52 protein-coding genes (1 of these 52 only partly in view) are annotated in these 57,540 nt (G+C 60.1%); 30 read left to right on the forward strand and 22 right to left on the reverse strand.

Going from position 1 to position 57,540, the window contains the following annotated elements; all coding sequences use genetic code 11:
* Positions 1-103: 103 nt before the first annotated feature.
* The 5 genes from MGEO_RS17170 to MGEO_RS17190 form a co-directional block, all read right to left on the reverse strand.
* Complete coding sequence (locus MGEO_RS17170; protein WP_085640647.1) at positions 104-859, reverse strand: ABC transporter ATP-binding protein; 756 nt, start codon at positions 857-859, stop codon at positions 104-106.
* A gap of 54 nt (positions 860-913) precedes the next feature.
* Entirely contained in the window at positions 914-1,669 is a 756-nt protein-coding gene (locus MGEO_RS17175; RefSeq protein ID WP_085640649.1) for an ABC transporter ATP-binding protein, read from the reverse strand.
* 15 nt (positions 1,670-1,684) lie between these two features.
* Complete coding sequence (locus MGEO_RS17180; RefSeq protein ID WP_085640650.1) at positions 1,685-2,884, reverse strand: branched-chain amino acid ABC transporter permease; 1,200 nt, start codon at positions 2,882-2,884, stop codon at positions 1,685-1,687.
* Positions 2,885-2,887: 3 nt separating this feature from the next.
* Positions 2,888-3,919 carry a branched-chain amino acid ABC transporter permease gene (locus MGEO_RS17185; RefSeq protein ID WP_085640652.1) on the reverse strand — a complete coding sequence of 344 codons (1,032 nt, stop codon included), beginning with the start codon at positions 3,917-3,919 and terminating at the stop codon, positions 2,888-2,890.
* 108 nt (positions 3,920-4,027) lie between these two features.
* Complete coding sequence (locus MGEO_RS17190; RefSeq protein WP_085640654.1) at positions 4,028-5,374, reverse strand: substrate-binding protein; 1,347 nt, start codon at positions 5,372-5,374, stop codon at positions 4,028-4,030.
* 219 nt (positions 5,375-5,593) lie between these two features.
* On the opposite strand from MGEO_RS17190, the gene MGEO_RS17195 reads away from it, so the two are divergent.
* The 5 genes from MGEO_RS17195 to MGEO_RS17215 all read left to right on the forward strand — a co-directional run bounded on the left by MGEO_RS17195 (position 5,594) and on the right by MGEO_RS17215 (position 11,469).
* Positions 5,594-6,910, forward strand: coding sequence for a helix-turn-helix domain-containing protein (locus MGEO_RS17195; protein ID WP_085640754.1), 1,317 nt, complete (start codon positions 5,594-5,596; stop codon positions 6,908-6,910).
* A 93-nt stretch (positions 6,911-7,003) separates the two neighbouring features.
* On the forward strand, positions 7,004-7,372 hold the full coding sequence (locus tag MGEO_RS17200; RefSeq protein WP_085640656.1) for a response regulator transcription factor: 369 nt from the start codon (positions 7,004-7,006) through the stop codon (positions 7,370-7,372).
* Positions 7,369-7,665: a hypothetical protein gene (locus MGEO_RS17205; protein WP_085640658.1), complete on the forward strand. Its 297-nt coding sequence runs from the start codon at positions 7,369-7,371 to the stop codon at positions 7,663-7,665. The genes MGEO_RS17200 and MGEO_RS17205 overlap by 4 nt, the downstream gene beginning before the upstream one ends.
* Positions 7,662-10,349 carry a sensor histidine kinase gene (locus MGEO_RS17210; protein ID WP_085640660.1) on the forward strand — a complete coding sequence of 896 codons (2,688 nt, stop codon included), beginning with the start codon at positions 7,662-7,664 and terminating at the stop codon, positions 10,347-10,349. The genes MGEO_RS17205 and MGEO_RS17210 overlap by 4 nt, the downstream gene beginning before the upstream one ends.
* Positions 10,350-10,434: 85 nt before the next feature.
* Positions 10,435-11,469: a flagellar motor switch protein FliM gene (locus MGEO_RS17215; protein ID WP_085640662.1), complete on the forward strand. Its 1,035-nt coding sequence runs from the start codon at positions 10,435-10,437 to the stop codon at positions 11,467-11,469.
* On the opposite strand, the gene MGEO_RS17220 is transcribed toward MGEO_RS17215, so the two are convergent.
* From MGEO_RS17220 to choX, 7 genes are all read right to left on the reverse strand, one after another.
* Entirely contained in the window at positions 11,466-11,897 is a 432-nt protein-coding gene (locus MGEO_RS17220; RefSeq protein ID WP_085640664.1) for a TIGR01244 family sulfur transferase, read from the reverse strand. The genes MGEO_RS17215 and MGEO_RS17220 overlap by 4 nt on opposite strands.
* A gap of 10 nt (positions 11,898-11,907) precedes the next feature.
* Complete coding sequence (locus MGEO_RS17225; protein WP_085640666.1) at positions 11,908-12,342, reverse strand: DUF6691 family protein; 435 nt, start codon at positions 12,340-12,342, stop codon at positions 11,908-11,910.
* Positions 12,342-12,767, reverse strand: a complete 426-nt coding sequence (locus tag MGEO_RS17230; RefSeq protein WP_085640668.1) for a YeeE/YedE family protein — start codon at positions 12,765-12,767, stop codon at positions 12,342-12,344. Before MGEO_RS17230 ends, MGEO_RS17225 begins: the two co-directional genes overlap by 1 nt.
* Positions 12,768-12,771: 4 nt before the next feature.
* Complete coding sequence (locus MGEO_RS17235; RefSeq protein ID WP_085640670.1) at positions 12,772-13,635, reverse strand: MBL fold metallo-hydrolase; 864 nt, start codon at positions 13,633-13,635, stop codon at positions 12,772-12,774.
* A gap of 105 nt (positions 13,636-13,740) precedes the next feature.
* Positions 13,741-14,790, reverse strand: coding sequence for a choline ABC transporter ATP-binding protein (gene choV / locus MGEO_RS17240; protein ID WP_085640672.1), 1,050 nt, complete (start codon positions 14,788-14,790; stop codon positions 13,741-13,743).
* A complete protein-coding gene (choW, locus tag MGEO_RS17245; RefSeq protein WP_085640674.1) occupies positions 14,787-15,623 on the reverse strand; it encodes a choline ABC transporter permease subunit in 837 nt (278 codons plus the stop codon). Before choW ends, choV begins: the two co-directional genes overlap by 4 nt.
* A gap of 54 nt (positions 15,624-15,677) precedes the next feature.
* On the reverse strand, positions 15,678-16,595 hold the full coding sequence (gene choX / locus MGEO_RS17250; RefSeq protein ID WP_085640676.1) for a choline ABC transporter substrate-binding protein: 918 nt from the start codon (positions 16,593-16,595) through the stop codon (positions 15,678-15,680).
* A 105-nt stretch (positions 16,596-16,700) separates the two neighbouring features.
* Here choX and betI point away from each other — a divergent pair, with 105 nt between their 5' ends.
* The 8 genes from betI (at position 16,701) to mnmH (ending at position 25,957) form a co-directional block, all read left to right on the forward strand.
* Positions 16,701-17,297: a choline-binding transcriptional repressor BetI gene (betI, locus tag MGEO_RS17255; protein ID WP_085640677.1), complete on the forward strand. Its 597-nt coding sequence runs from the start codon at positions 16,701-16,703 to the stop codon at positions 17,295-17,297.
* Positions 17,294-18,751: a betaine-aldehyde dehydrogenase gene (gene betB, locus MGEO_RS17260; protein ID WP_085640679.1), complete on the forward strand. Its 1,458-nt coding sequence runs from the start codon at positions 17,294-17,296 to the stop codon at positions 18,749-18,751. The genes betI and betB overlap by 4 nt, the downstream gene beginning before the upstream one ends.
* Positions 18,752-18,760: 9 nt before the next feature.
* Positions 18,761-20,419, forward strand: coding sequence for a choline dehydrogenase (gene betA, locus MGEO_RS17265; RefSeq protein ID WP_085640681.1), 1,659 nt, complete (start codon positions 18,761-18,763; stop codon positions 20,417-20,419).
* A 213-nt stretch (positions 20,420-20,632) separates the two neighbouring features.
* Positions 20,633-21,256 carry a paraquat-inducible protein A gene (locus tag MGEO_RS17270; RefSeq protein ID WP_085640756.1) on the forward strand — a complete coding sequence of 208 codons (624 nt, stop codon included), beginning with the start codon at positions 20,633-20,635 and terminating at the stop codon, positions 21,254-21,256.
* Positions 21,223-21,858, forward strand: coding sequence for a paraquat-inducible protein A (locus MGEO_RS17275; RefSeq protein ID WP_085640683.1), 636 nt, complete (start codon positions 21,223-21,225; stop codon positions 21,856-21,858). The genes MGEO_RS17270 and MGEO_RS17275 overlap by 34 nt, the downstream gene beginning before the upstream one ends.
* 20 nt (positions 21,859-21,878) lie before the next feature.
* Positions 21,879-24,308 (forward strand): PqiB family protein, encoded by a 2,430-nt coding sequence (locus MGEO_RS17280; RefSeq protein ID WP_085640685.1) that lies wholly within the window; start codon positions 21,879-21,881, stop codon positions 24,306-24,308.
* Positions 24,309-24,323: 15 nt separating this feature from the next.
* Positions 24,324-24,896 carry a PqiC family protein gene (locus MGEO_RS17285; protein WP_233139974.1) on the forward strand — a complete coding sequence of 191 codons (573 nt, stop codon included), beginning with the start codon at positions 24,324-24,326 and terminating at the stop codon, positions 24,894-24,896.
* A gap of 5 nt (positions 24,897-24,901) precedes the next feature.
* On the forward strand, positions 24,902-25,957 hold the full coding sequence (gene mnmH / locus MGEO_RS17290; RefSeq protein WP_085640687.1) for a tRNA 2-selenouridine(34) synthase MnmH: 1,056 nt from the start codon (positions 24,902-24,904) through the stop codon (positions 25,955-25,957).
* Here the strand turns inward: mnmH and selD are convergent.
* Positions 25,939-28,107 (reverse strand): selenide, water dikinase SelD, encoded by a 2,169-nt coding sequence (gene selD / locus MGEO_RS17295; RefSeq protein WP_085640689.1) that lies wholly within the window; start codon positions 28,105-28,107, stop codon positions 25,939-25,941. The two genes, mnmH and selD, sit on opposite strands and share 19 nt — an antisense overlap.
* Positions 28,108-28,302: 195 nt before the next feature.
* Positions 28,303-29,709, reverse strand: coding sequence for a helix-turn-helix domain-containing protein (locus tag MGEO_RS17300; protein WP_085640691.1), 1,407 nt, complete (start codon positions 29,707-29,709; stop codon positions 28,303-28,305).
* A gap of 165 nt (positions 29,710-29,874) precedes the next feature.
* Between MGEO_RS17300 and MGEO_RS17305 the strand changes: the two genes are divergently transcribed.
* The 5 genes from MGEO_RS17305 (at position 29,875) to MGEO_RS17325 (ending at position 35,664) form a co-directional block, all read left to right on the forward strand.
* Positions 29,875-30,864: a Bug family tripartite tricarboxylate transporter substrate binding protein gene (locus MGEO_RS17305; protein WP_085640693.1), complete on the forward strand. Its 990-nt coding sequence runs from the start codon at positions 29,875-29,877 to the stop codon at positions 30,862-30,864.
* Positions 30,865-30,980: 116 nt separating this feature from the next.
* Positions 30,981-31,469, forward strand: a complete 489-nt coding sequence (locus MGEO_RS17310) for a tripartite tricarboxylate transporter TctB family protein (RefSeq protein ID WP_085640695.1) — start codon at positions 30,981-30,983, stop codon at positions 31,467-31,469.
* A 15-nt stretch (positions 31,470-31,484) separates the two neighbouring features.
* The gene (locus MGEO_RS17315; RefSeq protein ID WP_085640697.1) at positions 31,485-33,002 is read left to right on the forward strand and encodes a tripartite tricarboxylate transporter permease; all 1,518 of its coding nucleotides are present in this window, start codon (positions 31,485-31,487) and stop codon (positions 33,000-33,002) included.
* Between the two features lie 34 nt (positions 33,003-33,036).
* Positions 33,037-34,566: an acyl--CoA ligase gene (locus MGEO_RS17320; RefSeq protein ID WP_085640699.1), complete on the forward strand. Its 1,530-nt coding sequence runs from the start codon at positions 33,037-33,039 to the stop codon at positions 34,564-34,566.
* Between the two features lie 117 nt (positions 34,567-34,683).
* Complete coding sequence (locus MGEO_RS17325) at positions 34,684-35,664, forward strand: 2-dehydropantoate 2-reductase (protein ID WP_085640701.1); 981 nt, start codon at positions 34,684-34,686, stop codon at positions 35,662-35,664.
* On the opposite strand, the gene MGEO_RS17330 is transcribed toward MGEO_RS17325, so the two are convergent.
* Positions 35,655-35,996 carry a RidA family protein gene (locus tag MGEO_RS17330; protein ID WP_085640703.1) on the reverse strand — a complete coding sequence of 114 codons (342 nt, stop codon included), beginning with the start codon at positions 35,994-35,996 and terminating at the stop codon, positions 35,655-35,657. The genes MGEO_RS17325 and MGEO_RS17330 overlap by 10 nt on opposite strands.
* A 90-nt stretch (positions 35,997-36,086) precedes the next feature.
* On the opposite strand from MGEO_RS17330, the gene MGEO_RS17335 reads away from it, so the two are divergent.
* From MGEO_RS17335 to MGEO_RS17355, 5 genes are all read left to right on the forward strand, one after another.
* A complete protein-coding gene (locus MGEO_RS17335) occupies positions 36,087-37,868 on the forward strand; it encodes an IlvD/Edd family dehydratase (protein ID WP_085640705.1) in 1,782 nt (593 codons plus the stop codon).
* Between the two features lie 91 nt (positions 37,869-37,959).
* The gene (locus MGEO_RS17340; RefSeq protein ID WP_085640707.1) at positions 37,960-38,691 is read left to right on the forward strand and encodes an SDR family oxidoreductase; all 732 of its coding nucleotides are present in this window, start codon (positions 37,960-37,962) and stop codon (positions 38,689-38,691) included.
* 65 nt (positions 38,692-38,756) lie between these two features.
* Complete coding sequence (locus MGEO_RS17345; protein ID WP_085640709.1) at positions 38,757-39,791, forward strand: TRAP transporter substrate-binding protein; 1,035 nt, start codon at positions 38,757-38,759, stop codon at positions 39,789-39,791.
* Between the two features lie 61 nt (positions 39,792-39,852).
* Positions 39,853-40,437, forward strand: a complete 585-nt coding sequence (locus MGEO_RS17350) for a TRAP transporter small permease (RefSeq protein WP_085640711.1) — start codon at positions 39,853-39,855, stop codon at positions 40,435-40,437.
* Entirely contained in the window at positions 40,434-41,930 is a 1,497-nt protein-coding gene (locus tag MGEO_RS17355) for a TRAP transporter large permease (RefSeq protein ID WP_085640713.1), read from the forward strand. Before MGEO_RS17350 ends, MGEO_RS17355 begins: the two co-directional genes overlap by 4 nt.
* Before the next feature lie 55 nt (positions 41,931-41,985).
* On the opposite strand, the gene MGEO_RS17360 is transcribed toward MGEO_RS17355, so the two are convergent.
* From MGEO_RS17360 to MGEO_RS17390, 7 genes are all read right to left on the reverse strand, one after another.
* Positions 41,986-42,366 (reverse strand): Hpt domain-containing protein, encoded by a 381-nt coding sequence (locus MGEO_RS17360; protein WP_085640715.1) that lies wholly within the window; start codon positions 42,364-42,366, stop codon positions 41,986-41,988.
* A complete protein-coding gene (locus MGEO_RS17365) occupies positions 42,359-43,297 on the reverse strand; it encodes a response regulator (RefSeq protein WP_085640717.1) in 939 nt (312 codons plus the stop codon). The genes MGEO_RS17360 and MGEO_RS17365 overlap by 8 nt, the downstream gene beginning before the upstream one ends.
* A gap of 141 nt (positions 43,298-43,438) precedes the next feature.
* Positions 43,439-43,819, reverse strand: coding sequence for a response regulator (locus MGEO_RS17370; RefSeq protein ID WP_085640719.1), 381 nt, complete (start codon positions 43,817-43,819; stop codon positions 43,439-43,441).
* 25 nt (positions 43,820-43,844) lie between these two features.
* Positions 43,845-45,569: an ATP-binding protein gene (locus tag MGEO_RS17375; RefSeq protein ID WP_158091040.1), complete on the reverse strand. Its 1,725-nt coding sequence runs from the start codon at positions 45,567-45,569 to the stop codon at positions 43,845-43,847.
* 342 nt (positions 45,570-45,911) lie between these two features.
* The gene (locus tag MGEO_RS17380) at positions 45,912-46,469 is read right to left on the reverse strand and encodes an N-acyl amino acid synthase FeeM domain-containing protein (protein ID WP_143746287.1); all 558 of its coding nucleotides are present in this window, start codon (positions 46,467-46,469) and stop codon (positions 45,912-45,914) included.
* Between the two features lie 23 nt (positions 46,470-46,492).
* On the reverse strand, positions 46,493-47,035 hold the full coding sequence (locus tag MGEO_RS17385; RefSeq protein ID WP_085640725.1) for a methyltransferase: 543 nt from the start codon (positions 47,033-47,035) through the stop codon (positions 46,493-46,495).
* 267 nt (positions 47,036-47,302) lie between these two features.
* On the reverse strand, positions 47,303-48,739 hold the full coding sequence (locus MGEO_RS17390) for a sensor histidine kinase (protein WP_085640728.1): 1,437 nt from the start codon (positions 48,737-48,739) through the stop codon (positions 47,303-47,305).
* A gap of 534 nt (positions 48,740-49,273) precedes the next feature.
* Here MGEO_RS17390 and MGEO_RS17395 point away from each other — a divergent pair.
* The 7 genes from MGEO_RS17395 to MGEO_RS17425 all read left to right on the forward strand — a co-directional run.
* Positions 49,274-50,425, forward strand: coding sequence for a response regulator (locus MGEO_RS17395; protein ID WP_085640730.1), 1,152 nt, complete (start codon positions 49,274-49,276; stop codon positions 50,423-50,425).
* Positions 50,426-51,258: 833 nt separating this feature from the next.
* Positions 51,259-53,205: a Tad domain-containing protein gene (locus MGEO_RS17400; RefSeq protein ID WP_085640732.1), complete on the forward strand. Its 1,947-nt coding sequence runs from the start codon at positions 51,259-51,261 to the stop codon at positions 53,203-53,205.
* Positions 53,202-53,738 carry a TadE/TadG family type IV pilus assembly protein gene (locus MGEO_RS17405; protein WP_085640734.1) on the forward strand — a complete coding sequence of 179 codons (537 nt, stop codon included), beginning with the start codon at positions 53,202-53,204 and terminating at the stop codon, positions 53,736-53,738. Before MGEO_RS17400 ends, MGEO_RS17405 begins: the two co-directional genes overlap by 4 nt.
* 6 nt (positions 53,739-53,744) lie before the next feature.
* Positions 53,745-54,323: a TadE/TadG family type IV pilus assembly protein gene (locus MGEO_RS17410; RefSeq protein ID WP_085640736.1), complete on the forward strand. Its 579-nt coding sequence runs from the start codon at positions 53,745-53,747 to the stop codon at positions 54,321-54,323.
* A 366-nt stretch (positions 54,324-54,689) separates the two neighbouring features.
* Entirely contained in the window at positions 54,690-55,679 is a 990-nt protein-coding gene (locus tag MGEO_RS17415) for a response regulator (protein ID WP_158091041.1), read from the forward strand.
* A gap of 263 nt (positions 55,680-55,942) precedes the next feature.
* Positions 55,943-56,695, forward strand: coding sequence for an O-methyltransferase (locus MGEO_RS17420; RefSeq protein WP_233139975.1), 753 nt, complete (start codon positions 55,943-55,945; stop codon positions 56,693-56,695).
* A 659-nt stretch (positions 56,696-57,354) separates the two neighbouring features.
* A protein-coding gene (locus tag MGEO_RS17425) for a glycosyltransferase family 4 protein (protein WP_408607527.1) crosses the window boundary here: on the forward strand, positions 57,355-57,540 show its 5' end (the start). 813 nt of this gene lie beyond the right edge of the window; the window shows 186 of its 999 coding nt (coding positions 1-186); it begins with the start codon at positions 57,355-57,357; the stop codon falls past the right edge of the window.

The raw sequence follows: 57,540 nt of genomic DNA on the forward strand, positions 1-57,540 counted from the left end.
GGTGGTGTCAGTCATTCCGTGTCCTCCTCTTTGCTAAAAGAAAACCGCCCCCGCCGGGGAATGGCAAGGGCGGCAAAGGTCGCATGGCTCTGAGGCGTCTGCCTCAGATTGCGAGGTATTCTGCGCGCAGTCCTTCGTTCTCGAGAACCTCTTCCGCCGTGCCGTCGAACACGATTGAGCCGGTGTCGAGAATGATGGCGCGGTCGGCCAGCTGCAGTGCGCGGATCGCGTTCTGCTCCACCAGAATCGTGGTCATGCCCTGTTCCTTGATGTGGCGCAGGGTCTTTTCGATCTCGTCCACGATCACGGGCGCCAGGCCTTCGTAGGGCTCGTCCAGCAGCAGCACCTTGATGTCGCGGGCCAGAGCGCGGGCGATTGACAGCATCTGCTGTTCACCGCCTGACAGGGTCACGCCTTCCTGCTTGCGGCGCTCGCCAAGGCGCGGGAAGAGGTCGTAAAGCCGTTCGATGGACCAGCCGATGGGCGGCGCGATCTGCGCCAGTTGCAGGTTTTCCTCGACCGTGAGACCGGGAATGATGCAACGGTCTTCGGGCACGAGCCCAAGGCCGACCGATGCCGCCTCGTAGGAGGCCATGTTGTGCAGCGGCTGGTGGTCCAGCCAGATCTCACCATGGTTGACCTGCGGGCTGTCCATCCGGGCAATTGAGCGCAGCGTGGTCGTTTTGCCGGCGCCGTTGCGGCCGAGCAGGGCGACGATTTCCCCCTCGTGCACGTTGAAGGAAATGCCCTGCACGATGTAGCTCTCGCCGTAGTACGAGTGCATGTCCCACACCGACAGGAAGGCGGGAGCCGTTTCCGCGCGGTTTGCGTTCTTAGAAAAATCTGGTCTGACGTTCATGTGTCTGTCCTCACTCTGGGAGGGGTGACGGGGCAGGGCCCCGTCAGATGGAGGTTACGCGGCTTCGCCGAGATAGGCTTCCTTGACCTTCGGATGGCCCTTGATGTTTTCGGGCGTATCTTCGACCAGGGGTGTGCCCTGCGCCAGAACGGTGATCCGTTCCGCCAGCGAGAACACCACATGCATGTCGTGTTCGATGATGGCGATGGTGATGTCGCGCTTTTCCTTGATCTCTTTGAGCAGGTCGATCGTGTTGTTCGTATCCGCCCGCGCCATGCCCGCTGTCGGTTCGTCGAGCAGCAGCAGTTTGGGGTTCTGAACAAGGCACATCGCCATTTCGAGACGGCGCTTGTCACCGCGCGACATGGAGGCGGAGTGCATGTTCCGCTTGTCGAGCATGTTCACGTCATCAAGCATCTGCTCGGCCTGATCGCGCAGTTCGCCTTCGCTCAGCACCGACCGGATGCCATGCAGGGCGAACGAACCATCGCGCTTTGCAAAGCACGGGATCAGCATGTTTTCCATCACCGTCAGATCGCCAAAGATCTCGGGCGTCTGGAACACGCGGGAAATGCCCATCTGGTTGATTTCAAACGGGGTCCGTCCGAGCACCGACTGTCCGTCGAACATGACCGATCCGGTGTCCGGGATCAGCTTGCCGACAAGGCAGTTGAGCAGGGTGGACTTGCCCGCGCCGTTGGGGCCGATGATCGCGTGGCAGGTGTTTTCTGCCACGCTGAGGTTCACGTTGCCCAAGGCTTGCAGGCCACCGAACCGCTTGTTGACGTCTTTGACTTCCAGAAGTCCCATCTGTCCGTCTCCTTATTATTCTGCAGGTTCGGTTTTGGCGGATTTGGGTTCATCCGTCTTCTTGCGACCAAAGAGCTTGGCCACGCGCTGACCGCCTTCCACAAGGCCGCCGGGCAGGAAGATCACCACAAGCATGAACACGATGCCGAGTGTCAGGTGCCAGCCTTTGCCGATGAAAGGGTAGATCATCGTCACGACCAGATCCTCAAGTCCATCAGGCAGGAAGGCAAACCAGCCGTGCAGGATATCGGAGTTGATCTTGGAAATGATGTTTTCCATGTACTTGATCATGCCCGCACCGAGAACCGGACCGATGAGCGTGCCGACACCGCCGAGGATGGTCATAAGAACCACCTCACCCGATGCCGTCCAGAACATGCGTTCGGCACCGGCCAGCGGGTCCATCGAGGCCATCAGGCCACCGGCGAGACCGGCATACATACCCGAGATCACGAAGGCCGCCAGCGTATAGGGGCGCGGGTTGAGGCCGGTGTAGTTGAGGCGCTGCTGGTTTGATTTCACGGCCCGCAGCATCATGCCGAAGGGCGAGCGGAAGATACGGATCGCGAGATAGAACGAAAGCAGCATCACGATTGCGGCGAAGTAGTAGCCGACGTTGAACGTGAACACCCAGTTGCCAAGCACGAGTTCGGAACTGTCACGCATCTCGAGGCCGAAGAGACCGGGAACCGGAATGTTTCCTTCTGCCGTGGTGGCGCTGCCAAAGATGCGCGGATCGTCCAGCGCCAGTTGGAGGCCAGTTTCACCGCCGGTGATCGGGGTCAGAACCGAATAGGCGAGGGCAAAGGACATCTGAGCAAAGGCCAGCGTCAGGATCGAAAAGTAGATGCCCGAGCGCCGCAGGCTCACATAGCCGATGACCAGAGCGAAGATTCCCGAGGTGATGACGGCGAGGATGATTGCCGGGAGCACGTTCATGCTGAGAAGCTTGAACATCCAGACGGCGGCATAGGAACCGACTCCGAGGAAGGCGGCGTGACCGAAGCTGAGATAGCCGGTCAGGCCGAACAGGATGTTAAAGCCGATGGCGAAGATCCCGAAGATCACAAAGCGCTGCATCAGGTCAGGATACCCGGCGTTGAACTGCGCCATGGCCGAACCTTCGGGGAAAGGGTTCAGCAGGAAGGGAGCAAAGGCCACCAGCGCTGCAACGATCAGCAGGAGTGATGCGTCTTTTTTATCCAGTCCGAACATGGATCAGTCCTCCATCACGCCTTTGCGACCCATCAGGCCACGTGGACGCGTCAGTAGAATTACGATGGCGACAAGGTAAATAATCACCTGGTTGATGCCGGGAATGATGTCGATGACTTCGCGCATCGAGGCAAAGCTTTCGAGGATGCCCAGCAGGAACCCGGCCAGAACGGCACCGGGCAGAGAGCCCATGCCGCCCACAACCACCACAACGAAGCTCAGGACCAGAAAGTCCATGCCCATGTGATAGTTCGGGGAGTTGATCGGGGTGTACATCACTCCGGCAAGGCCTGCGACCGCAGCAGCCAGACCGAACATGATAGTGAATCGCTTGTCGATATTGATGCCCAGAAGGCCTACTGTTTCGCGATCCGCCATACCTGCGCGGACGACCATCCCGAAGGTGGTGAATTGCAGGAAGGCAAACACGGCACCGATAATGACCGCAGCGAAGGCAAAGTAGACGAGGCGCCAGTATGGATAGATGATGGTGTTGGGATCAAAGCCGATTACGGCACCGAAGTCGAAAGAACCTGTAAAGGCCGCTGGCGCGGGCGTAGGGATCGGGTTCGCACCATAATAGTACTTGATGATTTCCTGCAGCACGATTGCCAGGCCGAACGTCACGAGAATTTGGTCAGCATGGGGGCGCTTGTAGAAATGCTTGATCAGGCCGCGCTCCATGACCACACCGACAAGGATCATGATCGGGATCGCAAAGAGGATCGACAGCGGGACTGCCCAGTCGATGATGCTAGCGCCCACGGTTTCTCCGAAAATGTCAAAGACGTAGGGGACGTCCCGGGTCGCGGGGTTGCCGAGAAAGTCCGTTTGGCCCGGAATGGCAACCTCATGGCTGAGGCTCAGCAGACGCGACAGAGTCACGGCGCAGAACGCGCCAATCATAAACAGCGCGCCATGCGCGAAGTTCACCACGCCGAGCGTGCCGAAGATGAGTGTCAGGCCAAGCGCGATCAGCGCATAGGCCGAGCCCTTATCGAGCCCGTTGAGAATTTGCAGGATTATGGCGTCCATTGCCCCACCCTTTGCGGTCAGAAGTGTGGATGTGCAGGTAGCCCGTAGCTGAAACGGGCTGAGAGAGAAGTGAGGTGGGCCGGTTGGCCCACCTCAGAAGACAGCGGATTATGCGCCGTTGTTGCAGGAACCCAGCGCGCCACCTGCAAACTGCGGGTGGTCGGGGGCGTAGGTTACCTGCTCCACCGGAGTGACTTCCACGATCTCGAGGAGGTCAAATTCCGAGGACGGGTTTTCTTTACCCTTCACAACCAGAACGTCTTTGAAACACTGGTGGTCGTCGGCGCGGTAGAGCGTCTTGCCGTTGCCCATACCGTCGAATTCGAAGCCTTCGAGCGCCTCTACAACTGCGCACGGCGCAAACGAACCGGCACGCTCGACTGCGTCTGCATAAAGCAGGGCCTGAACGTAGCAGGTGTGTGCGGCCTGCGACGGCGGGAAGCCGTACTTGGTGCCGAAGGACTGAACGAATGCCTTGGAGCCTTCGTCCTGCAGCGACCAGTGCCAGTTTGTGGAGCCGAAGATGCCCTTAACGTTTGCACCGGCACCCTTCGCCATGAGGCGCGAGTAGAGCGGAACGATGATCTGGAAGTCCTTGCCGTTGACCTGCTTGTCGCGCAGACCGAACTGAACTGCGTTGGTGAGCGAGTTCACCATGTTTCCGCCGTAGTGGTTCAGAACAAGAGTATCGGCGCCCGACTGCAGAACCGGCGCGATATAGGACGAGAAGTCAGTCTGGGTCAGCGGAGTTTTCACAGCCGCGATTGTTTCCCAGCCCATTGCTTCGGTTGAGGAGCGAATGGCTTCCTCGGTTGTGTAACCCCAGTTGTAGTCTGCGGTCAGGTGGTATGCCTTGCGGTCGGTGCCGTAGTTGGCTGCCAGCACCGGTGCGAGTGCCGCACCGGACATATACGAGTTGAAGAAGTGGCGGAAACCGTTGGCCCGCTTGTCCTTACCGGTGGTGTCGTTGGAGTGGGTCAGGCCCGCCATGAAAATGACGCCTGCTTCCTGGCAGAGCGCCTGCACGGCCACGGCCACACCCGAGGACGAACCCCCGGTGATCATCACTGCGCCGTCTTTTTCGATCATAGACTTGGCCGACGCACGTGCCGCGTCCGACTTGGTCTGGGTATCGCCTGTGACGTACTCGACTTTCTTGCCGAGGATACCGTTGCCCTGAAGCGCCTTCGACGAGAAGGTGTTCAGCATACCGCCGTCGCCTTCACCGTTGAGGTGCTCAACGGCCAGTTCGTAGGCGCGCAGTTCGTCTGCACCCTCGTCAGCGTAGGGGCCCGACTGAGGGACGTTGAAACCGAGAGTGACGGTCGATCCTGTTGGTGCGTTTGTAAAGCCTTCGTGGCTGGCTGCAGACAGGTAGGTCGGCAGAGCAAGACCCGCCCCCGCTACAGCACCTGTCTTGAGCACGCCGCGACGTGTCAGGTTGCCTTTGGACATATAATCCTCCCAATGTCTTAAAGGGTCTGGCGGGGTTCCTCCTACCGCCAACACCGCACATATGTGCAAATTGATTATCGGCTATGCGCAGAAAACATAGCAATAAGCGCTTTGCTCAAAACGATTTTTCTGTCAAAAAATGAACAGCGCATTGCAGAAAGATGTAAATTAATTTTTTCCGCGATGCAGAAAGGGATTGATTCATCACAGGATTTTGCGATGCCCCGCGACACTTTGACAGGCAGCCGAATTCGCGAGCGGCGTGTGATGGCCGGGCTGAAACAATCAGAACTGGCGAAGCGCGCGGATATTTCGCCGTCATACCTCAATCTGATCGAACACAATCGCCGCAGAATCGGCGGGAAGCTGCTGGTCGACATCGCGCATGCGCTTGGTGTCGAACCTGCCTCGCTCACCGAGGGTGCGGAAACCACGCTTCTGACAACCCTGCGCGAAGCAGCAACCGACACGGAAATGACCGAGGCGGAGTTCGCACGGGTCGAGGAATTCGCGGGCCGGTTCCCCGGTTGGGCGGCGCTTTTGGCGAACAGCCAGAGGCGGATCGAGACGCTACAGCGCAGCGTCGAAGCGCTGACAGACCGTCTGACACATGACCCGCATCTGGCTGCGTCGCTGCACGAAATGCTGTCGACGGTGACCGCGATCCGCTCTGCTGCGTCCATCCTTGCAGAGCCCGGAGATATCGAGCCGGAGTGGCAGCGCCGGTTCAACCGCAACATTTACGAAGACAGCGCCCGTCTGGCCGACACCAGCCGCAGTCTGGCGCAGTATCTCGAAGAAGCGGATACAGAGGCCTCTGAAACCAATGCGCCGCAGGATGAGGTTGATGCGGTGTTCCAGAGGGTAGGCTTTCATCTTCCGGCTCTGGAGATGCCAGGTGCCAGCGTGGATGCCGTGCTCGAGGATCTGGGACAGGGGTTGTCACAGTCCGCGCGTTGGCTTCTGCACCGCATCCTTTCGCGCTATGCCGAGGACGCGAAACGGCTTCCTTTGTCCGACTGCGCCGATGTCGTTGCGGCACAGGGCAGCGATCCGCTGGCATTGGCCCAACGGTTCGGCTGTGACGCGGCGCGTGCCATGCGGCGGCTGGCCCAACTTCCCGACGATCTGTTGCCGGAACCGGTGGGCCTTGCCATCTGCGACGGCTCCGGCGTGACCACGTTTCGGAAGCCGCTGCCGGAATTCCCGCTGCCGCGTCTGGGCGCAGGCTGTGCGCTCTGGCCTCTCTACCGCGCCCTGGCCCGTCCGATGATGCTGTATTCCGAGCTGCTCGAACAATCCGCCCGTGCCGCTGCCCGGCATCGCACCATTGCCATCGCGCAGCCCACAGGCCCGGCCAGACTGGGCGAGGATGTTCTGTTCGAAAGCCACATGCTGATCGTCCCGGAGCCCAAACGCGATACGGCCGAGCCGATCAGACAGGTTGGCCTGACCTGCCGCATCTGTCCGCACCCTTCCTGTGACGCCCGGCGTGAGCCGTCGATTATGCTCACTCCCGAGCAGAGGAAGTTTTGACACATTGCCCACTCTTCGTAATAGTTTACCCAAGCCGGCCTAAAATAACGGCAAAAAACGACAAGCCGAACGTGGCATCGGGGGAGGGGACGCATGTCCAAACAGGTCCTGTTGATCGAGGACGAACCGAATATCATCGAAGCGATCAGCTTCATCCTGTCGCGCGACGGCTGGACGGTGAAAACCCATTCAAACGGGGCCGACGCGGTGGACATCGTGCGGGAGCGGCAGCCCGATGTGGTGATCCTTGATGTCATGCTGCCCGGAAAAAGCGGTTACGACATTCTTCGGGAACTGCGAGAGGACCCCGACAATGCCAATCTGCCGATCCTGATGCTGACGGCGCGCGGACAGACCAAAGACCGCGAGATTGCGGAGCGTGCGGGCTGTGATGCCTTCATGACAAAACCGTTTTCGAACGCTGACGTTCTTGAAACCGTGCGATCGCTTGCCGCGAAATGACCGACGCTCCGGACAGGCCCGGATCGCCGCCCGTCTTTCATGAGAAACGGACGTACCGCAGGCGGCGCATCATGGATGCCGCACGGGTCGCGCCGGCGCTTGCGCTGATCCTTTGGTCGATTCCGATGCTTTGGCCGCAAACCGGTGAAGGCACGGTCAGCAGCGCCTCTGCCCTGATTTACATCTTTGCGGTCTGGGCCGGGGTGATCCTGCTGACTTGGGGGCTGTCGCGGTTTCTGGTCGAACCCGGTGAGACCGCGCCGGCCGATGACGGTCCGGATCGTTTGCCATGAGCACGCTGAACCTGCTTGTTCTGGTCTCGATGGCCTATGTCATGTTTCTGTTCATCGTGGCCTTCGTCGCGGACAGGCTGGCGATGCAGGGAAAAAAGGCCTGGCTCCGGTCTCCGCTGATCTACACGCTGTCCCTGTCGATCTACTGCACCGCCTGGACATTCTATGGCGCGGTGGGGTCCGCTGCCCGCAACGGATTTGAATACCTGACGATCTACCTTGGTCCGACCCTTGTCATGGTCAGCTGGTGGTGGCTGCTGCGCAAACTGATCCGCATCGGGCGCACGCAGAAGATCACGTCCATCGCCGACCTCATCTCGTCCCGATATGGCAAGTCCAGCCTTCTTGCGGCAGGGGTCACGATCCTCGCGGTGATCGGCACGACGCCGTATCTCGCGCTGCAGCTGCAGTCGGTCACGCTGTCCTTTGCCGTCTTTGCCACGCAGGCCGACGGGACGCCACTCGAGAACCAGAACACTCTGGCGCTGTGGCTGTCGCTTGGTCTGGCGCTGTTTACCGTTCTTTTCGGAACGCGAAATCTCGATGTGAAGGAACGGCACGACGGCGTTGTGATGGCCATCGCGGTAGAGGCTGTGGTCAAGCTTGTGGCGCTGCTGTCGGTCGGGATCTTTGTCGTTTGGGGGGTGTCAGGCGGATTGTCCAATGCGCTGACCGCGATTGATGCATCTGAGTTCGGCCATTGGCACACCGACAGAAGCCGATGGGCCGGGCTTATCTTCCTGTCCGCCGCGGCCTTTCTCTGCCTGCCGCGGACGTTCCAGGTGCTCGTGGTCGAAAACGATGACGAAAGCCACCTGCGCACGGCCAGCTGGGCGTTTCCGCTCTATCTCGGCCTGATCAGTCTGTTTGTCGTGCCGATCGCCGTTGTGGGGCTTGAGGTGATGCCGGACGGCTCGAACCCGGACCTCTTTGTTCTGACCGTGCCTCTTGCGCTTGGGGAAAACGGGCTGGCGATGCTGTCCTTTCTCGGCGGCTTCAGCTCGGCGACCTCCATGGTGATCGTCGCGGCCATCGCGATGTCGACGATGGTGTCGAACCACATCGTCATGCCGATCTGGCTGCAACTGCGCCCAAGCGGGGCGAGCGTGTCGGGTGACGTGCGTGCGGCCGTTCTTCTGGCGCGGCGCATCTCCATCGTCGGGGTGGTGATGCTTGGGTATCTCTATTTCCGCCTGTCCAGCGGGGGCGAAGCGCTGGCCTCCATTGGATTGGTCGCGTTCTGCGGCCTTGCGCAGGTGCTGCCCGCGATGCTGGGGGGCATGTTTTGGCGTGGGGCCACGCGACTGGGTGCGTTTGCCGGTCTGACAGCGGGTTTTGCCACATGGCTCTATACGCTTTACCTGCCCAGTTTTGGCGCAGGCACCATTCTGCCGCTCTCGGTCATCGAACATGGCATCTTCGGGCTGACCTGGCTGAAGCCTGATGCGCTTTTCGGGATCTCGGGTCTGGATCAGTTGATGCACGCGCTCCTGTGGAGCATGCTGTTCAACGTTGCGGCCTTCGTGACGGTTTCGCTTGTCACGTTCCCGTCGCCGCTTGAGCGGTTGCAGGCGGCGCAGTTCGTCAACATCTTCGAACACTCGGCCAGCACGCGCAGTTGGTCCCGGAGCAGCGCACAGGCCGAAGACCTTATGGTGATGGCGCAGCGTATTCTTGGGGCGACCGAGGCTCAGGCGCTCTTTTCACGCTATGCACGCACGCAGGGCGCACGCGGAAACCTGCCGGATCCGACACCCGAATTCCTCGAAGTGCTCGAGCGAGAGCTCGGCAGCTCGGTCGGTGCCGCGACCGCCCACGCAATGGTCGGGCAGATCACCGGCGGGATGGCGGTGTCGGTCGAAGACCTCATGGCGGTGGCCGACGAAACGGCGCAGATGCTTGAATACTCGGCCCGGCTCAAGGAGCAGTCCGAGGAACTCAGCCGAACCGCGCTGGAGTTGCGCAACGCCAACCAGAAGCTCACCCGTCTGTCGATCCAGAAGGATGCCTTTCTCAGTCAGATCAGTCACGAACTGCGGACTCCCATGACGTCGATCCGGGCGTTTTCGGAGATATTGCGCGACACCGATCAGATGCAGCCGGAGGACCAGTCGCGCTATGCCTCGATCATTCATGATGAAGCACAGCGGCTGACGCGTCTGCTGGATGACCTGCTGGATCTCAGCGTTGTCGAGAACGGACAGGTGAACCTGAACCTGCGGGACGGAACGCTGCGCGATGCGCTCGATCGCGCCGTGTCCTCGGCCGGGATTGGCGAGGATGGTGGCAAGCTGGCCATCGAGCGGGACACCGCGAAAGAGGAAATCGTCCTGCACACGGACATGGATCGCCTCAGCCAGGTGTTCATCAACCTGATCGCCAACGCCCGCAAATACTGCGATGCAAAATCGCCGCGTCTGGTGATCCGCGTGATGCAGGAAGCGGACCGTGTCGTGATCGATTTTCAGGACAATGGCACCGGCATCGCACCCGAAGCCGTGGATATGATTTTCGAAAAATTCGCCCGCGTCAGCGACCAAAAGGCGGGTGGCGCAGGGCTGGGCCTCGCGATTTGCCGTCAGGTGATGACCCGTCTTGGTGGCTCGGTGGATTATGTCCCGGCATCGCGCGGCGCGAATTTCCGGGTGGTGCTGCCGTATCGGACGGCAATGGCGGCGCAATAGAACCCGGATGTGGCTTCGCTAAACCCTTGGTAACCAATTCCCGCCATAACCGGGGATAAGCGGCAAAGGGGATGAACGCGAAACCATGGCAGATGATGCGCCCGATACGGTTCTGGAACGCAAGGCGCAGGCGCAGCGGAAGGCCCTGGGCGTCGGCTCGGTCTCGCTGCCCCGCGCGTTGGGGCGGGGGCTGTCGATTGCTGCCGACGCGCTCTGGGGGCTCAGCCTTGCCGCCACACCTTCCGGGCAGGACAGTCTGAGTCTGGATCGCGCTTTGGCGCGGATCGGGGGGGATTGCCTTCTGATCCTTCTGGACAACGAAACCGGCCCCTGCGCTCTGGCGGTCATTGACCGGGCACTCGTGACCGGCGTGATTGAGGCGCAGACCCTGGGCAAGGTCACGCAGTTCCCAACCGACAGTCGCCCGTTCACGCCCACCGATGCCGCGATGATGGCGCCGTTGCTCGACGCGGCGCTGCCGCGTTTTGTCTCCATGCTGGCGGGACAGCCAGAGATGTCGCATCTGTCCGGCTATGGTTTCGGCGCGCTGGTTGAGGATGCGCAGACGGCGGGCCTCGCGCTCGACGCTGATCAGTATCTTGTCGTGGCGTTCGACATCAGCCTCGCACAGGATACGCGCACGGGGCGGGCGCTCTTTCTGTTTCCCGAACCTCCGAAAAACCCAGACAGGGACAGTGCCGCAAAGACGGGCAGACATGCGGGGTTTCTGGGGTTGGTGCCCGCGCGGATGCAGGCCGTACTGACCCGGATCCATATCCCGCTTGACCGGGCGCGGGCTCTCAGGCCGGGGGATGTGCTGCCGATTTCGTTGCAGGCTGTGTCCGGGGCGTCTCTGGTGATGTCAGGGGGCCATGTGGTGGCGACAGGCAAGCTCGGTCAGATGAACGGCTTTCGCGCAATCCGCATCGGGGACGAAGCCACGCCATTCTGCAGACCGGAACCTGTTTCAGCGCCGACGGCAATGGCCGAGGTTCCGCAACACGCCGAAACGGTCGCGCCTCAAGGCGGGGCGGCACTGCCGCCCGCGACCGATCTGTCATTGGATATGGCGCTTGAGGATCTGGCGTCGGGCTTACCGGCGCCGCTTGACCTGACTTAGCGCTGTGCGGCTGCTGCCGCGTCAAGTGTCGGGCGCAGCGCACCAAGGTCGTACCCGGCCTGAGCGACAGCCGACAGGATCGCATCCGACGACTGCTTTCCGGCCTGGCTCAGCGCCCACAGGATCGAACAGCGCGTTCCCGATGCGCAATAGGCCAGAACCGGCCCTTCGGACGCATCCACAAGCGCCGCCTGTTGGGCAACGCGGTCCGGTGTCATCGTCTGGTGAGTGATCGGCAGAACTTCAAACCGCAGCCCCGCAGCCTCAACTGCCTCGCGCATCGCGTCTGACTGATGCGATGGCGGCACCTCGGCATCGGGGCGGTTGCAGATCACCGTGGTTATTCCGGCCGCTTTGATGGCGGGCGCATCCTCGGGGTTGATCTGCGGCGAGACGTTGTAACGGTCTGTGATCTTGCGAATGTCCATGACGCCAGTCCTACTGCGCGGGTGCGGGCCTGTCCAGCCACGACCGGAAGCCTGGCATGGCCAGCATACCCAACAGCATGGAACCGAGGAACACAAACCCCGAGACACCGCCATAACTCAGTGAGGCAATCGCCGGACCCGGGCACAGGCCGACAAGACCCCAACCCATCCCGAACAGCACCGAGCCAAGCACGAGGTTGCGACCGAGTTTCGGCTCGGGTGGCGGCGGCATCGCATCCCCCAGCAGGGCATAGCGCCGCTTCGCCGCGATCTGCCATGCAATCGCCATCGGGATGATCGCGCCGCCCATGACAAAGGCCAGCGTCGGGTCCCAGTCTCCGAAAATGTCCAGCCAGCCCTGCACCTTGCGCGTGTCAGTCATTCCCGACACGAACAGTCCGGCACCGAACAGGCCACCAGCGATGGAAGCAAACAATCCGCGCATCAGACGATCCCCAGAATGTGGCGGAACAGAACGACTGTCAGCCCGCCCGCCAGAATGTAGAAAACGGTGGCCACCATGCCGCGCAGCGACATGCGGGAGATGCCGCATACCCCATGCCCGGACGTGCAGCCATTGGCCAGACGCGTCCCGACCCCGACCAACAGGCCCGCCGCGATCAGCAGGGCAAAGTTGCCGGTGGCGTGGGTCTCTTTCGGCCCGAAAAACATCAGCAGCACAACCGGCACCGCTGCAAGACCGGCGAGAAAGCTCAGCCGTTCCCACTTGGTGCTCAGGCCGCTGCCATCGACAAGCCCGCCGATGATGCCGCTTGCACCCATGATGCGTCCATTGGCGAGCAGATAGACCGCGCCGCCCAGGCCGATCAGCAATCCGCCGAGCAGCCCGTAAATCCAATCCGGGTTCATGTAATTACAATCCGTTTACTGGGACCTTGAGGAAGACCTTTCCGTCTTCATCGGCCGGTGGCATCTGGCCCGCGCGCATGTTGACCTGCAACGACGGGATGATCAGTTTTGGCATAGCAAGCGTCGCGTCACGCGCATCGCGCATTTCGACGAACCGCTCCTTCGAGGCGTCGCCGCCCACATGCACGTTTTTCGCTTTCTGCTCGCCCACGGTGGTCTCCCACGCGTAGTCGTCCCGGCCCGGTGCCTTGTAGTCGTGGCCGACAAAGATCCGGGTCTCGTCCGGAAGCGCGAGGATTTTCTGGACCGAGTCGTAAAGCTGTTCCGAAGACCCGCCTGGGAAGTCGCAGCGCGCGGTGCCGAAATCGGGCATGAACAGCGTATCGCCGACAAAGGCCGCGTCTCCGATCACATAGGTGAGACAAGCCGGTGTGTGACCCGGTGTATGAAGCACGTCAGCGCGCATCTGGCCGATGTGAAAGCTGTCGCCTTCGACGAAAAGACTGTCGAACTGGCTGCCGTCACGCTGGAATTCGGTGCCTTCGTTGAAGACCTTCCCGAATGTGTCCTGAACGAACTGAATACGGTCCCCGATCCCGATTTTGCCGCCAAGCGCCTCCTGAAGATAGGGCGCGGCGCTCAGATGGTCGGCATGGACGTGGGTTTCCAGAATCCACTGAACATCGAGATCGTTCTCACGCACGAAGGCGATGATCGCGTCGGCGGATTTGGTGTCCGTCCGGCCAGAGGCGTAATCAAAGTCAAGAACGCTGTCGACAATGGCGCAGGCCCGCCCTGCGGGGTCCTGGACCACATAGGAAATCGTATTGGTTGCGTCGTCGAAAAAACCCGTGACTTTGGGTGTCATCTGTCAGCCCTCCTTGGTCTTTGCGAACATATAAGCAAAATTGAATACGTGGCAAGGGCGGGTTCTAAAAAATGCATGATTGCTGCAACTTTTTCTGTGCGCCCGTCAGGCGCCAGCAGGGGCACCTCCACCGGTGGGGTTCGTGAGGTATCGCAGCACGTCGACCCTGTCGATCACGCCAATGGGGGTGCCACCGTCGATCACCGTGACAACGCCGCCGTCGAGCAGGCTGGTCATCACCTCCTGCACGCGCGCGTCGGCATCCACATGCGGCACGCCATCCATCGGCGGGGCAGGGCGCAGGATGTCCCGTGCCCGTAGAACACCGAGCGGGTTCATGTGTTTGACGAAATCGGCGACATAGTCATTGGACGGGTGCCGGAAGATGTCCTGCGGCGTGCCACACTGCACGATCCGCCCGCCTTCCATGATGGCAATCCGATTGCCGATCTTGAACGCCTCATCCAGATCATGGCTCACAAAGATGATTGTGCGCTTCAACCGTTGCTGCAACTCGAGCAGTTCGTCCTGCAGCTTGGTGCGGATCAGCGGATCAAGCGCCGAAAACGGTTCGTCCATCAACAGGATCGGAGCATCGGTCGCGAACGCCCGTGCCAGACCCACACGCTGCTGCATACCGCCCGACAGCTCTGACACTTTGCGGTCGGCCCAGTCGGTCAGGCCCACCAATTCCAGCTGTGCATCGACACGTTCATTGCGTTCGGCTTTTGACAGGCCACCCAGTTCAAGACCGAGGCCCACATTTTCGCGCACCGTCCGCCATGGCAGCAATCCGAACTGCTGAAACACCATCGCGACATGGCGGAGCCGGATCGTGCGCAGAGCATCCGCGTTGGTATGAGTCACGTCGACCAGACGGGCCCCGTCATGTACCCGGACGCAACCCCGAGCGACCGGGTTCAACCCGTTGACCGCCCGCAGCAGGGTGGATTTTCCCGACCCGGACAGCCCCATCAGCACGAGGATTTCCCCCTCGGCCACTTCCAGCGAACAGTCATGTACGCCCAGCACCTGCCCAGTGTCCCTTTGGATCTGGGCGCGGTCCTGTCTCGCATCCATCAGTGGCAGGGCCGACTCCGGTTTGTCCCCGAAGACAATGGACACGTTATCGAATTCTACGCGGGTCTCGCTCATTTCTCGCGCTCCATCCGCAGCATCCGGTCAAGGATGATCGCCACCACGACAATCACGAATCCGCTCTCGAAGCCGCGGGCGGTGTTGACCTGATTCAGGGCCCGCACCACCGGCACGCCCAACCCGTCCGCGCCGACAAGCGCGGCGATCACCACCATCGACAGCGACAGCATGATGGTCTGGTTCAACCCGGCCATGATCTGGGGCAGGGCCGACGGCAGTTCGACCTTCCACAGAAGCTGCGATTTGGTGGCACCGAAGGCCTCTGCCGCTTCGATCAGGGGAAGGGGGGTCGAACTCACGCCCAGATGTGTCAGGCGGACCGGCGCGGGCAGGACAAAGATCACCGTTGCGATCAGTCCGGGCACCATGCCGATGCCGAAAAACACAATCGCGGGAATGAGATAGACGAAGGTCGGCAGCGTCTGCATAAGGTCCAGAACCGGGCGCATCCATGCATAGAGCTTGGGGCGGTGTGCGACGGCGATGCCGATGGGAACACCCACGCCCATGCAGACCACGCAGGCGGACAGGACCAGAGTGAGGCTCTCGGTCGTTTCTTCCCAGTAGCCCTGGTTGATGATGAACAGGAACCCGAGCGCGACGAACAGCGCGACCTTCCAGCTGCGTTGCAGGTAATATGTCAGCGCGACGAACAGCGCTACGATGACTAGCGGATGTGGGGTTTGCAGCAACCAGAGGAAGCCATCGATCATCGCCTCGAGCGCGTCAGACAGCGCATCGAAGAAGAAGGCCCCGTTGCTTTCCAGCCAGTCGAAAGCGTTCCCGGCGATTTGCCCGACCGGGATCTTGTTCTCTGTCAACCAGTCCATGAAGGGGTCCTGTGGTCTGTAAAGGAAGGGCGGCTCATCGCCGCCCTGATCCGGTTACTGAAGCGCGGCCTTGACCGCTGCGGCGGCATCGCCGCCATCCTTGGTGGTCACGCCGTCCAGCCAGCCCATATAGGCATCCGGATTGGCCTTGAGCCATTCCGTCGCTGCATCCCGCGGTTCGGCCCCATCGTTCAGGATCGCGCCCATGATCTCGTTTTCCATGGCAAGGCTGAACACGAGGTTGTTGAGCAGCGCGCCAACGTTGGGGCAGGCATCCACGTAGCCGGCGGCGGTGTTGGTGAATACGGTCGCACCACCGAGGTTCGGGCCGAACCAGTCGTCACCGCCCTCAAGGTAGGTCATCTCGAAATTCGCGTTCATCGGGTGCGGTTCCCACCCCAGGAACACCACCGGCTCGCCGCGGTCATCCGCGCGGGCCACCTGGGCCAGCATCCCTTGCTCAGAGCTTTCGACAACCTCGAAGCCCTCGAGGTCAAACGCATTTGCCGCAATCATGTCCATGATCAGGCGGTTGCCGTCATTGCCCGGCTCGATGCCGTAGATTTCCCCGTCCAGCGCGTCGCGTTGTGCGGCGATGGCGGCAAAGCTGGTGATGCCCAGATCGGCACCAGCCTTGTTGGTGGCCAGCGTGTATTTCGCGCCTTCGAGGTTTGCGCGCACCGTGTCCACGGTGCCTGCCTCGCGGTAAGGGGCAATGTCGGCTTCCATTGTCGGCATCCAGTTGCCCAGGAACACGTCGACGTCACCTTCGGCAAGCGCGGTATAGGTCACCGGGACCGACAGAACCTTGATGTCGGTGTCGTATCCCAGCGCGTCGAGCACGACGGTGGTCGCCGCCGTCGTCGCGGTGATGTCGGTCCAGCCCACATCGGAAAACGTAACGGTGTCGCAATCGGCTGCAGCCGCACCGGCTGCGCAGATCGCGATAACGGAAAGAGAAGATTTCAGCATGTCTCGAGTCTCCCTGACAGAGGTTGATTGTTTTTGTTGATTGACGAGTCAATTAAAAACGCCATACGGTCCGGCACGTCAAACACTATTTTGTCGAGGTCGAACGTGCCGAAGCTCGGAATGGAGCCTATACGCCGCGAGGCGTTGGTGAAAGCGACGATTGCCGAGATCGGGCAGGCGGGGTCATTGGACGTGACCGTGGCCCAGATTGCGCGCCGTGCCGGCATGTCCTCTGCGCTGGCCCACCATTATTTCGGCGGTAAGGACCAGATCTTTCTCGCCGCAATGCGCCATACGCTCAGCCTTTATGGGGCGGAGGTGCGCGGCGCGCTGGCGATGGCCCAAGGGCCAAGAGCGCGTGCCGAAGCGATCATCCGCGCCGGGTTCACCCAGTCGAACTTCAGGCGCGAAGTCGTTGCGGCGTGGTTGAATTTTTATGTTCTCGCGCAGTCCGACGATGAGGCGCGGCGCCTGTTGGGCGTCTATCAGCGCAGGCTTCATTCGAACCTCGTTTACAATCTGCGCGCGCTTGTCGGGCCGCGCGCGGCCGAGGTCGCGCTGCGCATCGCGGGCCTGATCGATGGCCTTTATCTCCGCGAAGCGCTCAGCAAGGACGCGCCGTCCGGCGATGAGGCCACGCGTCAGGTTCTCACGCTGCTCGACCACGAAATCACCCATGCGGACAGGGAGCCGACATCATGAGTTACGACACCCAGCCCAAAGCCAGCCATTTCATCGATGGCGCGTATGTCGAAGACACGACTGGGACGCCGATTCCCGTGATTTACCCCGCAACCGGCGAACAGATCGCGACCGTTTATGCCGCGACTCCAGCCATTGTGGATAAGGCACTCGCCGCGGCGCATCGTGCGCAAAAGGCATGGGCTGCGATGTCGGGCACCGAGCGGGGTCGCATTCTCCGGCGGGCTGCCGACATGATGCGCGAGCGCAATCACGATCTGTCGGTACTGGAAACCTACGACACCGGCAAACCCTATCAGGAAACCATCGCCGTCGACGCCACCAGCGGCGCCGATGCGCTGGAGTATTTCGGCGGTCTCGCAGGCAGCCTGACCGGTGAACACATCCAGCTTGGCGAAGACTGGGTCTACACGCGCCGCGAGCCGCTGGGTGTCTGCGTCGGTATCGGCGCGTGGAACTATCCGACCCAGATCGCCTGTTGGAAAGGCGCGCCCGCTTTGGCCTGCGGAAACGCAATGGTCTTCAAACCGTCCGAGACAACACCGCTCTGTGCGCTCAAGGTGGCCGAGATCCTGCACGAGGCGGGCCTGCCTGCGGGTATCTACAACGTGGTTCAGGGGCTGGGCGAGGTCGGCGCGTCGCTTGTCACCGATCCACGCGTGGCCAAGGTGTCGCTGACCGGTTCTGTACCAACTGGTAAAAAAGTCTACGCCGCCGCTGCTGAGCAGATGAAGCATGTGACGATGGAACTGGGCGGCAAATCTCCTTTGCTGATCTTTGACGATGCCGATCTGGAAAACGCGGTGGGTGGCGCGATCCTCGGCAATTTCTATTCCTCGGGTCAGGTCTGTTCGAACGGGACGCGGGTATTTGTGCAGAAGGGTATTAAAGAAGCGTTTCTGAAACGGTTGACGGAACGCCTTTCGACAGCCGTGGTTGGCGATCCTCTGGATGAGGCGACCAATTTCGGGCCGATGGTTTCCGAAAAACAGATGAAAATCGTCCTCGATTATATTGAAAAAGGCGAAAATGAAGGCGCGCGTCTGGTCGCCGGGGGGCGGCGCTTGAATCGGGATGGCTTCTATCTGCAGCCCACTGTTTTTGCAGATGTAAAAGACGATATGATCATTGCGCGCGAAGAGATTTTCGGCCCGGTCATGGCGGTTCTTGATTTCGAGACCGAAGAAGAGGCGATAACCCGCGCCAATTCCACGGAATTTGGTCTGTCAGCAGGGGTGTTCACCCGCGATCTGTCCCGCGCGCATCGGGTGATTGCGCAGCTTGAAGCGGGCAGTTGCTTCATCAATTCCTACAACGACGCCCCCGTTGAAGCCCCGTTTGGCGGAACGAAAATGTCCGGCGTCGGGCGGGAAAACTCCAAGGCTGCAATCAACCATTACAGCGAAATGAAATCCGTCTACGTCCGCATGGGCGACGTTGAAGCCCCGTTCTAAGGCTCTGATATGAATGCTGATTACGTCATCGTGGGCGCAGGCTCCGCAGGCTGCGCACTGGCTTACCGCTTGTCCGAGGCAGGACGCTCGGTGATCGTCATCGAACATGGCGGCACCGACGCAGGACCGTTCATCCAGATGCCAGGTGCGCTCAGCTATCCGATGAACATGAAGCGTTACGATTGGGGGTTCCGGACAGAACCCGAGCCGCATCTTGGCGGTCGCCGTCTGGCCTGCCCGCGGGGCAAGGTGATCGGAGGGTCATCTTCGATCAACGGCATGATCTACGTTCGCGGCCACGCGCGCGATTATGACCACTGGCGTGACCAGGGCGCATCAGGCTGGGGGTATGCGGACGTTTTGCCGTATTTCCAACGTCTTGAGAGCTGGCATTCAGGTGGTCACGGTGGTGACCCGGCGTGGAGGGGCCGTCATGGTCCGCTTCATGTCACGCGAGGTGCCCGTGAAAACCCGCTCACCCGCGCCTTCGTCGAAGCCGGATCGCAGGCAGGTTATGCGGTCACCGGGGATTATAACGGTCATCAGCAGGAAGGTGTCGGCCCGTTTGACATGACGGTTTGGCAGGGTGAGCGCTGGTCTGCGGCCAAGGCGTATCTCCGGCCCGCACTGAAGCGCGAAAACTGCAATCTTGTCAGAAGCTTTGCGCGCAGAGTGATCATCGAGAACAAGCGCGCCGTTGGTATTGAGATCGAACAAGGTGGTGAGATCAGGGTGATCCGTGCCGATGTTGAAGTGATACTTGCAGCATCTGCTATCAACTCGCCGAAATTGTTGATGCTTTCTGGAATTGGTCCGGCGCGGCATCTGCGGGACAATGGTGTCGAGGTGGTCGCGGACCGACCCGGTGTGGGTCAGAATCTGCAGGACCATCTCGAAGTCTACGTGCAGGCCGCGGCGAGCCAGCCTGTCAGCCTGTTCAAATACTGGAACCTGCTTGGCAAAGCCTATGTCGGCGCGCGCTGGCTTTTCACCAAAACCGGGCCCGGTGCGACCAACCAGTTTGAATCATGTGGTTTTCTCCGGTCCCGTGCCGGGGTGGACTACCCGGACCTTCAGATCCATTTTCTGCCCATCGCCGTGCGTTATGATGGTCAGGCCGCCGCCGAGGGTCATGGGTTTCAGGCGCATGTTGGGCCGATGCGGTCGCCCTCGCGCGGCGAAATCACGTTGCGCTCTGGGGATCCGAAGGAAGACCCGCGCATATTCTTCAACTACATGAGCCACACGGAGGATTGGGTCGATTTCCGTCAGGGCATACGGCTTGTCCGGGAGATCTTCCATCAAGAGGCTTTCAAGCCCTATTTCAAGCACGAAATCCAACCCGGAGATGACGCGCAAAGCGATGAAAGTCTTGATGAATTCATTCGGGATCATGCGGAAAGCGCCTATCATCCCTGCGGCACCTGCAAGATGGGGGCGGCGGACGATCCCATGGCCGTTGTGGACCCGGAGACGCGCGTGATCGGTGTCGAGAGCCTCAGGGTTGCGGACAGCTCGATCTTTCCGCGCATCACCAATGGCAACCTCAATGCGCCGTCCATCCTCGTTGGAGAAAAGGCTTCGGATCATATTCTCGGAAAGTCCCCCTTGCCGCTGGACAACCGGGAGCCCTGGATTCACCCGGACTGGCGGACCGCGCAGCGGTAAGCCGGGCACTCGCGGAGTGCCGCCCTGGGGCAATTGGTTTGCGGCGCGGATGCTGTTGCGCGTACCCCGAGGCACGAACGGGGCGCGGCTTCTGATGACTTGATGATCAGTCTCGCCCCCTTTTTTGACAACAGCCCGGAACCGGTCCGGCAGCCGCTGCGTTTCCGGGCCAATCGCCTGTCACCTGTCGCAAGGATCGCGTATCAAACGGCTATGACCGACTCGGTGTCCGACCTCATTGCCTGCCCCAAATGCGATGTGCTGCATAAGCTGCCGCAGCTGGAGAAGGGCGCGCAGGCGAAATGCGTCCGCTGCGGGACGGTTCTGATGGCGCCACGCGACGGCGCAATGACGCGGATCGTGATGCTGTCGATCACGGCGCTCATCCTGATGATCGCGGCGGTGTTTTTCCCGTTCCTGGAACTGAGTGTCAAGGGGCTGGGGCGGAAGAGCTCGGTTTTCGATGCCATTCTGGCATTTTCGGAAGGGCTTATGCTGCCGCTGTCCTTTGCGGTGGCGGCGCTGATCGTAGTGTTGCCCGTGACGCGTTTCCTCGCGCTGATCTATGTGTTTGCGCCGATGGCGCTGGGCTGGGCGCCGGCGCGACAGGCGCGCGAGGTGTTCAAGCTGGCAGAGGCGATCCGCCCTTGGGCCATGGCCGAAGTGTTCATCATCGGCGTGGCCGTGGCGCTGGTCAAAGTGGCGGGTCTCGCGCAGGTGACGCTTGGGCCTGCCTTCTGGGCCTTTGTCGGTCTCGTGATCATCACGGTTCTCAAGGATAATTTCATGTGTCGGGTGACGGTATGGCAAACGCTGAACGCGCGCAGCCAGTCGTAACCGCGCGCGCCGCCGGGCTGGTGGGCTGCGCAGAATGCGGCCACGTGTTTCCGGTCGGTGCCGAGCGATGCAGGGTCTGTGGAACGCGGCTGGTCAGCCGGGACATGGCCAGCCTTCAGAAAGTCTGGGCCTGGCTCTTTGCCGGGATGGTCGTCTACATTCCGGCCAACGTCTATCCGATGCTGCGCACCACGACTTTCGGCCGGACGCAGGAAAGCACAATCGTCGGCGGCGTGTTCGATCTGATCGATCACGGTTCGATCGGAGTGGCACTGATCGTCTTCGTGGCTTCAGTTGTCATTCCGGTGAGCAAGTTCATCGCCATCGCCTATCTGGCGTTGCGCGTGCAGCGTGGACAACCGGGCACGGCGAGCCATTTCCATCTGTACGAATTCGTCGAATTCATCGGTCGCTGGTCGATGATCGACGTATTTGTGGTGGCGATCCTGTCGGCGCTGGTCCAGCTCAATTTCGTCGCGACAATTCACCCCGGAATCGCTGCCGTCAGCTTTGCGCTTTCGGTTGCATTCACCATGATTTCAGCCAATAGCTTCGACCCCAGACTGATCTGGGACGCACCCCGCGAAGGAACACAGCTTTGAGCGATCCAACCCCCGCAGAGATGACAGTTTCCCCTCCGCGCAGGTCCTTCCTGCGCAACCTGTCCTTTGTCTGGCTGGTGCCGTTGTTGGCGCTTGGCGTGTCTCTGGGCATCGCCTGGCAGAGCTTTTCCGACCGGGGCACGCTGATCCAGGTATCCTTCGGCAACGCCTCGGGCGTGGTCGCGGGGGAAACCACGCTGCGCTACCGCGACGTGGTTGTGGGCACCGTGGAAGAGGTGCGTTTCACCGAGGATCTGGGGCGCGTTCTCGTCTACGTCCGGATCGACAACGACGTGGTCCCGTTCATCGACGACGAGGCAGTGTTCTGGGTGGTGCGGCCCGAAGTGTCTGCGCGCGGGATCAGCGGCCTGTCAACGGTGCTGTCGGGGGTGTATATCGAGGGGGCGTGGGACAATGTGCCCGGGACGCTGACCTATGAATTTCAGGGGTCCGACACGCCTCCGTTGAACCAGCCGGGGCGACCGGGGCGGCGGATCACCCTGGCGACGGAAGACGGTACGACGATTTCCTATGGCTCCCCCGTTCTGTTCCGCGGGGTTGAGGTCGGGCGGCTGGAGACTCCGCGCCTGTCCGCCGATGGCCGGTCGGTGCTGGTGGACGCCTTCATCGACGCGCCGCATGACGCACGGCTCAGCCAGGCGACCCGGTTCTGGGACACCTCCGGGTTTGAACTGTCCTTTGGCGCTTCGGGCTTTTCGGTGGATTTCGACAGCCTTGCGTCATTGGTCACGGGCGGGGTCGTCTTCGACAACCTGTATGATGACGGTGAGCCGCTGACGCCGGGCTACGTCTTCACGCTCTACGAGGACGAGGAAGAAGCGCGGCGCAACCGTCTGGTGCGGGGTCCGGCGCGTGGGGTGGCGTTCTCCATCCATTTCGACGAGTCCGTGAACGGGCTCGAGGCTGGGGATGACGTGACCTATCAGGGTCTTGATGTGGGGGTCGTCACCGGGCTGCGGTCGCAGGTTCTCGAAGGGGATTTCGGGCCGGAACTTTCGCTGATCGTGGATGTCGCCATCGACCCGCAGCGCATGGGGCTTCCTGCCGAGGCAGGGACCGAAGAAACCGTGGATTTCTTCCGCTTTGCCGTTGAGACAGGCATGCGCGCGCGCTTGGCGACAGAAAGCCTGCTGTCGAGCGATCTTCGGGTGGAACTGGTCGTGATGGACACCGCCCCCGCCGCGCGGCTGCGCGAGGTCGAGGGTGAGGCGCCGCGTCTGCCGAGCGTCGAGTCCAACCTGTCGGACTTCACCGCCACCGCCGAAGGGGTGCTGGAGCGGATCAATGCGCTGCCCATCGAAGAGGTGATGCAGCAGGCGATCAGCCTGATGGAGGCGTTCGAGCAATTGGCGCGCAACGAAGACTTGCAGCGGGTGCCGGGGTCCGCTGTGGCGCTGCTGGATGACACCCGCGCGCTGGTCGGTAGCGAGGCGATCCAATCCATTCCAGCGCAGATCGAAGCGGCGGTCAATGACCTGACTGCTCTGGTGGCTGAGGTGCGCGAGGGCGGCGCGGTGGAGTCGCTCAACAGCGCATTGGCGCAGCTGGATGAGGCGATGGCCGGGATCAACACCGCATCGCAATCGGCACCGGCCCTGGCCGAAAATCTTGCCAAGCTGACGGAAGAGGACATTCCGGCGGTGCTGGCTGAATTGCAGGGCGTGGCGCAGACCGCGCAGGAGCTGAAGCTGGACGAACTTGTGGCCAGTGCCACGGCGACGCTGAACCGGGTCGATGCTTTGATCGCACAGGAGGCTGTGCAGGGCATCCCGGCGGCTGTCACGGCGGCGATCGAGGATGTGCGCACCATTGTGGCCGATGTGCGCGCCGAGGGCGCGGTACAGGCTTTGGGCTCATCTCTGCGCAATCTGGATCGGGCGATGGCGGATATCAGCGTGGCGTCGCAGGACGCGCCTGCGCTGACGGCGAACCTCCGGCAGATCACCGAGACCGACATCCCCGAATTGCTGACGGAGCTCGAGGCGGTGGCGACAACGGCGAAAGAGCTGGAATTGCAGGCGCTTGTGGACAGCGCGACCAGCACGCTGAACCGTGTGGATGCGCTTGTGGGGTCGCAGGACACGCTGGAATTGCCTGGCACGATCAACGACGCGCTGACCGAGATGCGCCTGGCGCTGACCGAACTGCGCGAGGGCGGTGTGGTCGAGAACCTGAACGCGACGCTGCAATCGGCGTCGGATGCGGCCGGATCGGTGGCGGAGTCGGTGGAAGACCTTCCGCAGCTGACCGCGCGGCTTGAGCGATTGGTGGCCGAGACCGAGACCGTGGTACGGTCGTACGGAGAACGGTCGGATTTCAACACGCAGACGCTGTCGGCGCTGCGCGAGGTGCAGAATGCAGCCAAGGCGATCTCGGAACTGGCGCGCGCGATCGAGCGCAGCCCCAATTCGCTGATCTTCGGGCGCTGAGGAAGGACGAGTAGGATGATGCAGATGAATGTGCGCGCTCTGGCTGTTGTGATGGCGTTGCCGCTTGCGGCCTGCGGTTCTGGCGACAGTGCGCGCTACCTGATCGACGCGCCGGTTTCGGCAACGGGTGAGACCCGCGTATCGGTGCGCAGCGTGGAATTGCGTGACGTGTCGCTGCCCAGCCATGCCTCGGGAGCCGAGATCCTCGTGCGCGACGAGGGCGGCGCGTTGAAGCCTTTGGGCGATGCGGTTTGGGCGGATGACCCCGAGCGTGCCGTGACCGGCACGCTGGCGCAATTGCTCGACACCCGCAGCACGGCGACGGTTTCGGCAGAGCCCTGGCCGCTGCTGGATGGTCCGTCGGCGCGGCTTGATGTGCGGATTGACAAGATGCTGGCCAGCGTGTCGGGCGTGTTCGAGATTACCGGTCAGGCGGCGGTGAGCGCCGTGGACGGACGCCCGCGCGAGCGGGTCGAGCGGTTTGCGATCTCTGTTCCGATCTCCGAGATCACCGCAGCGGCGGTGACCGAAGCGCAGGGCCGCGCTCTTGCGGCGCTGTCAGACGAATTGATTGGGCTTTTGCGCTAGGTTTCATGCCGCTGACCCCATCCAGCCTGACCGAACTGCTCGACCACGGGTATGACACCGTGATCGACGTACGCAGCCCTGCGGAATTCGCCGAGGACCATGTGCCCGGTGCGATCAACCTGCCGGTTCTCGACAACGAGGAACGGGCGCGGGTGGGCACGATGTACAAGCAGGTCAGCCCGTTTGACGCGCGCAAGATCGGGGCGGCCTTGGTGTTTCGCAATGCCGCTCACCATATCGAAACCTCTTTGTCCCATCATGACGGTCGCTGGCGTCCTTTGATCTATTGCTGGCGCGGGGGGCAAAGGTCGGGGTCTTTCGCGTGGCTGCTCAGGGAAATCGGCTGGCGGTCCGACGTGGTTCAGGGCGGGTACAAGACCTATCGGCGGCTTGTGGCGGACATGCTGCATCATAGCCCTCTGCCGTTCCGGTTCGTGCAGCTGGGCGGCTATACCGGCACGGCCAAGACAGAGCTGTTGCCGCTTCTGGCGGCGCGGGGTGTGCAGGTGATCGACCTCGAGGGGCTGGCCAACCATCGCGGGTCGCTTCTGGGGTCGATGGGGGAACAGCCGTCGCAGAAGGCGTTTGAAAGCGCCTTGGCGGGGGTGCTGTGCCGTCTTGATCCGGCGCGGCCCGTGCTGGTGGAGGCGGAGAGCAGCAAGATCGGGCAGATCCTTGTGCCTCCGTCACTGTGGGACGGGATGAAGGTGGCGCCTTGGATCGAGGTGACCGCACCGCTTGAGGCGCGGACGGAGTATTTGCTGCGGGCATATGACGACATCCTGTCGGACCGGCCCACGCTGCACGCCCGCCTTGCCCCGCTCAAGGCGCATCGGGGTGAGGAATTGGTCGCGCAATGGATCGTGTTGAGCGCGGCGGGTGACAAGCGGGCGCTGACGCGGTCGTTGATGGAGGACCATTACGATCTGGCTTACGCCAAGTCGATGAAGGCGATGGCCCCCAATGTGATTGCGCAGGTCGCGGCAGAAGGGTTGACGCCTGCGCATCTGGAACAGGTGGCAACTCAGGTCGAGGCTGCGCTTCAGGCGATGGAGACCTGACCAACCGGACCTGCATGCAGGTGGCCGATGATGGCGCTGTCGGGGTGGCCGTTCTGGCGCAGTGTGTCGACCAGAGCATCCGCCTGATCCACCGGTACAGCGGCCAGAAGCCCACCACCGGTTTGCGGATCAAAGAGCAATCGGCTGTGCGGGCTGTCGGGGATGTTTGAAAATCCGGCGCGATTGTTCGCGTAAAGCGAAGAATGTTCTCCGCGTTCGGACAGGACCAGCGCGCCGGGCAGGAGCGGGATGGTGTCAAGCGTCAGGGTGGCTGACAGGCCAGAGGCGATGCAGATGTTCTGCGTGTGCCCTGCAAGGCCGAATCCGGTGAGGTCGGTCATCGCCTGCGCCACGTCGCGCAGGATGTGGGCTGCGGTTTTCTGGCCCTGCTGCATCGTATCCAGCGCGCCCGCAACGTCTGCACCGCGCGCTTTGCCGGACATCAGGGCTGCCATGATCACGCCGGTGCCAATGGATTTGGTGAGGATGAGCGCTGCGCCGTCCTGCGCTCCGCCAAGTGTGATCGCATCCCGGTCGAGCAATCCCGTGACGGCGAGGCCGATGGTCAGTTCGTCGCCCAGTGTGCTGTGGCCGCCGACGATATCGGCACCGGCATCTTGCAGGATGGTCTGGGCCGAAGTGAGGATCTCGGTCAGGGTGCGTTCGGCCAGTGGTTCAGACAGGCGCGGCAGGGTGATCGACAGGGTCGCCGCCTGCGGGTTCGCGCCCATCGCCCAGATGTCGCCCAGCGCGTGATGGGTCGCGATGCGGGCCATCACGGCAGGATCGGACCAGAAGCTGCGCAGATGGTCCGTGGTAAAGACCTGCCGCGCACCGCCTGTCAGAAGAAGCGCTGCGTCATCGCCGGGGAGCGGCGTGATGTCGGCGCGCTGGGCGGGTTTCAGCGTGGCAAGGGATTTCGACAGTGCATCGCGCCCCAGTTTCGCGCCACAGCCACCGCAAAGCGGTTTCGGGCCCATCGCCTGCTGAACGCCTTTGGCGCGGGGATAGGGCAGGGGCGGTGTGGGCATCTTGGGCAGGTCATCGAACTGGTCCATGAACTTGCGGTCGATGCGGTCTTTCCAGTCCCACACCCAAGGGCCGGTAAAGGTGAGGCCGAAGCGATCGCCCAGCGCCGACTTTTTCCCGAGCGAGATAAGCTTCAGGTAATCTTTCTGTGGCACGTAGGTCTTGAGCGGACCACCCGAGAGAGCGGAGGCAAGATTATGGAATAGAACCGGGGCCTGCCGCACGGCATAGACACCCGCCTTGGGCCGCGGGGCCTGGGCCATATGTGCACAGTCGCCGACAGCAAAGATGCGCGCGTCGCTGGTTTGCAGGCGGTCATTGACCGTCAGAAAGCCGTCATGTGTGGTCAGGCCCGTCTCGGCCAGCCAGGGATAGGGGCGTGCGCCAGCAGCGCCGGTGATGAACCGGGCGGTGATGCTGCTGCCGTCGTCGAGGGTGATGGTGTCCTTGCCCAGATGCGTGATCTGCGCGTTCTCGTGCAGCACGATGTTGAGCGCCTTGATGGCAGCGCGCAGTTGGGTGGCGCTTTTTGCGGGTAGGGCCGTCAGGGCCGTGGCGTTGTCGATCAGGTGGATCGTGGCGTGGCGTTTGCGCTGCTTGAGCGCGTGGGCCATCGCCATCGCCAGTTCCGCGCCCGCAACGCCGCCGCCGATGACGGCAACCGTGGCCGGACCTGTGCCATTGCGGAACGCGTCCCATTGCGCGGCGAAGGGGCCGAGCGGTTTGGCGGGCACGGCATGGTCGGGAAAACCGGGCAGGTCGGGCATGTCCGAGGTGATGCCGACATCGACCGAGGCGACATCGAACCCGATGGGCGGGTGGGTGTCGGTCTGGATCAGACCACGGGCCGGGTCTATGCCGGTGACCGATCCGAGGATCAGGCAGGCATTGGCGGCCTGGGCGAGTCGGACAAGGTCGATATCAAGCTGATCGCGGCTGTAGTGACCCGCGACAAAACCGGGGAGCATACCTGAATAGGGGGCTGTCGGGCCGGGGTTGATCAGCGTGAGGCGCGCGCCGGGCAGCGGCTTCATCGCCCATTTGCGGAGCACCAGCGCATGGGTGTGGCCGCCGCCGATGAGGACGAGATCTTGGGTCAGGGGCAGGGGCGGCTGATGCATGGGTTTGGTCCTTTGATGGTCTGGCGTGGCTTACCACGCAGGGGCGTCCGCGCCCATGCGACGGGTGATCAACTTTTGATCACATCCGGGTCTGGCGGTTTGAGGCCTTTTTCCAAGGCGTCCTTGACGGGGGCGTCCGGGGAAACCGTTACAAGAGCGGACGTGTCGGGTGCGCGTTTGCGGTTGTGCTGGTGGTCAGCTCTCGTAGCGTGTCTGTCCGCGACGGTTGGCGTCGACGGGCAGGGTCACGTGCAAAGGTTGGTGTGCGCGCTGCGGGCAGGCGGTGCGGGGGCAGACATGGCAGCTTGTGCCGATCTGGGCAAAAAGCGTCTTGTCGTCCATGTTGAAGCGCTGGGCGTAACCCACCTGGTGCGCCTGATCGATGTCGCACCCTATGGCGACGACAAGACGGCGCTCCTGCAACCGTGCGCCCACCACTGGCCGGTCCGAGGTGCGCGACAGAGTGAAGAACCGTCCACCGTCGGGCATCTCGACGAATTGCGGGAGCAGCTGTCCCGGCACCTGAAACGCGCCGTGAATGTCCCAGACCGGGCAGGCGCCGCCCTCTTCGGCCAGCGAGATCGTGGTGGCGTTGAAGCGTTTGGACACGTTGCCCGCGCGGTCGACCCGAAGAAAGAAAAACGGGATGCCGCGCTGGCCGTCGCGTTGCAGGGTGGTGAGCCGCTGGCAGACCATTTCGAAGCTGACGCCAAAGCCGGAAATGATGCGGTCAATATCGTATCGCGTGGCCTCGGCCAGTGTCAGGAATTCGGTGTAGGGCATCAAAAGCGCAGCGGCGAAGTAGTTGGTCAGTTCCACCGTCAGGCGCGCTCGGCCGGCGTCTTCCGTTATGCCGCTGGCCGCAACATAGCTTTGCACGGTCTCGCGCGCTTCGAGCAGGCCAATGACGTGGGCGAGCTGGAACACCCGGTTGGGGTGATCCAGCGCCTCGGACAGATGAACGATACCATCGGTTTCGCGGAACAGCCGCAAGGCGCCGGGCATGTCGGAGAGTTTCTGTACCGTGCAGGTGACGCTGTGTTCGAGGCGCAGGTGGCGTTTGAGCAGGGCGTACATGTCGTCATGCGACCCGCCCAGCCGCGCGCGCAGGTCTTCGGCCTGCCGCTCCAGCGGGTCGAAATGATTCTCGTGGGCGCGGAACACGTCGTGGATCGCGGTCTCAGGAGTCTTGAAACGCAGGTCGCCGCCATCGGTCTGTCCGGCGAGGCGGCGGAACTGTTCGGCCATAGAGCGATGCGCCTGATGCAGGTGCAGGAATCGGTCGACAAGAGTGGGCGCATGATCGAGCGCACCACGCAGTTCGGTCAGGTCAGGCGGGTCGTCTCCGAAGACCGGGTCGCGTACGGCCGCGCGCAGATCGGCCAGCTTGGTCGCCTCGGTATTGGTGACAAGGCTGCGCATATCGATACCGTAGGCTTCGGTCAGGGCGACGAGCACCTGTACCGACAGGCTGCGCTGATTGTTTTCCAGCAAGTTTACATAGGCCGGCGAGATGCCAAGCCTCTGGGCCATCTCGGCCTGCGTATGCTTGTTCTGGCGGCGCAACTGGCGGAGTTGGGGGCCAACAAAGGTCTTGCTCATGTTTACAAATTTACAATTTATTATTTTGTTAATGCAAGAATTAACTCCATGACCCTTATGCGCGTGAAATTTTATTTCGTCCAGATATCTATTTCTCAAGTCCGAGGGAGGAGTGGCGGCATCTGTCGCTTACAGGAGCGGGCTTTTTGATCGGGAGGATATTACATGATCTACAAAATGACACGTCGCGCTGCGCTGGCAGGGGTCGCATCGGTTGCGATGATTGCAGCAGGAGCCACATCGGCACTTGCCGAAGGCTGGAAGCCGCAGAAGCCGATTGAAATGGTCATCATGGCCGGTCAGGGCGGCGGCGCAGACCGCCTGGCGCGCCTGTTCCAGTCGATCATCCAGAAAGAAAACCTTGCCTCGATGCCGGTTCTGCCGGTGAACAAGGGTGGCGGTTCCGGCGCCGAGGCTCTGCGCTATCTCAAGGACAGCGAGGGCGACGCGCACAAGATCATGGCGACGCTGAACAGCTACTACACCACGCCGCTGCGCACCGATATCGGGGTCGATATCGAAGAGTTCACACCGATCGCGCGAATGGCGCTTGATACGTTCGTGCTGTGGGTCAATGCCGACAGCGATATTCAGACGCTGGATGATTACGTGGCCGCGGTCAAAGCATCGGGCGGTGAGTGGAAGATGGGTGGCACCGGCACCGGGCAGGAAGACAGCCTCGTGACCGCGATGCTGGAAAAGGAATTCGACATCAAGGTAACCTACGTGCCCTTCAAAGGCGGCGGCGATGTGGCGAAAAACCTTGTTGGCGGTCATATCGACAGCACGGTGAACAACCCCTCCGAAGCGCTGGGCTTCTACCAGGCAGGGAAGGTGCGCCCGATTGTGGCCTTCACCCCGAACCGGATTGACGTGTTCCCGGACACGCCGACCGCGACCGAACTCGGCCACGACATCGTTTACTGGATGCAGCGGTCCTTCGTGGCGCCAAAGGACATGCCGGCGGAAGCGGTTGCCTACTACACCGAGATGTTCCAGAAGCTGTCCGAAACCGAAGAGTGGCAGACCTACACCAAGGACAAGGCTCTGATGGCGGACTTCCTGACCGGAGACGAGCTTCAGGCCTATTTTCTCGAAGAGCGGAACAAACACGCTGCCATCCTTGCCGACATGGAAGGCGACGGGTCTTCGTAAGCGGCTTTGCTGAGAGCCAAAGCACGTGAGAGTGGCCGGGGTGTGCGTTTGTCCCGGCCCTTTCGACCAACCGGACAGGGTGATCCGGAGATATCATACATACTGGGGAGACTGCGATGCTTGTTGCGGACAGAGTGATCGCCATCGCCATCATGGCGCTATCCGCCTATTTCATGTGGCACGCCACGGAACTGCCGATCGGTTGGAACGGCATGACAGGTGGACCGGGGGGCGGCGCGTTTCCATTCTGGCTGTCTCTGGTCATGCTGCTGGCTGCCGGGGGCATTTTTGTCCGCAGCCTTGGTGAAGATCATGGCGGGCAGTCGTTCTTCGACGGGGTGATGCTCAAATCCGTGATTTCGGTCGTGATCGCGCTGTTCGCGACAATCGCGCTGATCCCGGTGGCCGGTGCGTATATCGCCATCCCGCTGTTCATGTTCTGGTACGTCAGGATTTTCGGTCGCCATTCGTGGTTCCTGACCGGTTGCCTGGCACTTGGGACGCCGGTTTTCCTGTTCTTCTTCTTCGAAGTGACACTGAAAATCCTGCTTCCCAAGGGCTTTACGGAGCCGCTTTTCTTCCCGCTTTACGCAATGTTCTTCTGATCCGGGGCTGAGACTATGGACACGCTGGCACTTCTTGCGGACGGCTTTGCAACCTCGCTTTCCCCGCTCAATCTGATGATTGTGATCCTTGGGGTCACGGCGGGGCTGTTTATCGGCGCGATGCCGGGTTTGGGTTCGGTGAACGGGGTGGCCATCGTGCTGCCGCTGACCTTCATCGTGCCGCCCAGTTCCGCGATCATCCTTCTTGCCGCGATCTACTACGGGGCGATGTACGGCGGCGCGATTTCGTCTATCCTTCTTGGAATACCCGGGGCCTCAACAGCCGTTGCGACCACGTTCGACGGGCGACCGATGGCACAACAGGGCAAAGCGGGGCTGGCGCTGATCGCCGCTGCGGTTGCGTCCTTCATAGGAGGCACGCTGTCGGTTGTGCTGTTCACGCTGTTTGCCGTGCCTCTGGCCGATCTTGCGCTGGCGTTCGGCCCTGCCGAGGAATTCGCACTGGTTCTGATGGCGTTCACCACCTTTGTTGGCCTTGGCGGAGATGACGTTCTCAAGACCATTGTCATGATCTGCCTCGGGCTGGTGCTGAGCACCGTCGGTCTTGACCTCATCTCGGGACAGCCGCGCCTGATCTTCGGTGATCTGCCGGGGTTCTTTTCGGGGATCAGTTTCCTTGTGCTGGCGATTGGGGTCTACGGGATCGGGGAGATCCTTTACACGCTCGAAACCTCGCGGACCGCGCCACAGGTGACGCCTGCGCGCATTACCCTCAAGGAACTAAGCGCAGGGATGCGCGCGATGAACCGCCTTTGGAAGACCATGAGTCTCGGATCCTTCCTCGGCTTCTTCGTCGGGATGCTGCCCGCGGCGGGGGCGACCCCGGCGGCATTGATGGCCTACGGCATTGCCCGGTCGACCTCGAAAGAGCCGCACACGTTCGGCAAGGGCAACATCGAAGGCGTGGCTGCGCCTGAGACCGCGAACAACGCGGCATCGACCGGGTCTTTGCTTCCCATGCTGACGTTGGGTATTCCGGGCTCGCCCACAACTGCGCTTCTGTTGGGCGGTATGGTGATGTGGGGACTGATGCCCGGCCCGATGCTGTTCATCGAGCAGCCGGATTTCGTCTGGGGCCTGATTTCGTCGCTCTACACCGCGAACTTTGCCGCCGTGGCGATCAATATCGCGCTGATCCCGCTCTTTGTCTGGGCGCTTCGGATGCCATTTACCGTGCTGTGCGCCATCGTGATCGTGCTCTGCATCGTCGGTGGCTTTGCCCCGAGCCAGAAAATGCATGATGTCTGGCTCATCGCGGGCTTTGGCGTAGCGGGGTATCTGCTGCGCAAGGCAGACTACCCGCTGGCCCCCCTGGTGTTGGCGCTTGTTCTTGGCCCGTTGATGGAAAAGAGCTTCCGTCAGACCCTGATCGCAGAGCAGGGAAATGTCCTCGCGTTCATCGAACGACCGCTCTCTGGCACATTTATTGCACTGGCAGCGCTTTTCTTTGTGCTTCCGCTGGTTAAGTATCTGCGCAAGGGAGGATCCCGGAGCATCGCTCCGGCGGAGTGAACTGAACATAATTGACTGAAGAGGGGACAGGGCAATGGCTACCAACGTCAAGGCACTGCTTGAGGGACATGACGCCAATTCAAAGGCACTGGGTGCGCCGGGACGGGAGTGGCTGAGCTATGGCGGGCTGCGCGATCTGTCGGCTGAGGTGAGCGCGTCGCTGCGCGGCTTCGGGATCGGGCCGAGCGACCGGGTGGCGATCGTGCTGCCGAACGGACCGGAAATGGCGTCGGCCTTTGTGACCATCGCTCAGGCGGCCACAACCGCGCCTTTGAACCCGGCCTACCGCGAGGACGAATACGCGTTCTACCTCGAAGACCTTGGCGCAAAGGCGATTGTTCTGGCGGATGGCTATGACGGCCCTGCCTTGGCGGCGGCGAAGACGCTGGGACTGATGGTGCTGCGCACTGTTGTGGCCGAGGGCGCACCTGCGGGGTACTTTACCCTGTCCGCCGATGGCGCGACGGGTGATGCGTTGCCTGCGAGCGATCCGACGGATGGGGATGTGGCGCTGATCCTGCACACGTCGGGCACTACGTCGCGACCGAAGATCGTGCCGCTGTTGCAATCGAACGTGGCGGCGTCGGCGCATAACATCGCCAAGTCGCTGAACCTGACGGCGGATGACCGCTGCCTGAACGTGATGCCGTTGTTCCACATTCACGGGCTTTTGGCCGCTGTGTCGGCGTCGCTCTCGGTTGGGGCGTCGATCTGGTGCGCGCCGGGCTTTGACGCGCTGCGCTTCTTTGGCTGGATGCGTGATGCAACACCCACCTGGTACACCGCCGTTCCGACCATGCACCAGGCGATCCTGACCCGCGCTGGGCGCAATGCCGATGTGATCGCAGAAGTGCCGCTGCGCTTCCTGCGGTCGTCCTCGGCGTCTTTGCCGGCGCAGGTTATGGAGCAGTTGCGCGAGACGTTCAACGCACCGGTGATCGAAGCCTACGGTATGACCGAAGCCGCGCACCAGATGTGCTGCAACCCGTTCGATCGGCAGAAGCCGGGCGCTGTGGGTGTGGCTGCTGGCCCGGAAGTGCGTGTGGCGCATGAGACCGAAAACCGCCTGATCGATGGCACCGGCGAGGTGGTGATTTCGGGCCCGAATGTCACGCCGGGCTACGAGAGCAACCCCGACGCCAACGCGAAGAACTTCTTTGAATCAGATGGCAAGCGCTGGTTCCGCACCGGCGATCAGGGTGCGTTTGACGAGGATGGGTTCCTGCATCTGACCGGGCGATTGAAGGAAATCATCAATCGCGGCGGCGAGAAGGTTTCGCCGCTGGAGGTGGATGGCGTTCTGCTGGATCACCCGGCGATCGCGCAGGTGGTGACCTTTGCTTTGCCGCATCCCAAGCTGGGGGAAGAAGTGGCTGCTGCCGTCGTGCTTAAGGACGGTGTCGCGGCGACCGAGCGGGACATCCGTGATTTTGCAGCGACCCGCATGGCTGACTTCAAAGTGCCGCGCAAGGTGATCATCCTTGACGAGATCCCCAAAGGCGCAACCGGCAAGATGCAGCGGATTGGTCTGGCAGAGAAGCTGGGGCTTGTGGAACCGGCCTGATTTCAGGTTCGGATGAAGCGCCGGGTGGCTCCTGCGGGAGCCTCCGGCGGGAGTTTATTTGGCAAGATGAAGGAGGAGCGGTTCGCAGACCATCGGCGGATCGTTTTGGGGTGAGCGATGAAGATTTGCGTATTCGGAGCGGGCGCCATTGGCGGCTATATGGGTGTGAAGCTGGCGCAGGCCGGCGCGGATGTGAGCCTTGTGGCGCGCGGGCCGCATCTGGCGGCGATGCAGGCCAACGGGTTGAAGCTGATCGAAGAGGGGGGCGAGGAAACGGTTGTCTCTGTAACCGCGTCGGACAATCCGGCTGACCTTGGCGTTCAGGATTACGTCATCGTCACGCTCAAGGCACATTCGGTGCCGCCGATCGTGGACAAGATGCAGCCTCTCATCGGGCCGAACACCACCATCGTGTCCGGCGTGAACGGCGTGCCGTGGTGGTATTTCCACATGATCGGTGGCGAACACGAAGGCACGCGGCTGGAAAGCGTCGATCCGGGCAATGCGCAGTGGGACGGGTTCGGCCCGGACCGGGTGCTGGGCTGTGTCGTCTACCCGGCGGCTGAAGTGATCGAGCCGGGTGTGGTCAAGCACATCGAGGGCAACCGGTTCTCTTTGGGTGAGCCGGACGGGTCGAAATCCGAGCGGGCTGTGGCGCTGTCGCAGGCCCTGTCCTCGGCAGGGCTCAAAGCGCCGGTCCGGCCGCGTCTGCGGGATGAGATCTGGGTGAAGCTTTGGGGCAACCTGTCGTTCAATCCGATCTCGGCACTGACCCATGCCACGTTGGATGTGCTCTGCACCGACCCCGGCACGCGCGCGGTGGCCAAGGGCATGATGCTCGAGGCGCAGGAGATTGCGGAAAAGCTGGGTGTGAAGTTCCCGATTGATGTGGAACGGCGCATTGATGGCGGTGCGGCTGTTGGTGCGCATCGCACATCGATGTTGCAGGATCTGGATCAGGGCCGTCCGATGGAGATCGATGCGCTGGTCGGATCGGTGCAGGAGTTGGGCCGTGTTGTGGGTGTGCCAACACCGACGATTGATACGGTGCTGGCGCTGGTGCAGTTGCGGGCGCGGACCGCCGGTCTTTATTCGTAAGCTGCGGTCACGATCACTTCGACTTTAAGCTCGGGGCGGGCCAGCTTGGCCTCCCCACAGGCGCGGGCGGGGGCGTGGCCTTCGGGCACCCAGGCATCCCAGACCGCGTTCATTTCCGCGAAATCGGCCATGTCAGCGACCCAGATGACGGCCTGCAGGATCTGTTCGCGCGACGATCCGGCCTTTTCCAGCAGCGCATCCACGCGGGCGAGGCAGTCCTGCGTCTGTTCGGTGACGGTCTCGCCTGCGCCCACCTGACCGCAGAGATAGACGGTGCCGTTGTGTTTGACGATCTTGCTCATCCGCGTGCCGATGTCCTGGCGTTCGATCATGGGGTTTCTCCTCTTCAATGTTTGCGCTGACACTTGCTGTTGGCGCGCGGATTGTCCAGAACGCTTGGGACAGATGAGGGGAGAGATCAGATGTCCGACACGCGCGCGAAGAAGCGGTTCCGGTCACAGGAATGGTTCGACAATCCCAACAATCCGGGCATGACGGCGCTCTATCTCGAACGCTACCAGAACCAGTCTTTTACCCAAGGCGAATTGCAGGCGGAAAAGCCGATCATCGGGATCGCCAATACCGGGTCGGATCTGGCACCCTGCAACAAGATCCATGTGTTCCTGATGGACCGGATCAAGGCGGGGATTCGCGATGGCGGGGGTATTCCGATGGAGTTCCCTGTGCATCCGATTCAGGAGACCGGCAAGCGCCCTACGGCGGCGCTGGACCGGAACCTCGCCTATCTGAGCCTTGTCGAAGTGCTGCACGGCTATCCCATCGACGGGGTGGTGCTGACCACGGGCTGTGACAAGACCACGCCGGCGCAGCTCATGGGGGCGGCGACGGTGGATATTCCGGCGATTGCGCTCAATGGCGGTCCGATGCTGGATGGCTGGTACAAGGGCAAGCGCGCAGGGTCCGGCACGACGATCTGGGAAGGGCGGCGTCTGATGGCGCGGGGTGAGATCGGCTATGGGGAGTTCATGGATCTCGCCTGTGCCTCGTCGCCCTCATTGGGTCATTGCAACACGATGGGCACGGCCTCGACCATGAACGCGATGGCCGAGGCGTTGGGCATGACCCTGCCGGGGTCGTCGGCCATCCCCGCGCCGTTCCGCGAGCGAATGGCCATGGCCTATGAGACCGGCAAGCGATGCGTGCAGATGGTGCTCGACGATCTGAAACCGTCGAACATCCTGACGCGCGAGGCGTTCGAGAACGCGATTGTGGTCAACGCAGCGATTGGCGGCTCGACCAACGCCCCGCCGCATCTGCAGGCGATTGCGCGCCATGCGGGGGTGGAGCTGGACGTGACCGATTGGGAGAAGATCGGCTTCGATGTGCCGCTGATGGTGAACATGCAGCCGGCAGGCGAATATCTGGGCGAGAGCTTCTACCGCGCGGGCGGTGTGCCTGCAGTTATGGGCGAGCTGCGCAAAGCCGGGCGGTTGCATGAGGGGGTGATGACCGCCTCGGGGCAGCGGCTGGGGGATGTGCTGGCGTCGTGGGAGAGTTTGGACCGGGATGTGATCACCACCTATGATGCGCCGCTGCGCGACAAGGCGGGGTTCAAGGTGCTGTCGGGCAACCTCTTTGACTCCGCGCTGATGAAGACCAGCGTGATTTCCGCCGATTTCCGCAAGCGTTTCCTGTCCAAACCCGGAGAGGAAGGCGTGTTCGAGGCGCGGGCGATCGTGTTCGAGGGGCCTGAGGATTATCACGACCGGATCAATGATCCGGACCTCGCGATTGACGAGAATTGCATCCTTTTCATTCGAAATGTGGGGTGTGTGGGCTATCCTGGTTCAGCGGAGGTGGTGAACATGCAGCCGCCCGATGCACTGGTTAAGGCGGGGATCAACCACCTGCCGACGGTGGGGGATGGGCGTCAATCCGGGACATCGGAAAGCCCGTCGATCCTGAACGCGTCACCGGAGGCGGTTGTCGGCGGCGGATTGGCCTATCTCCAGACCGGGGACAGGGTTCGGCTGGATCTCAATGCCTCGACCCTGAATGCGTTGGTCGATGAGGCGGAATGGGAGGCGCGGAAGGCGGCGTGGGAGGCGCCGGAGATCGTCAACCAGACCCCGTGGCAGGAGATCTATCGCCGGCATGTCGGGCAACTCGCAGATGGTGGCTGCCTTGAACTGGCGACGGCGTATCAGCGGATTGCCAGGGACCTGCCGCGGGACAACCACTGACCGGGTGGGGGCGCTGCCCCCGTCCGCCATTGGCGGACTCCCCCGGAGTTTATGGGCAAGATGAAGCCCGGGATGAAGACAAGGAGGCGGCATGGGACAGACGATCATCATTACGGGCGCGGGCAGCGGTATCGGCAAGGCCTGTGCCGAGGCGTTTCTGGCGGCGGGCTGGAAGGTCGGGCTGATCGGGCGGCGGGCGGCGCCGCTGGAGGAGATCGCGGCGGGGTCAGAGGCGGCGCTGGCGCTGCCCTGTGACGTGACCGACGAGGCGGCGGTGGACGCCGCGTTTTCCACGGTGATGGAGCGTTGGGGGCGGCTCGATGCGCTGTTCAACAATGCGGGCACGGGCGTGTTCGGTGCGACCATCGACGAGATCCCGCTGGAGGATTGGAAGCACTGCATCGACGTGAACCTGACGGGCAGTTTCCTCTGTGCGCGGGCGGCTTTTGCGCGGATGCGGATGCAGGACCCGCAGGGCGGGCGGATCATCAACAACGGGTCGATCTCGGCCCACGTGCCGCGTTGGGGATCGGTGCCCTATACGGCATCGAAACACGCGATCACCGGGCTGACGCGGACGCTGTCTTTGGATGGGCGACCGTTCAACATTGCCTGCGGGCAAATCGATATCGGCAATGCCGAGACTGAGATCGTGCACGGGTTGCGTGCGCAGGCCGAAGAGGCGGGCAAACCGATCGAGCCGGTGATGGATGTGGCGCATGTGGCGACATCGGTGCTGCACATGGCGAGCCTGCCGCTCGATGCGAATGTGCAGTTCATGACGGTGATGGCGACCACCATGCCCTATATCGGGCGCGGCTAGTTTTTCCTTGGATTCCCTGCCGGCTTTGTGCGTTTATGCCTGCACAAAACAGGGAGGAGACTACCATGATCAAGCGTGCATTTCTGAAGCTCGCGGGGACCACTGCGCTGGCAACAATGCTGGCCACCGGAGCCTTTGCGCAGGAGGTGACCCTGCGGATGCACCAGTTTCTGCCGGCACAGGCGAACGTGCCCAAGAACGTGCTGATTCCGTGGGCGGAGCGGGTGATGGAAGCGTCGGGCGGGCGGATCGAGATCCAGCATTTCCCGTCGATGCAACTGGGTGGTACGCCGCCGCAGCTTATTGACCAGGCGATTGACGGTGTGGCCGATATCATCTGGACGGTGTCGGGGTATACGCCGGGCCGTTTCCCGCGCGCCGAGGTGTTCGAACTGCCCTTCACCATGACCGATGCGGGTGACATGTCGGCCGCCTATTGGGAGCTGGCCGAAGAGCAGATGATGGATCAGGACTTTGCCGACTTCAAAGTGCTGGCGGTCTGGGTTCACGGTCCTGGCGTTATTCATTCGGCCGACCCGATTGAGTCACCGGGAGATCTGAACGGGGTCAAGCTGCGCGCACCGACGCGGGTCACGAACAAGCTCTTTACCAATCTGGGTGCCACCACCGTCGGCATGCCGGTTCCGGCCATTCCCGAGGCTCTGTCCAAGGGTGTAGTGGATGCAACGGTTATTCCGTGGGAAGTGACGGGCGCGCTCAAGGTTCCTGAACTGGTGTCGAACCATACCGAGTTTGACGGACCGGCGATTTATACCACGACCTTCATCTTTGCGATGAACAAGGAGAAGTACGAGAGCCTGCCGGATGACCTCAAGGCGGCGATCGATTCTCAGTCGGGTGCCGAGTTCAGCCGCATGGCCGGTGCGCAGATGCAGGCGGACGATGCGCCGGGGCGCGAACAGGCGCTCGACCTTGGCAACAACGTGATCACCATCTCCGAGGCTGATGCCGCACCGTGGCGCGAGGCGGCGGCGGCAACAACGGCGGAATGGATCGCCGAGATGGATGAGAAGGGCATCGATGGAAATGCCCTGATCGCACGTGCGAAAGAGCTTTTGGACAAGCACAACACGCAGTAAAGCGTGATGCGCCGTCCGGGAAACCCGGGCGGCGCCAAGACCGGCGGGGGGACAGAGCAGCATGAAAACGGCGATAGAACGCCTTGCCCGGGCCATGGCGATCCTCGGAGGTGTCGTGCTGACGCTTCTGGTTCTGCTGACCTGCGTGTCGGTTCTGGGACGAGGTCTGAACTCGATGGGCCACAGCGACTGGCTCATCGCGCTGTCGCAGACGGTCGCAGACGGGCTGATCGCCTCGGGTGTGGGGCCGGTCACCGGTGACTTCGAACTGGTCGAGGCCGGTATCGCCTTTGCCATTTTCGCGTTCCTGCCGATCTGTCAGCTTTATTCCGGACATGCGACGGTGGATATCTTTACGTCGCGCCTGTCGGATCGGGTGAATACCTGGTTGGTGGCGTTCTGGGACGTTGTCCTGTCTCTGCTGATCTGGCTGATCACCTGGCGGTTGTTTGCGGGTCTGCTGGACAAGTTGGGCAATGGCGAAACCACCTTTCTGCTGCAATTCCCCATGTGGTGGGCCTACGCGGCAAGCTTTGTTGCCGCTCTCGTAGCATCCGTTACGGCGCTCTATTGCTCGGTCGGGCGTGTGGCCTATGCGGTTACGGGCCGGTCGGTCCTGCCGCCATCGGGAGCCGACGCGACATGAGTATGCTGGAACTTGGCATCTGGTCCTTTCCGGTGCTGCTGACGTTGATCTTTCTGCGCGCGCCGATCGGGTTGGCGATGATGCTGTGCGGCATTGCCGGGTTCTGGCTGGCGCTGGGCAGCCCGGACGTGGTGCTGGCCAAGCTGAAATCCGAAACATATTCAACGTTTTCCAGCTATTCGCTGTCGATTATTCCGATTTTCCTTTTAATGGGCCAGTTCGCTACCCTGTCCGGCATGTCCTCGGCCTTGTTCAAGGCAGCTGAATCCTGGCTGGGGCACCGCAAGGGTGGTGTGGCGATGGCGTCGGTAGGGGCATGTGCCGGGTTCGGGGCGATCTGCGGATCGTCACTTGCGACCGCAGCCACGATGAGCCGCGTGGCCTTGCCCGAGTTGAAACGCAACGGCTATTCGGGCGGGTTCTCGACCGCCACGCTTGCGGCCGGGGGGACGTTGGGGATTCTGATCCCGCCTTCGGTGATCCTTGTCATCTATGCGATCCTGACCGAGCAGAACATCGCCAAGCTGTTTCTCGCCGCGTTCATCCCCGGTGTGCTGGCTGCGATTGGGTACATGATCACCATTTCGATCTATGTGCGGCGTTATCCTGAATCTGCCGGGATGCGTGATCCGGTGCCTTACGGTGAACGGGTGCGTGCGCTGATCGACGTGTGGCCTGTTCTGCTTGTCTTTGGGCTGGTGGTGGGCGGCATCTACCTTGGCTGGTTCACGCCCACAGAGGGTGCAGCGGTTGGGGCCGCGGGCACAGGACTGATTGCGCTGGTTTCGGGAAACCTGAGCTGGCACGTGTTCAAACAGAGCATCATTCAAACGGCGGTCAGTACCGCGATGATCTTTTTCATCGTGCTGGGCGCGTCGTTCTATAATGGGTTCCTGGCGCTGACGCAGGTGCCGCAGGAACTGTCGAACTGGGTGGTCGAAATGGGACTGAGCCCGTTCATGGTGCTTTCGCTGATCCTGCTCTTCTATCTTGTCTTTGGCTGCCTGATGGACAGCCTGTCGATGATCCTTCTGACGATCCCGATCTTCTTCCCGGTGATCTCGGTCATGGATTTCGGTTTTGTCGATCTGGCTGTGATGCAGGCCGATGCCGCACGCGAGGTGCTCGCGGCGGGTATTCCAGAGGGCATGACGCAGGAAATGCTGCAAAGCATCGAGGCCGCGATTGCCGGTGGCATCGAACTGACCCGTGAACAGATGCAGGCGCTCGACATTCGTGTGACGCAGGGCATGGCAAACCGGATCGAGGCGGAATGGGTCGCGATCTGGTTCGGGATTCTCGTTTTGATCGTGGTCGAGGTGGGGTTGATTACGCCGCCGGTCGGCATGAACCTGTTCATCATCAACTCGATGGATCGCGAGACACCGATGATGGAGACCTACCGTGCGGTGATCTGGTTCGTCACCTCGGACATCCTGCGCGTGATCCTTTTGGTTCTGTTCCCGGCGATCACGCTTTTCTGGCTGTATTGAAGGCGCGGGCAGGGGCACAGCCTGCCGCCCTGCACCCGCCGTTCGTTCAAGGGGATCAGGTGCTGCGCTGTTCTTCCAGAACGGAGTTCATTTCCGTCAGAAGTTCAGTGACAAGCGCGTGGGTCGATGTCCAATCGAGCCGTGAGCCCCCTTCGACAATGGCAGCATCGGTTTGCGCGGCTAGAGAGCCGAGCCGCGGGAAGCCGAGAGTGGCGGCGACGCCGGCAATCTTGTGGGCGTGATGGCCAAGCTGGGCGACCGCCTCCGGTGTCAGCCCGCTGTCCTCGATGTCATTGACGATGTCCTCAAGCTCGAAAGAGCGGACCACCAGACGTTCGAGAAAGTTCTCGCGGATCACGGCGATCCGGGCGTTGAGATTGACCGATCCCTGGGCTCGGTCACCGGGACGGGTGTGTTTCTGTGCAAGACTAGGCATAGTTGACCGCGCTTTGGTTGTGATGTTTGGAGCTTTGAATGGCTTCGTCGATCAGACGCGACGGCGCTGTGATGTTCGAGGCGCTGCACGTGACCGCAGGTCCGATGGAAATTACCGGTTTGCAGATCGACAGTTTTTCATAGGTGTCCTGGAATTCGGCCATATAGCTGAGCAGCTGGTCCGAGAAGTTCGTCAGGTTTTCTTCGTTGTTGTTGGGAAGGATACAGACGAATTCGCCAGCACCCTTGTACGCGATCATCTTTTCCGGAAAGGACAGGCTGTCCGAGATGCAGGTCGCAATGTCCAGCATCACGTCGCCGAAAGCGGAACTGCCCTCCATGTCGTAGATATCGCGGGCGTTGTCGACATGGATGCCGACGACCGCGACCCGCAACGCCCGGAAGAAGCCAAGCGCGTTCAGGTAGTTTTCCATCGCCAGGATGCCGATGCCGCCATCGATTTCTTTCATCGGAATGCTGTCGAAGAACCCGTAGGACGGTGATTGCAGGCGAAGGGGGGATACGGCCTTCGGATCTGTCTCGGCGCGGTGCCGTTCATCCAGAAGAAGCTGCACCATGCCAAGGCGGCTTTTGATTTCGAGCGGATCGATGGGTTTTGTGAGGTAGTCCGTTGCACCGGCTGCAAAGGCTTCATCAATCGAACCCTTGTCGGACATGACCGTGTTCATGATGATCGGAACATCGGCATAGGCGGCATCAGCCCGAAGCTGTCTGCACAGCTCAATCCCGCTCATTTCGGGCATGCGAATGTCGATGATCACACATTCGAAATCATGTGTCGCGCGCTCGACAAAGGACAGCGCCTGAGGACCGGAGATCGCGGTTGTGACATCGAAATAGCCAAGGTCGTTCAGGCTGTCGACAAACAGTGCGGAGAAGTCAAGATCGTCATCTACAAGCAGAATTCTCATGTCTCATCCGTTCTTGGTGAATCGCCCCTTACATGCAGGCCTTCGTTTCAGTGCAATTCTGGACCAGGAATGTGGTTCAATTTGGGCGCTCGCCCATAAGATGAAGAATTCCGAGCGGCTACCCGCGCATTGCATAAAAGTTTAGCGTTTGGACCAGGCGTCTCGAATCTGGCTGCCCAGCGACATTGGATCGAATGGCTTGGTGATCACTTCCAGCGCCCCGGCGGCATACAATTCCTGACAGACCGACTGCTCGGCTTTGGCTGTCATGAAGATGAACGGCGTATTCAACGCGGCATGCCGCTCGCGCACGTTGCGGCTCAGTTCCGGGCCGGTCATGCCGGGCATCATCACGTCAAGCAACATCAGCTGCGGCGCAACCGTTTCAAACGCATCAAGAGCGGCTGCTCCTGAGTTGAACTGATGGAGTTCGAATCCGTCCACCATTTCCAAGGCCATTTTCGCGATTTCGAGAATGTCCTCGTCATCATCGACATGCATGATCTTTTTCAGCTCTGACACCTGATTTCCCCTCGATCGCAAATTTTTAGGCAACTGCCGTTTCGTTCATGCTCATTTCGGACGCGACGCTCTTCTCCAGATCAAAGTAGAAGGTTGTTCCTTCTCCCACCTTGGTGTCGAAGGAAATCTGTCCGCCGTGGCGATGAACGATTTCCCGACAGATCGTCAAACCGAGCCCCGTGCTCGGGAACGCGTTGCTTTGCGTGCCTTCGATCTGGATGAAACTGTCAAACAACGTGTCGCGCGCATGTTCGGGAATGCCCGGTCCCTGATCTTCGACACAGACGCGCCAGACATCGCCGGAATCCCGGATCCGCATTTTGACATCTGATCCGGCGGGCGAAAACTTCGCGGCGTTGGAGAGCAGGTTGGACATAACCTGCATCAGGCGCTGTGGGTCGGCGCGCACATGGGCAGGTTTGCCGATGTCCTCGACCGTGAACTTCACGTTGCATTCGGCCGCAAAGGGCGCATTCGCCTCAGCAGAGTCCGTCAGAATGGTTCGCAGGTCAACGTCATTGGCCGAGATCATCAGGTTTCCGGAATGGAGTTTCTCCAGTGTCAGGATATCGTTGACGATGGCCAGAAGCCGTTCCGAGTTGCGATGCGCCACGTTCACAAGCTTGCGCGCGTCATGCGTCATCTCGCCCATGAGCCCGGAATCGAGCAACCGCAGCGCCCCCTTGATGGACGTCAGTGGAGTCCGCAATTCATGGCTCACGGTCGAGACAGAGCTCAGTTTCAGCTGTTCCGCTTTCTTGCGTTCGGAAATGTCGCGTACGACCGAGATGAGACTGCGCTTGCCGGGCATGTCTTCAATCGCGTGCGTGAGAACCTCGACCGGGCCGCTGGCATGGTCGAATTCGAACATCACCTGATGTGCTTCATTGTTCAGTAGCGGACCGAGATAGCGCTGGAACAACTGCATTTCATGTTTGTGGAACAGGTCGTTCAGCGACTTGGGATCTTTGGTGTCGGTGGCCCACCTCGACCGCCTTATGAACGCGTCATTCGTATAGCTGACCTCATACGACCAGGGATCGTAAATGATGACCCCGTCGCGAAGGATTTCGACAAGCTCGTTTCTACTGTCCTCTGCGCTTTGGGCGATGGCGCTTGTCACATCAGTGCGGATAAAGACAAATCCTACAACCTGTCCGTTGCGACCGACTTTCGGCGAGATGGTTGTCTGAGTGGTGATCCGGCGCCCGAACTTGTCCGAAAGTTCTTCGAGACCGGACCAAAGGCTTCCCTGCTTCACGGTGATGAGCGCGGCATGATAGACGGACCCGGCCGCATCGGTCCGGTAGAGCGCCGAGGCAGGCTGTCCGATGATTTCGTCTTTCGTATAGCCGAACGTTTCGGAAAAATTCTTGTTCACTTCGGTGATTGTGCCGAACGTGTCGGTGACGCAGACGATGGTGTGTTCGCTGAGTATCTGTTCCTGCAGGGCGACGGTCATGCTGTCGGCCATCATCTGGCCGGACAGGTTTCGTGCTCGGATGACATTTTTCAGACTGCCGGCTCCGGCGGAAACCAGAAGCACCACGGCTGTCGCCAGAAGAAATGAGTCGACCCGTCCGGAGGTTTGCATCGCCCAGAACGCGCCGACGAGCAGAAGCGAAACGACTAACGCCGAGAAGACCCAGGAGAGGTCGCTTTGAACCCCTCTTCGCTTGTCGAATTTCTGCTTCATACCTGCCTCGAACACCAACTCGAACCCTGATAACCGCTGCGCTGACTTGGACACTGTTGGCCAAACTCTCATTAAAATTCGGCATGAATTAGGCGCCAAGGTCCTGAAAAGATGAAACGAATGCGTCGCAATGAGGCAGGATGGGCCCACATGCTCCAAGCCGAATTCATCCAATGATTGTGTTTGATGTTTAAGAAATCCTGAATATTCTTGTCATGGTTGTGCGTTGTCCCGAATTCCCGAGACACATGCATACGATTGTCATGGCCGCAATTGTGCCCGATTTCGCGAGGGACTTTCGGTCAATGGCCCACCGAGCCATAGATCGTGACGATAGATTAAGAGAATCGAGGAACGCGGGCGCGCGTTTAGACGGGACGCAAAACCCGCCGTGTGTCAGGCGACGGAGGTTTGGGATTCCGACCCGTTATTCGCCTTAAGGTTGACCCCAAGAAGAACGAGTTTTTCGTTCAGACCAGCATAGCTGCGCGGCTCTGAAATCTGAGAAAACCCGTAGAGACGGCTGTAGAACTGCACCCGATCCGGCTGAACCGATGCGACGCCGTAATCGGCGCCGATCTCGTCCGCGTAAAGAGCGTATCTGCGCAGGGTATGACGGGCGATGGAGAGCCGCAGACTGCCAAGATCCGGTGCTACGGCGAAACGCGCCCCGTCGATCAGCGTCAGGCCAGATTTGACCTTGGGCAACAGGATATCAGAGAAAGCCGCCATGGTGGCCGAACGGTGATCGTCCGCCGTCAATACGTGCAACCGGATGGTGCCGACAATGCGCCCGCCGCTGCGCAGCATGTAAATATGCGCAGAGCCGGCATAGTCGTATTCATCGAGAAACAGCTTGTCGGGCCGTTCCGAAATCAGACCTTCCGACAAATAGCAGTTGTACCGAAACGACCCGACGGCGATCAGGTCGGCTTCGTTTTCAACTCTTGTCACTTCGACTGTTTTGGCCAACACTCTCACTGCCTCGCGGTGATCTTGGGGAAAACGAACCCGGCATGTCTCTGGTATTCCAGGTACTTTTCTCCGTATGGGCCCTGCTTAAGCAGTCCTTCCTCGCGGATGGCGGAGTAGCCGTAGATAAAGAGAAGCGTCACGAAGACGGCGAATGATGTGGGATGCAGCGTGCCGAGCGCGCAGGCAAACCAGAAGATGGCGTAGGATTCATAAAACGGATGCCGCACGTATTTCCAAGGCCCGTTAGTGATGATGTCATCGACCCGAGACTGCTCATCGAACGCGAGCGACAGATTGCGTTTGGCGCTGTGACGGACGGCCCAGATGAACAGGCCAAAAGCGACGAGCATGAGCAGAAGAGGCACCAGCGTATTTGACAGGCCCCATATGAAGGCATGGGCAAGGAACGTTGCGATGCCGAGAAGCGACAGGATGGAGATGACATACATCCCCAGCGGATACTTCTCGGACGCGAAATGCTGTTTGGTCGCGAGCGAAATCACGAGAAAATATGCAAGCGCGATCAAGCCTACGAGAAAGTCCATCACATGTTCTGCCCATTTCGCGAACCGATTTTTTTGTCCGCGTTGTGTTGTTTTGTTGAGCGACGCGTCCGACCGTCGTCTGAAAAGACTGTTAAACTGGCAAGGTACATAGTGCGCTGCTCCACAGGTTGTTTCGGAGCCTTTAACTAAACTGTAGGGTACAGTTTTCTCACGCGCAAGCAGCTAAAATCAAGCGGCGGCGAGACCTTGTTTTCAGGCCACGCCCTTGAAATTATTGACGCTATTTAGCGTCAGAGAATTTTGATTTTATGTGCGTGCTGACAGAGCAAGAGGGGTGACGACCGAAGTGTCATAGTGGTCATCCCGCGACGCGTATTCCGCCGTTTTTTCCGACGCGTGTACGACTGCGCAGGGCAATTCGACAAAGAAGGTGGTTCCGACGCCCAGCTCGCTTTCGTAGTCGATCGATCCGCCAATGGCTTCGATGATTTCGCGCGAGATGTTCATGCCGAGGCCGGTCCCGCCGAATTTGCGCTGATCCGAGGAGTCGAGCTGAACGAACCGGCCAAACACATCGTCCTTCGATCCATCCGGTATTCCAACCCCATGATCCCGAACAAAAATTCGGACGCGGCCGTTCTCGGCATTGAAACCGACTTCCACGTTGCCGTGTTCCTCGGAAAACTTCGCAGCGTTCGAAATGACGTTTCCAAGAACCTGCATCAGACGTGACGGATCGGCCTGGACGAAGACCGTTGCATCTGCATCGAAATCGCCTGTCAGAGTAACCCTGTACCGGTCGGCAAGACCCTGGTGCGAGTGGATGGCATCGGCAACGAACTTGGCCACATCAATGGTTTCCTTGTCGAATGTCATCTTGCCTTCCTCGATTTTCTGAAGATCGAGAAGGTCGTCGACAAGGTCAGCAAGGCGCTGGCTGTTGCGGCCTGCCACATCGAGGAGCGATTTGGTCTGCGGCGAAAATTCGCCGAACTTGCCCGAAGAAATCAGGTCGAGCGATCCCTTGATCGATGTAAGCGGCGTGCGAAGTTCGTGACTGACGACGGCGACGAACTGCGACTTGAGCACCAACGCGGCTTTAGCGCGCTCGTGCTCGATCTCCAGATCTTCGAGACGTTGCAGGCCTTGCCGGTACATGCTGAGGAAGCCAAGAGAGCAATCGATCAGGAAGTACATGACGAAGATCACGGTGAAGAACTGAAGCCACATGTCGGACGACAGGGGCGGGCGATAGACCCAGAGGTCCCGCACCGTGATGATCAGGAACGACACTCCGTACAGAGCAAGTCGGATGGCCAGAGTGCCCACAATCTGATGATTGTTGATCGCGGCATACAGCGCCGCCGCAAACAGACAGAACAGCGCTGTAAACATCCCCACGCCGTCTTCGGTGATTCCGACCCAGACGGCATAGGTGCAGATTGCAATGGCGCTGACCGCTGTATTGAGAATGAACCCCTTGTGGACGTTCCTGGCAATCTGAACATCGCCGGCTGTGTTCGCCTCAACCCGTTTGGCCAGCCAGAGGTCGACATATTCGCATGCCATGCAAACGGTGAAGAACAGGGATGCTTTCAGCGGATCGAAGAACCAGCCTGTCAGAAGCGCCACGGCAGCAAAAAGCGCCTGGCGTTGCCAGGTGAGCGTCATCACAGCGCGGGAATAGTCCCGCGTGTTTTTCAGCAAACGCTTGTGTTTCGTGACGGCGTTCTTCGGGGTCATTGTCTTTACCGGGGTGCTCCTGTCGTTGTGCTGAGGACAGGAAGCAGGGCGCGCCCCTTGGGGCGCGGTCGCAGGACGCGCGCGGATTTTGAGCCCGTATCGTTTGTCGTGCGCAGGAGTGGTCGCGCAGACTCTTGTGGTTTCATTGGACGTCCTTCGCGGTTCTGCCTGGAATTTCCCGACGCCTTTGAAGCGAATATGGGTAAGGACTGAGGCGAAACAGTGATCAGAAAACGGTGATCTTGGGGTCAGTTACGGCGACAATCGATGCTGAAATGGGCGGGATCGAAGCACAAAACGGGTCGTGATCACGTAAGGTAGCATGTGTTTCCGAACGCAGTCTTGCCGCCAAATCCCAATGTTTTTGGGCTTTTGCCGCGCTGCCGAAAACGCGCGGCCTTCTGTCGGAGTGATGCCGCAATCTGGACATGAAAACGCCCGACGCCCGTTAGAGTCTGACGCTACGATTCGTAATGGATACCTGTGTATCCGCGTTCTGGTTTCTCCGGATCACGTGAACCGCTGAGGTAGAGAATGAGAATTCTGGCTGTAGATGACGACAGTATTGCGCTTGAGATTCTCGAGGTGTCGTTGGCTGCCGCCGGTTACGACGAGATTGATCTCGCGCAGTCCGCCAAGGAGGCGATCAAGCGCATCGAATCCGCCGAAACCCCGTATGACTGCATGCTGCTCGACATTGTGATGCCGAATACCGGCGGGATCGAGCTGTGCAAGATGGTGCGGCAGATGCCTGAGTATTTCGGCATACCCATTATCATGATCACCGCCGTGGAAAGCCATGAGACCCTGAAAGAAGCCATTCAGGCCGGGGCCACGGATTATGTGCACAAGCCCTTCGACGGGATCGAACTGGGCACCCGCCTGCGCGCTGCCGCTATTCTGGCCGAAGCCGTCAAGAAGTCGGAAATGAACCTCTTTGGCGGCGAAGGTTTCTCTGAGGAAGAGCGGGGCTTTTCGGATCTGAAGCTTTCGGACGCGTTCTCGCTCGAAAGCAGAACCGGGATCGTGAGCCAGTCGCAGCTTTGGTATGATCTGGCCGAACGCGACCCGCTGCCTGAAACCGTACATCTGTTTGCCGTCTCAATCGCCGGAGCGCCGGCGATTTTCCGAACCGTGTCCAATACCGTGTTCCGGGCCTTCATCAACGAAGCGGCCATGTCCATCGTCCACACGACGAACCAATGGCAACCGCGCGTCTCTTATATTGGCAATGGAACCTTCATCGTTGCGCTCCTGGAAGCCCAGTCATTCTCGATCGAGAAGGCGCAGGCGGTGTTTTCGGTCAGTCTTGCAGAAATGCCGTTCAATTCTCTGACGGTCTACAAAGGCAAGATCCGGTTCTGTTTCGAGCATGTGCTGCACGACGATATCGCAGGCCGCAGCAGCGCGCATGCGTTGTGTGAGCTGTTGCAGGCCGGGGCGGATGCCCGCAAGACCGCCAGTGATTACCGGTCCGTTGAACAGCAACGCGAGTTACGACAGCGGTTCCTGGGGCGGGGACAGCCAAAACCGGTCACCTCCTGGGAAACCATCTGGTCAAAACCGGCACGTCGCGTAACCCCCAAGCGGATTGCTCCCCAACCTGCTGGCCGCAAGGGCCGTCAGGAAGACGGCAAAGGGCAGGGCGGCGCGAGTTTCGACAAGAACATCTTTACGAAGTTCTGAGACCCCTCAGGCGTCCCGCCGCTCTGGCATGGACGATCCTTGAGGAAGGGTGTTCCACATCTGACGACCGGTCTGGTCGAACGTTTTCGCGAATTTCAAGGCACGCGCGCAAAATTTGCCGCCAATGCCACCAATCCGGCAAAATCCTCTGGTCAGCCTTCGATCTTCAGTCAGTCACGGCCTTCAGGCTTTGAGTGGCTCCGGCGGGAATACGCCGGTAAATCGCGTCGAAATCACGTGTTTGCGCAAAATACTGCTGATCCCTCCGGGTTCGCGATTTAGCCGTTTGCGAGGTTGCGTGGCATCCGGCAACCCTCAACGTGACATTAATAGACTCAATTAATGGCACTGAATTGCAGATCATTTTCACGATTTCAGGCGGGCAGAATCAGGGTAAGTGATTCGTGTTGAGTTCTGAAATCTGCATGCGAAATGCGGCAATATTATGGAGACTGAAGCTTAACTTTGGCCCTTGCCATTCCGCGCAAATTGGAACCGGGCGGTTCTGACCAAGTATTGCCTTACTTGCACGTGTCGGTGCGTTTTTTCTTGTAAAACAAGGGTGATATCCCTGATCCTTTTCGAAATGGCCCATGTTGCGGCCGTTTGTGTGAATATAGCGGGATGTCGAAAGCCGAATTTCGCAGGGTAAATATCTGATTAGGAAATTGTGAATTTCCGCTGCCAACAGATGCTCTGTGTTTCCGGGAATTACATCGTGATCAATCTGATTTGGTCATGTGTGGTTCCTCTTTGAGGCTGCCTGAAATTCGATCTCTTGCTGTCGGTATTTCGTGCTCGTGCGCTATGCCGGGAATAAATGAGGGAAGAAAATGGAACATCGGAAGAGTTTTCGGGATTGCCTGAAGGATGATGACGGGACGGTCACAATTTTTTCCCTGTTTATGGTCCTGATTATTCTGATTGCTACAGGGGCCGCTGTGGACCTTATGCGGCAAGAATCCACGCGCGTTGCATTGCAGAGCGCGATGGACCGGGCGGTGATTTCAGCAGCGGACCTCGATCAGGCTCAGGACCCTTCGCTCGTGGTCGAAGATTACCTCCACAAGGCTGGATTGGGTCATGCGCTCAGCGACGTTTCTGTCGTGAATGGGCTTAACTCCCGAACGGTTTCCGCTGCGGGATCTGTTGAACTGAATACGCTCTTCACACGGATGGCGGGGTTCGACCAGCTGAGCGCGCCTGCGCTCAGCATCGCGGATGAGCGCATAGCCAATGTGGAGATCTCGCTTGTTCTCGACATCTCGGGCTCTATGCGTGAAAATGATCGCGTGTCTCTCATGAAGCCCGCGGCGCAGGACTTCGTGACGAAAGTTATGTCAGAAGAGTCGGCGGGGGTCACAACACTTAACCTTGTGCCATTCGCGGGCCATGTGAACCCCGGCGACACACTCTTCGATTTCTTCCGCGGTGAACGCCCCAAGTTGAAGAAGGGCAATAACGGTTGGGGCAACGGTGATCAGGACGCGCCTGGTGGTTCGCTCTGCAGCAACAATGCAGAAAATGCCGATGAGGCGCTGCTGTCTCCGGAGTGTGGAGATGTACCTCCAGATGCGGATCCAGCGGCGGAAATCGAAGTGGTTACCACCTTCTTTCCTGAGTGGCCCAACGCGATCGAGCAGGTCATGTTCTATTTTGATACGGACAATGACGACGTTTATAACCGCGCGCATCTGGTCACCGATTTCCCAGTGAACGCGCCGCGTGACGCAGACCACTTCTTCCGCGGTCTTGCGGCGTATCTGATCAGCCAGGACAGCGAGTTAACCAGTGCCACCCAGTTCCTTGGTGTGTCGATTGAAGGCGGCTGGGCGAAGGATACGCGCTACTTTCAGGTCAAGGGTGACCAGAACATGGAAGACTCCGATCTGGGCCCGAGCAAACATAAAGGGAAGTTCCCAGGCAACACTTACAGCTATGGCAATGTGGACATCGGTCACTGGACCGAGGCCTACGTGTCGCCGAACCTTGAACTCGTCGCTGCTGAAGGCGCAGATGTTACTTCGGCGGACACCATTACCGGCGCGGACTCCGATCAGAACATCAACATGCCGTCCTCCTGTGTCGAGATCTACGACTCTGAATTCCTGACAACGGTCATGCCGACTTCAGTCGACTACGTGCCGCACTTCATGTTCTGGGAAATCGACCGTGAGGCAATGGAGTGGGGCTGGTGTCCGGGTGAAGACGCAACCATCCAATACTATTCGTCCGACCGTCAGGCGCTTGTCGATTACATCCGTGACCTGCCTCTGTATGACGGCACCGGCATTCAGTATGGCATGAAATATGCGTTGTCCTTGTTGGACCCCAACACGCGTGATGAAGTGAGCTATCTGATTTCCGAAGGCCTTGTGGATGGGCAGTTCCTCGGCCGCCCGATCGATTGGAATGACAAGGAGACTGAGAAATATATCGTTCTGATGACTGATGGCCAGACTTCTGCACAGTACCGTCCAACCGATCCGACAGCGGCCATTAACGGAGAGGTAGAACTGAGCACTCAAGGCTCATCGGCCTACACGACTTTCTCCGGGGGAGGCACCAATGTGTCCAATCTGCTGTCCCAGTGCGAACTGGCCAAGCAAATGGGGGTGACCGTGTTCACCATCGCGTTCGAGACAAATGCAGCGGCCACCGCAGACATGCGCGAATGTGCCTCCTCTGTCAGCCACTCCTTCCACGTTCAGGGTGCCGAGATCTCTGATGCATTCGATATGGTGGCGCGCCAAATCAACAACCTGAGGCTCATCCAATGACGACACGTCTCAAGAACCTTCTGTCTCGCTTTCGTAAGGACGAAACCGGATCAGCGACTGTAGAGTTCGTATTGCACTTTTCAGTGTTAGTGACGATCCTTGCCGCATCTGTGGAACTGTCTAATATTAACATCCGGCACGCGATGCTGGAACGTGCGGTTGACGTTGCTGTCCGGGATATTCGACTAAACACTGGCCAGACACCTACCTTTGAAAGTGTCCGCGCGACGATCTGCGAAGAGGCGCGTATCATCGACGGGTGCGAGTCCAACCTGATGCTTGAGATGAAGCAGGTGGATCCTACCAACTTCACACCACTGCCGGCAGTGCCTGACTGCATCAACGCGCAGGAGGAGCCACGCCCGGTTCGCGATTTTGTAGCAGGGCAGGACAATGATCTGATGCTGATCCGGGCCTGTCTGAAATATAACCCGATCTTCCCGTCGACACCCCTCGCTCTTGCGCTCGACATGGACGAAAACGGATATGCCAAGATGATCGTGAATTCTGCTTTCGTTCAGGAACCAAGGTAATATGCCATGTTGAAGTCAATCAAATCACGCCTCTCTAATTTTGCGAGCAACACTAAAGGAAACATTACGCTAGAAGCGGTGATCTTTGTGCCGTTCCTGCTCACGTTGCTGACCGCCACCTTCTCGTATTTTGACGCGTTTCGATTCAAGACCTTAAATACGAAAGCGGCCTATACCGTCTCAGACGCACTCTCACGGCAAACGGATGCGGTTACTGCGGAGTTTCTGGATGGCATGGTGGAAACTATGAAGTTCCTGACCCGTTCGGAAAACCAATATTCGTTGCGGGTAACGACGGTTCAGTTCGATGCTGACGAAAACAAGCACCTTATCAAATGGTCCGAAGGTCGCGGCAAATTCATTGGCATGGGGGAGTCGGAACTCACAACACTTGTGAACCAGCTACCTAAGATGTTGGACAATGAGACGGTTATCGTCGTCGAAACCCATACGTCTTATGCGCCCCCATTTGTTACCAGCGGCTTCGTGACGGATGATCTGTTTTACAACTTCACTGTGGCGCGCCCGCGCTTTGCGCCACAATTGATCTGGGCAGACACGCTAGACGCGGAAGGCGCTGTATGACACGCGCGGGCTTTTCTCCAACCTTGCCTCCGGCCGCCTTCGGCTGGACGCCTCGGATGTCTCGGGAGCAGATCCGGTTTGCACTTCGGGTAGTTCCGCACCCTTGATTGTCGGATCGCAACCCAAACTGTTGGGCCGCAGCCCCGGAGATCTATCTCCGGGGCTGCGGTTTTTTGCCGATCAATACGCAATTCTATGCTGATGCGTCTCATCGCCATTCGGGGAACGTTAAAATTGCGCATTCTTGCCAGATTTTGCGCCGATGGTACTTTTGTGCAAACAGGAGAGTGGACCGCTCCATATCCGTTGGTGATCCAGAGATTGGTGTGAGGTGTCCAGGATGTCCGGGTTATGGGAGATCGGCAAATGAGAATACTTGCGGTTGACGACGATCCGATCGTGATCGATTTGCTGGAGGCGATGCTCTCCGACCTGGGTCATACGGATGTGCAATCCGTGCAGGATGGCAAACTTGCGATCAAGGCGCTGACGGAGTCGCGCCGCGAATTCGATTGCATCCTCCTCGACATCAGTATGCCGAACATCACAGGGATAGAGGTGTGCCGGCTGATCCGGTCAGAACCGGAATTCGCAACGATCCCGATCGTCATGATGACCGCCTTGCGGGACAAGGAGTCGGTCGACTCCGCCTTTCGCGCCGGGGCGACGGACTATGTCAACAAACCGCTCGATGTCGTTGAACTGGAAATGCGGCTGCGCGCCGTCCAAAACATCAACGACAAGCGCCGCCACGCGCTCGAAAACGCAGTTGAGTACCCGCCGCTGAACCTGCGGACGGTCAACCGGTACGACGTCATCAAGGTGGACGGGGTCGATGATCTGATCGACTACACCGCGCTTTGCAACTACCTCGCGCATCTGTCCCTTGCCGGTTTGGAAACCCGTCAGGTTTTAGGTGTTAAATTGCACGACTTCGAACAGATCGCGATGCGCGCGTCGGCTCAGGAGCTGAGCTTTTTCCTGTCCGAGATCGCCGATGTGATCGCCGACCAGTTCCGCCGATATGACTGCATGATGTCCTATTGCGGCGACGGATCCTTCATCGTTGTTACGGACAAGTCGAAGCTGGAATCCTCGGTTTACTTGGAAGAGCGCGTGGCCGCTGCTCTGACCGACCGCAATCTCGAATACGATGACGGGCGCGTGGTTTACCTCGATGTGTCGATCAGCAATCCGATCCGCCCGAACACCAGCAAAAAGCAGCGTGTGCGCAAAACCTTCGACCGCGCCATCGGCCGGGCCGAAGCCCGCATGGCCCGCAAAACTCGTATGCGCTCCCGTCACAACCAATATGGCGGAACTGACTTGCGTGTCGTGAGGTCTGGGCAGGGGTGAGCCCGCCGCTAAGGCAATGTCTGAGTATATCTGAAAAGCTTGACCGGGCCCGTGGTGCGTCGTCTTTCATATCCGAACCTTGCGATGGGCGACTGCCCTGCATTTCAGTTTGGAACGAGTATGGCGACTTCTTTTTGCGCGCTATCGCTGCGCTGCTTGAGGGCTTCTGTCAGTGCCCTACCGCTTTGCTACTTGAGGGCTTGCGTTATCGGGCATTTGACGCAAGTTTCGGATCCGAGATGTAGATGGCAGGCAGTCGGCCCATGGCGATTGCAGGGGAGGCGAGCAAATCTTATCGGATTTATTGCGACTCCGGCTTGGGACATGCGGCGGCAGTATGGGTTTTATCGAAGCTGCTGCTCTCGAGGGGCGCTGAGGGAATGGCAGGCGATTTTCTTATGCAAGGTTCCGACAGACAAGCGGGCAGGGCGATTGTAGATCGACCCGAGCTCACATTTCCGAAGGACGTCGCCGAGTGGGTGCGTGAGTGTTACAGCCAGGCTGAGACCATCTTGGAGTATGGCAGCGGCGGCTCCACCGTGATGGCGTCGGAAATGACCGGCAAGACGATCTTTTCGGTCGAGTCCGATCCCGACTGGTGCCAGGATATGCAGGCCTATTTTAAACGTGTCGGGACGAATTCCGAGGTGCATTTGCACTACGCTGACATCGGTCCTGTCGGGAAGTGGGGGCGCCCGAGATCTCACAAGGCTTGGGCCCAGTATCATCTCTATCCAAATTCGGTATGGGATCGGAGCGATTTCAAAGCTCCCGATCTCGTGCTTGTGGACGGTCGGTTTCGGACGGCTTGTTTCGTCACAGCGCTGCTGCGCACTGAAAAACCGGTGACAGTGCTGTTTGATGATTATGTCCGACGCAAAGCCTATCATGTGGTGGAACGGTTTGCGGAACCCGTGGAAATTCGCAACCGAATGGCGCGGTTTGACATCTTGCCGACTGAGTTGCCGCGGCATGCTCTGTCGGACATTTTGGCTACCTACACGCGACCGTTCTAGAATGCCGTGCAAGGCGCGGCTTACGGGTGTGGATCGGTTGTATGTGCGCGGATGCGGCATGCGTGTCGTGAAGATCTGGGTCTTGCGGTGGCAATGCCAGGGCGCAACAACTCATGCGAGTCCGGTATGCCTTGCTCGTGAATATTTGTTGCTCTGCCGCTCATGGTTAGTTTCTCTTCGGCGTCCCAACAAGCTCGCTTTCCTGTTCGTTTTGGTCGTCCCTGCTTCGTTCTCCGGCCCCTGACTTATGGCACGCAGATGCGCGCTGAGTGACAACTGAGAAGACTCCTTATTCATGTGTTTTCGGTCGTTTGCAGAAGACAGGGTGTGGTGTTTCGACGGCGGCTAACCTCCGTCGCGTGCTGTGTTTTACTCAAGAGGTGCTTCGCAACCAGCATAACGCTGGCGGCGGAACGATTGCCAGATACGAAAGCCGAACTCTCCGTTAGCGAGATACTTGGTCAAAGAAATTCGGATCATCGGATAGCGGATCTAAACGAGTAGACTGCTCAATCAAAGCCACTTGTCACGATCTTTGTGCGACGTGTACTTAATGTTAACGTCCATGCAGAAACGAGATTCTTGGTGGTTTTCATAGATAACCGAATATCGGAATTGGGGCAGGGCGTTCCGTCATCTCAAAAAATTCATTGAATATTGTGTTCCCCCTGATCCGGACCAATACCGGATCTGAAGTCTGGACGCGCAGGTTGGCGACGCTGCTTGCAGACCGGGGCCACAGGGTTGCGCTAGAGGACGTCGCACATGGGTTTCAATATGCACCCTGGCTCGCGCCAATACGTATTCCCGATGAGACCGACGTGATTATCGCCAACAGCTGGTCT

The organism is Marivita geojedonensis (assembly GCF_002115805.1).
GTDB lineage: Bacteria > Pseudomonadota > Alphaproteobacteria > Rhodobacterales > Rhodobacteraceae > Marivita > Marivita geojedonensis.

What these genes read in the sequence shown, in the direction of transcription:
- betB (WP_085640679.1), top strand. Translation starts at nt 17,294, where the DNA reads ATGAGTTACGACACCCAGCCCAAAGCCAGCCATTTCATCGATGGCGCG.
- MGEO_RS17225 (WP_085640666.1), bottom strand. Translation starts at nt 12,342, where the DNA reads ATGCGCGGATTGTTTGCTTCCATCGCTGGTGGCCTGTTCGGTGCCGGA.
- MGEO_RS17345 (WP_085640709.1), top strand. Translation starts at nt 38,757, where the DNA reads ATGATCAAGCGTGCATTTCTGAAGCTCGCGGGGACCACTGCGCTGGCA.
- MGEO_RS17390 (WP_085640728.1), bottom strand. Translation starts at nt 48,739, where the DNA reads ATGACCCCGAAGAACGCCGTCACGAAACACAAGCGTTTGCTGAAAAAC.
- MGEO_RS17270 (WP_085640756.1), top strand. Translation starts at nt 20,633, where the DNA reads ATGACCGACTCGGTGTCCGACCTCATTGCCTGCCCCAAATGCGATGTG.
- MGEO_RS17205 (WP_085640658.1), top strand. Translation starts at nt 7,369, where the DNA reads ATGACCGACGCTCCGGACAGGCCCGGATCGCCGCCCGTCTTTCATGAG.
- MGEO_RS17310 (WP_085640695.1), top strand. Translation starts at nt 30,981, where the DNA reads ATGCTTGTTGCGGACAGAGTGATCGCCATCGCCATCATGGCGCTATCC.
- MGEO_RS17400 (WP_085640732.1), top strand. Translation starts at nt 51,259, where the DNA reads ATGGAACATCGGAAGAGTTTTCGGGATTGCCTGAAGGATGATGACGGG.
- MGEO_RS17350 (WP_085640711.1), top strand. Translation starts at nt 39,853, where the DNA reads ATGAAAACGGCGATAGAACGCCTTGCCCGGGCCATGGCGATCCTCGGA.
- MGEO_RS17325 (WP_085640701.1), top strand. Translation starts at nt 34,684, where the DNA reads ATGAAGATTTGCGTATTCGGAGCGGGCGCCATTGGCGGCTATATGGGT.
- choW (WP_085640674.1), bottom strand. Translation starts at nt 15,623, where the DNA reads ATGGACTGGTTGACAGAGAACAAGATCCCGGTCGGGCAAATCGCCGGG.
- MGEO_RS17280 (WP_085640685.1), top strand. Translation starts at nt 21,879, where the DNA reads ATGACAGTTTCCCCTCCGCGCAGGTCCTTCCTGCGCAACCTGTCCTTT.
- MGEO_RS17415 (WP_158091041.1), top strand. Translation starts at nt 54,690, where the DNA reads ATGAGAATACTTGCGGTTGACGACGATCCGATCGTGATCGATTTGCTG.
- MGEO_RS17300 (WP_085640691.1), bottom strand. Translation starts at nt 29,709, where the DNA reads ATGAGCAAGACCTTTGTTGGCCCCCAACTCCGCCAGTTGCGCCGCCAG.
- MGEO_RS17230 (WP_085640668.1), bottom strand. Translation starts at nt 12,767, where the DNA reads ATGAACCCGGATTGGATTTACGGGCTGCTCGGCGGATTGCTGATCGGC.
- MGEO_RS17285 (WP_233139974.1), top strand. Translation starts at nt 24,324, where the DNA reads ATGATGCAGATGAATGTGCGCGCTCTGGCTGTTGTGATGGCGTTGCCG.
- MGEO_RS17305 (WP_085640693.1), top strand. Translation starts at nt 29,875, where the DNA reads ATGATCTACAAAATGACACGTCGCGCTGCGCTGGCAGGGGTCGCATCG.
- MGEO_RS17185 (WP_085640652.1), bottom strand. Translation starts at nt 3,919, where the DNA reads ATGGACGCCATAATCCTGCAAATTCTCAACGGGCTCGATAAGGGCTCG.
- MGEO_RS17170 (WP_085640647.1), bottom strand. Translation starts at nt 859, where the DNA reads ATGAACGTCAGACCAGATTTTTCTAAGAACGCAAACCGCGCGGAAACG.
- MGEO_RS17215 (WP_085640662.1), top strand. Translation starts at nt 10,435, where the DNA reads ATGGCAGATGATGCGCCCGATACGGTTCTGGAACGCAAGGCGCAGGCG.
- choV (WP_085640672.1), bottom strand. Translation starts at nt 14,790, where the DNA reads ATGAGCGAGACCCGCGTAGAATTCGATAACGTGTCCATTGTCTTCGGG.
- betA (WP_085640681.1), top strand. Translation starts at nt 18,761, where the DNA reads ATGAATGCTGATTACGTCATCGTGGGCGCAGGCTCCGCAGGCTGCGCA.
- selD (WP_085640689.1), bottom strand. Translation starts at nt 28,107, where the DNA reads ATGCATCAGCCGCCCCTGCCCCTGACCCAAGATCTCGTCCTCATCGGC.
- MGEO_RS17175 (WP_085640649.1), bottom strand. Translation starts at nt 1,669, where the DNA reads ATGGGACTTCTGGAAGTCAAAGACGTCAACAAGCGGTTCGGTGGCCTG.
- MGEO_RS17190 (WP_085640654.1), bottom strand. Translation starts at nt 5,374, where the DNA reads ATGTCCAAAGGCAACCTGACACGTCGCGGCGTGCTCAAGACAGGTGCT.
- MGEO_RS17410 (WP_085640736.1), top strand. Translation starts at nt 53,745, where the DNA reads ATGTTGAAGTCAATCAAATCACGCCTCTCTAATTTTGCGAGCAACACT.
- MGEO_RS17335 (WP_085640705.1), top strand. Translation starts at nt 36,087, where the DNA reads ATGTCCGACACGCGCGCGAAGAAGCGGTTCCGGTCACAGGAATGGTTC.
- MGEO_RS17220 (WP_085640664.1), bottom strand. Translation starts at nt 11,897, where the DNA reads ATGGACATTCGCAAGATCACAGACCGTTACAACGTCTCGCCGCAGATC.
- MGEO_RS17180 (WP_085640650.1), bottom strand. Translation starts at nt 2,884, where the DNA reads ATGTTCGGACTGGATAAAAAAGACGCATCACTCCTGCTGATCGTTGCA.
- choX (WP_085640676.1), bottom strand. Translation starts at nt 16,595, where the DNA reads ATGCTGAAATCTTCTCTTTCCGTTATCGCGATCTGCGCAGCCGGTGCG.
- MGEO_RS17330 (WP_085640703.1), bottom strand. Translation starts at nt 35,996, where the DNA reads ATGATCGAACGCCAGGACATCGGCACGCGGATGAGCAAGATCGTCAAA.
- MGEO_RS17315 (WP_085640697.1), top strand. Translation starts at nt 31,485, where the DNA reads ATGGACACGCTGGCACTTCTTGCGGACGGCTTTGCAACCTCGCTTTCC.
- MGEO_RS17420 (WP_233139975.1), top strand. Translation starts at nt 55,943, where the DNA reads ATGGCGATTGCAGGGGAGGCGAGCAAATCTTATCGGATTTATTGCGAC.
- MGEO_RS17405 (WP_085640734.1), top strand. Translation starts at nt 53,202, where the DNA reads ATGACGACACGTCTCAAGAACCTTCTGTCTCGCTTTCGTAAGGACGAA.
- mnmH (WP_085640687.1), top strand. Translation starts at nt 24,902, where the DNA reads ATGCCGCTGACCCCATCCAGCCTGACCGAACTGCTCGACCACGGGTAT.
- MGEO_RS17360 (WP_085640715.1), bottom strand. Translation starts at nt 42,366, where the DNA reads ATGCCTAGTCTTGCACAGAAACACACCCGTCCCGGTGACCGAGCCCAG.
- MGEO_RS17385 (WP_085640725.1), bottom strand. Translation starts at nt 47,035, where the DNA reads ATGGACTTTCTCGTAGGCTTGATCGCGCTTGCATATTTTCTCGTGATT.
- MGEO_RS17355 (WP_085640713.1), top strand. Translation starts at nt 40,434, where the DNA reads ATGAGTATGCTGGAACTTGGCATCTGGTCCTTTCCGGTGCTGCTGACG.
- MGEO_RS17195 (WP_085640754.1), top strand. Translation starts at nt 5,594, where the DNA reads ATGCCCCGCGACACTTTGACAGGCAGCCGAATTCGCGAGCGGCGTGTG.
- MGEO_RS17275 (WP_085640683.1), top strand. Translation starts at nt 21,223, where the DNA reads ATGGCAAACGCTGAACGCGCGCAGCCAGTCGTAACCGCGCGCGCCGCC.
- MGEO_RS17395 (WP_085640730.1), top strand. Translation starts at nt 49,274, where the DNA reads ATGAGAATTCTGGCTGTAGATGACGACAGTATTGCGCTTGAGATTCTC.
- MGEO_RS17235 (WP_085640670.1), bottom strand. Translation starts at nt 13,635, where the DNA reads ATGACACCCAAAGTCACGGGTTTTTTCGACGACGCAACCAATACGATT.
- MGEO_RS17340 (WP_085640707.1), top strand. Translation starts at nt 37,960, where the DNA reads ATGGGACAGACGATCATCATTACGGGCGCGGGCAGCGGTATCGGCAAG.
- MGEO_RS17320 (WP_085640699.1), top strand. Translation starts at nt 33,037, where the DNA reads ATGGCTACCAACGTCAAGGCACTGCTTGAGGGACATGACGCCAATTCA.
- MGEO_RS17200 (WP_085640656.1), top strand. Translation starts at nt 7,004, where the DNA reads ATGTCCAAACAGGTCCTGTTGATCGAGGACGAACCGAATATCATCGAA.
- MGEO_RS17365 (WP_085640717.1), bottom strand. Translation starts at nt 43,297, where the DNA reads ATGAGAATTCTGCTTGTAGATGACGATCTTGACTTCTCCGCACTGTTT.
- MGEO_RS17210 (WP_085640660.1), top strand. Translation starts at nt 7,662, where the DNA reads ATGAGCACGCTGAACCTGCTTGTTCTGGTCTCGATGGCCTATGTCATG.